The 55,664-nt window shown below is 47.6% G+C and carries 60 protein-coding genes and 1 tRNA gene (2 of these 61 only partly in view); 23 read left to right on the top strand and 38 right to left on the bottom strand.

The genetic code is table 11. From position 1 onward, the window contains the following. Positions 1-1,951, bottom strand: partial view of a 1,4-alpha-glucan branching protein GlgB gene (glgB, locus tag Q9J80_RS04225; RefSeq protein ID WP_301674205.1) — the 5' end (the start) only. The gene continues 2,342 nt to the left of window position 1, outside the view; only the first 1,951 of its 4,293 coding nucleotides appear in the window; the start codon lies at positions 1,949-1,951; its stop codon lies off the left edge, out of view. A 260-nt stretch (positions 1,952-2,211) separates the two neighbouring features. Here glgB and Q9J80_RS04220 point away from each other — a divergent pair. After that, positions 2,212-2,287, top strand: a tRNA-Asn gene (locus tag Q9J80_RS04220). A gap of 24 nt (positions 2,288-2,311) precedes the next feature. Here the strand turns inward: Q9J80_RS04220 and Q9J80_RS04215 are convergent. From Q9J80_RS04215 to Q9J80_RS04190, 6 genes are all read right to left on the bottom strand, one after another. Then, on the bottom strand, positions 2,312-3,319 hold the full coding sequence (locus Q9J80_RS04215; RefSeq protein WP_301674207.1) for a tyrosine-type recombinase/integrase: 1,008 nt from the start codon (positions 3,317-3,319) through the stop codon (positions 2,312-2,314). Beyond that, positions 3,229-3,570, bottom strand: coding sequence for a helix-turn-helix domain-containing protein (locus Q9J80_RS04210; protein WP_301674134.1), 342 nt, complete (start codon positions 3,568-3,570; stop codon positions 3,229-3,231). The genes Q9J80_RS04215 and Q9J80_RS04210 overlap by 91 nt, the downstream gene beginning before the upstream one ends. Before the next feature lie 11 nt (positions 3,571-3,581). Continuing rightward, positions 3,582-3,803 carry a hypothetical protein gene (locus tag Q9J80_RS04205; RefSeq protein WP_301674135.1) on the bottom strand — a complete coding sequence of 74 codons (222 nt, stop codon included), beginning with the start codon at positions 3,801-3,803 and terminating at the stop codon, positions 3,582-3,584. Positions 3,804-3,851: 48 nt separating this feature from the next. Further along, positions 3,852-4,316 carry a conjugal transfer transcriptional regulator TraM gene (gene traM / locus Q9J80_RS04200; protein WP_301674136.1) on the bottom strand — a complete coding sequence of 155 codons (465 nt, stop codon included), beginning with the start codon at positions 4,314-4,316 and terminating at the stop codon, positions 3,852-3,854. Further along, complete coding sequence (locus Q9J80_RS04195; protein WP_301674137.1) at positions 4,300-5,043, bottom strand: nucleotide-binding protein; 744 nt, start codon at positions 5,041-5,043, stop codon at positions 4,300-4,302. Before Q9J80_RS04195 ends, traM begins: the two co-directional genes overlap by 17 nt. Positions 5,044-5,141: 98 nt before the next feature. Further along, complete coding sequence (locus Q9J80_RS04190) at positions 5,142-5,429, bottom strand: TrbM/KikA/MpfK family conjugal transfer protein (protein ID WP_301674138.1); 288 nt, start codon at positions 5,427-5,429, stop codon at positions 5,142-5,144. Positions 5,430-5,685: 256 nt separating this feature from the next. On the opposite strand from Q9J80_RS04190, the gene Q9J80_RS04185 reads away from it, so the two are divergent. After that, positions 5,686-6,255, top strand: a complete 570-nt coding sequence (locus tag Q9J80_RS04185; RefSeq protein WP_301674139.1) for a plasmid fertility inhibition factor family protein — start codon at positions 5,686-5,688, stop codon at positions 6,253-6,255. Here the strand turns inward: Q9J80_RS04185 and Q9J80_RS04180 are convergent. Beyond that, entirely contained in the window at positions 6,167-6,661 is a 495-nt protein-coding gene (locus tag Q9J80_RS04180; RefSeq protein ID WP_301674140.1) for a hypothetical protein, read from the bottom strand. The genes Q9J80_RS04185 and Q9J80_RS04180 overlap by 89 nt on opposite strands. Before the next feature lie 148 nt (positions 6,662-6,809). Here Q9J80_RS04180 and Q9J80_RS04175 point away from each other — a divergent pair, with 148 nt between their 5' ends. After that, entirely contained in the window at positions 6,810-6,977 is a 168-nt protein-coding gene (locus tag Q9J80_RS04175) for a hypothetical protein (RefSeq protein WP_301674141.1), read from the top strand. 124 nt (positions 6,978-7,101) lie between these two features. Here Q9J80_RS04175 and Q9J80_RS04170 read toward each other — a convergent pair whose 3' ends face one another. Then, entirely contained in the window at positions 7,102-7,764 is a 663-nt protein-coding gene (locus Q9J80_RS04170; protein WP_002244221.1) for a LexA family protein, read from the bottom strand. A 103-nt stretch (positions 7,765-7,867) separates the two neighbouring features. Here Q9J80_RS04170 and Q9J80_RS04165 point away from each other — a divergent pair, with 103 nt between their 5' ends. The 4 genes from Q9J80_RS04165 to Q9J80_RS04150 all read left to right on the top strand — a co-directional run bounded on the left by Q9J80_RS04165 (position 7,868) and on the right by Q9J80_RS04150 (position 9,895). Continuing rightward, positions 7,868-8,047 (top strand): Cro/CI family transcriptional regulator, encoded by a 180-nt coding sequence (locus Q9J80_RS04165; protein ID WP_301674142.1) that lies wholly within the window; start codon positions 7,868-7,870, stop codon positions 8,045-8,047. Between the two features lie 4 nt (positions 8,048-8,051). Beyond that, positions 8,052-8,834 carry a phage replication initiator YdaU family protein gene (locus Q9J80_RS04160; protein WP_301674143.1) on the top strand — a complete coding sequence of 261 codons (783 nt, stop codon included), beginning with the start codon at positions 8,052-8,054 and terminating at the stop codon, positions 8,832-8,834. Positions 8,835-9,422: 588 nt separating this feature from the next. Further along, a complete protein-coding gene (locus Q9J80_RS04155) occupies positions 9,423-9,617 on the top strand; it encodes a DUF5397 family protein (RefSeq protein WP_301674144.1) in 195 nt (64 codons plus the stop codon). Beyond that, positions 9,617-9,895 (top strand): endoribonuclease VapD, encoded by a 279-nt coding sequence (locus Q9J80_RS04150; protein ID WP_021439528.1) that lies wholly within the window; start codon positions 9,617-9,619, stop codon positions 9,893-9,895. Before Q9J80_RS04155 ends, Q9J80_RS04150 begins: the two co-directional genes overlap by 1 nt. Before the next feature lie 99 nt (positions 9,896-9,994). Here Q9J80_RS04150 and Q9J80_RS04145 read toward each other — a convergent pair whose 3' ends face one another. Further along, positions 9,995-10,393 (bottom strand): hypothetical protein, encoded by a 399-nt coding sequence (locus Q9J80_RS04145; protein ID WP_079889440.1) that lies wholly within the window; start codon positions 10,391-10,393, stop codon positions 9,995-9,997. A gap of 535 nt (positions 10,394-10,928) precedes the next feature. On the opposite strand from Q9J80_RS04145, the gene Q9J80_RS04140 reads away from it, so the two are divergent. Together Q9J80_RS04140 and fitB are read left to right on the top strand one after the other, a co-directional pair. Next, a complete protein-coding gene (locus tag Q9J80_RS04140) occupies positions 10,929-11,165 on the top strand; it encodes a FitA-like ribbon-helix-helix domain-containing protein (protein WP_301674145.1) in 237 nt (78 codons plus the stop codon). Next, positions 11,165-11,584, top strand: coding sequence for a type II toxin-antitoxin system toxin FitB (gene fitB / locus Q9J80_RS04135; protein ID WP_301674208.1), 420 nt, complete (start codon positions 11,165-11,167; stop codon positions 11,582-11,584). The genes Q9J80_RS04140 and fitB overlap by 1 nt, the downstream gene beginning before the upstream one ends. Positions 11,585-11,647: 63 nt before the next feature. On the opposite strand, the gene Q9J80_RS04130 is transcribed toward fitB, so the two are convergent. From Q9J80_RS04130 to Q9J80_RS04040, 20 genes are all read right to left on the bottom strand, one after another. Next, a complete protein-coding gene (locus tag Q9J80_RS04130; RefSeq protein ID WP_301674146.1) occupies positions 11,648-12,100 on the bottom strand; it encodes a hypothetical protein in 453 nt (150 codons plus the stop codon). Positions 12,101-12,192: 92 nt separating this feature from the next. After that, entirely contained in the window at positions 12,193-13,233 is a 1,041-nt protein-coding gene (locus Q9J80_RS04125; protein ID WP_301674147.1) for a relaxase/mobilization nuclease domain-containing protein, read from the bottom strand. Continuing rightward, positions 13,230-13,751: a plasmid mobilization relaxosome protein MobC gene (mobC, locus tag Q9J80_RS04120; protein ID WP_301674148.1), complete on the bottom strand. Its 522-nt coding sequence runs from the start codon at positions 13,749-13,751 to the stop codon at positions 13,230-13,232. Before mobC ends, Q9J80_RS04125 begins: the two co-directional genes overlap by 4 nt. Positions 13,752-13,817: 66 nt before the next feature. Continuing rightward, positions 13,818-17,612, bottom strand: a complete 3,795-nt coding sequence (locus tag Q9J80_RS04115; protein WP_304671385.1) for an LPD7 domain-containing protein — start codon at positions 17,610-17,612, stop codon at positions 13,818-13,820. Between the two features lie 87 nt (positions 17,613-17,699). After that, positions 17,700-19,712: a type IV secretory system conjugative DNA transfer family protein gene (locus Q9J80_RS04110; protein ID WP_301674150.1), complete on the bottom strand. Its 2,013-nt coding sequence runs from the start codon at positions 19,710-19,712 to the stop codon at positions 17,700-17,702. Then, a complete protein-coding gene (locus tag Q9J80_RS04105) occupies positions 19,702-19,887 on the bottom strand; it encodes an antitoxin VbhA family protein (RefSeq protein ID WP_002244207.1) in 186 nt (61 codons plus the stop codon). Before Q9J80_RS04105 ends, Q9J80_RS04110 begins: the two co-directional genes overlap by 11 nt. Positions 19,888-19,944: 57 nt before the next feature. Next, positions 19,945-22,320: a DNA topoisomerase gene (locus Q9J80_RS04100; protein WP_301674151.1), complete on the bottom strand. Its 2,376-nt coding sequence runs from the start codon at positions 22,318-22,320 to the stop codon at positions 19,945-19,947. Positions 22,321-22,390: 70 nt separating this feature from the next. Further along, positions 22,391-23,488 (bottom strand): ATPase, T2SS/T4P/T4SS family, encoded by a 1,098-nt coding sequence (locus tag Q9J80_RS04095; protein ID WP_079889644.1) that lies wholly within the window; start codon positions 23,486-23,488, stop codon positions 22,391-22,393. Positions 23,489-23,538: 50 nt separating this feature from the next. Then, positions 23,539-24,792: a type IV secretion system protein VirB10 gene (gene virB10 / locus Q9J80_RS04090; protein ID WP_301674152.1), complete on the bottom strand. Its 1,254-nt coding sequence runs from the start codon at positions 24,790-24,792 to the stop codon at positions 23,539-23,541. A 43-nt stretch (positions 24,793-24,835) separates the two neighbouring features. Then, positions 24,836-25,651, bottom strand: coding sequence for a P-type conjugative transfer protein VirB9 (gene virB9 / locus Q9J80_RS04085; RefSeq protein ID WP_301674153.1), 816 nt, complete (start codon positions 25,649-25,651; stop codon positions 24,836-24,838). Positions 25,652-25,662: 11 nt separating this feature from the next. Continuing rightward, entirely contained in the window at positions 25,663-26,382 is a 720-nt protein-coding gene (locus tag Q9J80_RS04080; protein ID WP_301674154.1) for a VirB8 family type IV secretion system protein, read from the bottom strand. Next, a complete protein-coding gene (locus tag Q9J80_RS10885; protein WP_157795178.1) occupies positions 26,379-26,513 on the bottom strand; it encodes a lipoprotein in 135 nt (44 codons plus the stop codon). Before Q9J80_RS10885 ends, Q9J80_RS04080 begins: the two co-directional genes overlap by 4 nt. A gap of 64 nt (positions 26,514-26,577) precedes the next feature. After that, positions 26,578-26,952 (bottom strand): hypothetical protein, encoded by a 375-nt coding sequence (locus Q9J80_RS04075; protein ID WP_123827210.1) that lies wholly within the window; start codon positions 26,950-26,952, stop codon positions 26,578-26,580. Between the two features lie 68 nt (positions 26,953-27,020). Further along, on the bottom strand, positions 27,021-27,158 hold the full coding sequence (locus Q9J80_RS04070) for a hypothetical protein (protein ID WP_185079954.1): 138 nt from the start codon (positions 27,156-27,158) through the stop codon (positions 27,021-27,023). Between the two features lie 14 nt (positions 27,159-27,172). Then, positions 27,173-28,126 carry a TrbL/VirB6 family protein gene (locus Q9J80_RS04065; RefSeq protein WP_301674155.1) on the bottom strand — a complete coding sequence of 318 codons (954 nt, stop codon included), beginning with the start codon at positions 28,124-28,126 and terminating at the stop codon, positions 27,173-27,175. A gap of 73 nt (positions 28,127-28,199) precedes the next feature. Beyond that, on the bottom strand, positions 28,200-28,847 hold the full coding sequence (locus Q9J80_RS04060) for a type IV secretion system protein (protein WP_304671386.1): 648 nt from the start codon (positions 28,845-28,847) through the stop codon (positions 28,200-28,202). Between the two features lie 85 nt (positions 28,848-28,932). Next, on the bottom strand, positions 28,933-31,242 hold the full coding sequence (locus Q9J80_RS04055; protein WP_500796402.1) for a VirB4 family type IV secretion/conjugal transfer ATPase: 2,310 nt from the start codon (positions 31,240-31,242) through the stop codon (positions 28,933-28,935). 4 nt (positions 31,243-31,246) lie between these two features. Beyond that, positions 31,247-31,675, bottom strand: coding sequence for a VirB3 family type IV secretion system protein (locus Q9J80_RS04050; RefSeq protein ID WP_301674158.1), 429 nt, complete (start codon positions 31,673-31,675; stop codon positions 31,247-31,249). Positions 31,676-31,684: 9 nt separating this feature from the next. After that, the gene (locus Q9J80_RS04045) at positions 31,685-32,014 is read right to left on the bottom strand and encodes a TrbC/VirB2 family protein (RefSeq protein ID WP_301674159.1); all 330 of its coding nucleotides are present in this window, start codon (positions 32,012-32,014) and stop codon (positions 31,685-31,687) included. A gap of 61 nt (positions 32,015-32,075) precedes the next feature. Further along, entirely contained in the window at positions 32,076-32,885 is an 810-nt protein-coding gene (locus Q9J80_RS04040; protein ID WP_301674160.1) for a lytic transglycosylase domain-containing protein, read from the bottom strand. 375 nt (positions 32,886-33,260) lie between these two features. On the opposite strand from Q9J80_RS04040, the gene waaF reads away from it, so the two are divergent. Together waaF and smpB are read left to right on the top strand one after the other, a co-directional pair. After that, on the top strand, positions 33,261-34,271 hold the full coding sequence (waaF, locus tag Q9J80_RS04035; protein WP_301674161.1) for a lipopolysaccharide heptosyltransferase II: 1,011 nt from the start codon (positions 33,261-33,263) through the stop codon (positions 34,269-34,271). A 54-nt stretch (positions 34,272-34,325) separates the two neighbouring features. After that, positions 34,326-34,772, top strand: a complete 447-nt coding sequence (smpB, locus tag Q9J80_RS04030) for an SsrA-binding protein SmpB (RefSeq protein ID WP_025457784.1) — start codon at positions 34,326-34,328, stop codon at positions 34,770-34,772. 424 nt (positions 34,773-35,196) lie between these two features. On the opposite strand, the gene Q9J80_RS04025 is transcribed toward smpB, so the two are convergent. From Q9J80_RS04025 to Q9J80_RS04015, 3 genes are all read right to left on the bottom strand, one after another. Beyond that, positions 35,197-35,697, bottom strand: coding sequence for a YfbM family protein (locus Q9J80_RS04025; RefSeq protein WP_301674162.1), 501 nt, complete (start codon positions 35,695-35,697; stop codon positions 35,197-35,199). Positions 35,698-35,737: 40 nt separating this feature from the next. After that, positions 35,738-37,105: an FAD-binding oxidoreductase gene (locus Q9J80_RS04020; protein ID WP_301674163.1), complete on the bottom strand. Its 1,368-nt coding sequence runs from the start codon at positions 37,103-37,105 to the stop codon at positions 35,738-35,740. A gap of 109 nt (positions 37,106-37,214) precedes the next feature. Further along, the gene (locus Q9J80_RS04015; protein WP_301674165.1) at positions 37,215-37,502 is read right to left on the bottom strand and encodes a hypothetical protein; all 288 of its coding nucleotides are present in this window, start codon (positions 37,500-37,502) and stop codon (positions 37,215-37,217) included. Between the two features lie 477 nt (positions 37,503-37,979). Between Q9J80_RS04015 and Q9J80_RS04010 the strand changes: the two genes are divergently transcribed. Together Q9J80_RS04010 and hpnC are read left to right on the top strand one after the other, a co-directional pair. Further along, positions 37,980-38,462, top strand: a complete 483-nt coding sequence (locus Q9J80_RS04010) for an FKBP-type peptidyl-prolyl cis-trans isomerase (RefSeq protein ID WP_196428511.1) — start codon at positions 37,980-37,982, stop codon at positions 38,460-38,462. An 86-nt stretch (positions 38,463-38,548) separates the two neighbouring features. Then, the gene (hpnC, locus tag Q9J80_RS04005; protein WP_025457790.1) at positions 38,549-39,361 is read left to right on the top strand and encodes a squalene synthase HpnC; all 813 of its coding nucleotides are present in this window, start codon (positions 38,549-38,551) and stop codon (positions 39,359-39,361) included. A 72-nt stretch (positions 39,362-39,433) separates the two neighbouring features. Here the strand turns inward: hpnC and Q9J80_RS04000 are convergent, their stop codons facing one another. Next, positions 39,434-39,904 (bottom strand): DUF1841 family protein, encoded by a 471-nt coding sequence (locus tag Q9J80_RS04000; RefSeq protein ID WP_301674209.1) that lies wholly within the window; start codon positions 39,902-39,904, stop codon positions 39,434-39,436. Positions 39,905-40,024: 120 nt separating this feature from the next. On the opposite strand from Q9J80_RS04000, the gene Q9J80_RS03995 reads away from it, so the two are divergent. Further along, positions 40,025-41,830 carry a protein-disulfide reductase DsbD gene (locus Q9J80_RS03995; RefSeq protein ID WP_304671388.1) on the top strand — a complete coding sequence of 602 codons (1,806 nt, stop codon included), beginning with the start codon at positions 40,025-40,027 and terminating at the stop codon, positions 41,828-41,830. 514 nt (positions 41,831-42,344) lie between these two features. On the opposite strand, the gene Q9J80_RS03990 is transcribed toward Q9J80_RS03995, so the two are convergent. Further along, positions 42,345-43,541 carry an acetate kinase gene (locus Q9J80_RS03990; RefSeq protein ID WP_301674167.1) on the bottom strand — a complete coding sequence of 399 codons (1,197 nt, stop codon included), beginning with the start codon at positions 43,539-43,541 and terminating at the stop codon, positions 42,345-42,347. A gap of 350 nt (positions 43,542-43,891) precedes the next feature. On the opposite strand from Q9J80_RS03990, the gene Q9J80_RS03985 reads away from it, so the two are divergent. The 9 genes from Q9J80_RS03985 (at position 43,892) to Q9J80_RS03945 (ending at position 50,191) form a co-directional block, all read left to right on the top strand. Then, positions 43,892-44,191 (top strand): HLGFF motif protein, encoded by a 300-nt coding sequence (locus Q9J80_RS03985; protein WP_301674168.1) that lies wholly within the window; start codon positions 43,892-43,894, stop codon positions 44,189-44,191. Beyond that, positions 44,191-44,376, top strand: a complete 186-nt coding sequence (ccoS, locus tag Q9J80_RS03980) for a cbb3-type cytochrome oxidase assembly protein CcoS (RefSeq protein ID WP_003688317.1) — start codon at positions 44,191-44,193, stop codon at positions 44,374-44,376. Before Q9J80_RS03985 ends, ccoS begins: the two co-directional genes overlap by 1 nt. Beyond that, entirely contained in the window at positions 44,366-45,676 is a 1,311-nt protein-coding gene (locus Q9J80_RS03975; protein WP_304672729.1) for an MFS transporter, read from the top strand. Before ccoS ends, Q9J80_RS03975 begins: the two co-directional genes overlap by 11 nt. A gap of 157 nt (positions 45,677-45,833) precedes the next feature. Then, positions 45,834-46,568 (top strand): DNA polymerase III subunit epsilon, encoded by a 735-nt coding sequence (dnaQ, locus tag Q9J80_RS03970; protein ID WP_304672728.1) that lies wholly within the window; start codon positions 45,834-45,836, stop codon positions 46,566-46,568. Further along, a complete protein-coding gene (gene ispD, locus Q9J80_RS03965) occupies positions 46,565-47,254 on the top strand; it encodes a 2-C-methyl-D-erythritol 4-phosphate cytidylyltransferase (RefSeq protein ID WP_304672727.1) in 690 nt (229 codons plus the stop codon). Before dnaQ ends, ispD begins: the two co-directional genes overlap by 4 nt. Before the next feature lie 31 nt (positions 47,255-47,285). Next, positions 47,286-47,768 carry a 2-C-methyl-D-erythritol 2,4-cyclodiphosphate synthase gene (gene ispF / locus Q9J80_RS03960; protein ID WP_301674171.1) on the top strand — a complete coding sequence of 161 codons (483 nt, stop codon included), beginning with the start codon at positions 47,286-47,288 and terminating at the stop codon, positions 47,766-47,768. Positions 47,769-47,855: 87 nt separating this feature from the next. Continuing rightward, positions 47,856-48,527: a ribose-5-phosphate isomerase RpiA gene (gene rpiA / locus Q9J80_RS03955; RefSeq protein WP_301674172.1), complete on the top strand. Its 672-nt coding sequence runs from the start codon at positions 47,856-47,858 to the stop codon at positions 48,525-48,527. A gap of 68 nt (positions 48,528-48,595) precedes the next feature. Further along, the gene (locus tag Q9J80_RS03950; RefSeq protein WP_301674173.1) at positions 48,596-49,267 is read left to right on the top strand and encodes a thermonuclease family protein; all 672 of its coding nucleotides are present in this window, start codon (positions 48,596-48,598) and stop codon (positions 49,265-49,267) included. A gap of 177 nt (positions 49,268-49,444) precedes the next feature. Beyond that, complete coding sequence (locus tag Q9J80_RS03945; protein WP_301674174.1) at positions 49,445-50,191, top strand: amino acid ABC transporter permease; 747 nt, start codon at positions 49,445-49,447, stop codon at positions 50,189-50,191. Between the two features lie 914 nt (positions 50,192-51,105). Here Q9J80_RS03945 and Q9J80_RS03940 read toward each other — a convergent pair. From Q9J80_RS03940 to pncB, 3 genes are all read right to left on the bottom strand, one after another. Then, positions 51,106-52,524 carry a sulfatase-like hydrolase/transferase gene (locus tag Q9J80_RS03940; protein ID WP_301674175.1) on the bottom strand — a complete coding sequence of 473 codons (1,419 nt, stop codon included), beginning with the start codon at positions 52,522-52,524 and terminating at the stop codon, positions 51,106-51,108. A gap of 561 nt (positions 52,525-53,085) precedes the next feature. Beyond that, a complete protein-coding gene (gene argS, locus Q9J80_RS03935; protein WP_304671389.1) occupies positions 53,086-54,804 on the bottom strand; it encodes an arginine--tRNA ligase in 1,719 nt (572 codons plus the stop codon). A 91-nt stretch (positions 54,805-54,895) separates the two neighbouring features. Continuing rightward, on the bottom strand, positions 54,896-55,664 hold the 3' portion of the coding sequence (gene pncB / locus Q9J80_RS03930) for a nicotinate phosphoribosyltransferase (RefSeq protein WP_304672726.1). The gene runs 440 nt beyond the window's last position; only the last 769 of its 1,209 coding nucleotides appear in the window; its start codon lies off the right edge, out of view — the gene reads right to left on this strand; its stop codon occupies positions 54,896-54,898.

The following is a 55,664-nucleotide window of genomic DNA, read 5'->3' as shown; positions in this document are numbered from 1 at the left end:
GATAACCCTCGGCAACGCCCGGCACATTCAGGTTGTCGCCCACGCCCAGCAGGTTTTCCAGTTGCACCGCATACAGCCTGCTGCGGCTCATCGCGGCATATTTGTGGATGGCGGACATCAGCCTTTCCGTCATTTCAGACGGCATTGTGCTGTCTTTGTCCAAACAGCCGCATTGTTTAAGCTTGTCGAACAGGTCTGCCTTGTCGTGTTCGCGCGCTTCTAATGCCGTCTGAAAAGTTTCCGCATCGGGAATCGTGCCTAGGCGGAACATCCAATCCAAATCCTTGCCCGTCCAATAACCCGCCAAAGGCGCGACATCGTGCGTGCTGACGACCGTAATTGCCTGTTCGGGATATTCATCGGGCAATTCAAAGGCGTGCCTGCCTTTGCTGAAATACACGACCTTATAAGAAAACACCTGATAACGGTTCAACAAATCACGCACCCGGTCGGGCACCGTCCCCAAATCCTCGCCGATGACGATGCAGCGGTTGCGCCGGCTTTCCAAAGCTAAAATGGCAAACATCACGTCCGCGTCGTAATGCACATACGCGCCGAAATCCGCCGTCCCGCCCGCAATCCACCACAGGCGGTACAAAGCCATCACATGATCGATACGCAAGATGCCGTAAAGCCGCATATTTTCACGCAGCAACCGGGCGAACTTCTCATAACCCGTGTGCTTCAGCATCATCGGATTGAGCGGCGGCAAATCCCAGTTTTGCCCCGTCGGGCACAAAGGATCGGGCGGCGCGCCGACAGACATATCCATACAATAATCTTGGCGGTTTAACCAAGTGTCCGCGCCGCCGCGCGCCACGCCGACCGCCAAATCGCCGTAAATCCCCAACTTGATGCCGAGTCTGACCGCCGTTTCCTGCACTTTGTACCATTGTTCCGCGCAAAGCCATTGCAGCCACATATGAAAACGGATGTCGTGTCCGTAGTTGGCGGCAAAGTTTTTGACGGCTTCGCCGTCGGGGTCGTGAAACTCGGCAGACCAGGATTGCCAGCCTATGCCGTCGCAGCCGCCGTAATATTGGTCGAGGGCTTCAAACAGCCCGAATCCCGACAGTGCCGCTCCTTTTTCTTCCGCAAATGCGGCAAAAGCCGCACGTTCCTTTTGGGCGGCTTCGCACGGTTCGGTTTCAAATGCTTGGAATGCCGCCTGAAGAGCTTCGCGTTTGAACGCCCAAACCGCCGTGTAGGTTACGGTATCGGTAATCCGCAGTGCGGCAATGCGCCGCTGCATTTTTTCTTGGGCAAAACGGTTTTTCAGGGTTTCGCTGTAGGAAAACGCCCCGACTTTTTCCACATCCAGATAAATCGGATTGAGCCATTCGCGCGAAGACGGGCTGTACGGGCTGGCAAAGGCGGGCTTGGCACTGAAAAGCGCGTGCAGCGGATTGATGCCGACGAAATCCAGCTTTTTCTCTGCCGCATAAGTCATCAGGTTCTGTAAATCGGTAAAATCCCCGATGCCCCAGTTCCGTTGTGAACGCAGGCTGTACAGATGCACCGTCAGCCCGTTCATTCTTGCGCCGCCGTTTGGTTCGGGCGGCCGGTAAACCGATTGCGGTGCGACAATCAGACGGATTTTTCCGGCAGCGCACGAAAGGGTGTAGTAGCCGCAGGAAAGATCGGGCAGGGCGAGTCGGTATGTGCCGTGGTCGTCGCGGCTGAGGGGTAAAAGCCGATGTGTGCCGTTTTCATCTTCCAAAACGGTTTCCGTTTCGTCCGACCATGCGGACGGCAGGGTCAGATTTTCGCATCCGTGTTCGCGGGCTGCCAGCGTGTCGAGATAAATGCCGTCTGAAACACCGTCTTTCTGCAAGGTGTCGGCTATCGTTTCCCATACCTCTGGCGGTGTAGCGCGATATACGCCGCCGATGTCGTGAAACCCCAAGCTGATGCCCAAAGCAGAGGCCTGCTGTTCCGATGCGGTATCCATCTTGTAGTCCTGTCTGTTGTCCGTAATCTCAAGGCGTAATCTTAATATAAATACGGAATGATGACGGCTGTAATTGTGTGTAACGGCGGTTTCTTTCATATTGTTTGACTTGAACCAATATGCCGTCTGAAGCCGGTTTTCCCGTTCAGACGGCATATTTGGCTAAATATCTTTTCCATTCATATATTTGTAGTTTTGTTACCCGTTTGGACAAAATTAAGGATTGACACATTTTTTGCGGACGCTATAATACGCCCCATTCCCCGATAGCTCAGTCGGTAGAGCGACGGACTGTTAATCCGCAGGTCCCTGGTTCGAGCCCAGGTCGGGGAGCCAAATTTCAAAAGCCTAAACAATTGTTTAGGCTTTTTCCTTTTGCCTCATTGTTTGAAGATGTGTCCATTTTGTGTCTAAGTTGTGCATTGTGTCCAAAATATCCGCATGACTTTGTAAATGTTCGGTGGCTAAATGCGCGTATCGCATCACCATATCCAGCTTTTCCCAACCGCCCATTTCTTTCAGAGCCAAAAGCGGAACGCCGCTTTGCACCAACCAGCTTGCCCAAGTATGGCGCAAATCATGCCATCTGAAATTTTCGATGTGCGCTTTTTTCAGGCTGCGTTCCCATACGCGGCTATCCAGTCCGCAGATTGGATTATTCACGCTATTGGTAAAAACGTAGGTTGTGTGAATACCCGCTCTTTCTGACAAAACTTGTACCGCCGTTTGATTGAGCGGTACGCCGATCGCTCGGGCTGCTTTGGCTTCATCGGGATGAATCCACGCAATGCGTTTGTCTAAATCCACTTGTTCCCATTTCAGCCCAAAAACATTGCTTTGGCGCAATCCTGTACACAAGCTGAAAATCGCCATTTGCCGCCAAAAATTATTAGGCAGAGCATCAATCAAACGATGCGCTTCATCGGGTTTCAGCCAACGAATGCGGTTACCGGGTTCTTTATACAATTTCAACTTTGGCACTTCGTCCAACCACAGCCATTCATCACGCGCTTTGTACAAAATTGCCCGAATGAGTGCAAGATAGCGGTTTTTAGTGCTGTTGCCACACAGTAATTTTTCTACAACTGCCATAATGGTTTCACGGTTCAACTCGTCCAAAAAAATACCCCGAAGTTGGGGTAAATTGCGTAAACGGCTGATGTCGTCTTGAATGCTTTTTTTATCATACTCTTTTTCTTTGAGCCATTGCAACGCGGCTTCGTCCCACAATTTTTTGGGTTTCACGCCTAAACGGCTTTGTTGCCAAAATTCGTGTTCTAACTTAGCGCGTAATTCTTGTGCTTTTTGCTTGTCTTGTGTGCCAGTAGAGCGTCTAATGCGCTCGCCACTTGGTGTTCTGATGTCCATGTACCAAACGCCGTTACGCTGGTAGAGTCCATTTGAATTTTTTGACATTTTTGTTCACTCCGTTTGATGAGTGATGCCTGTACGGTATCATTTTCAAGTTGTGCTAAAAATTCGTCAAGTTTTGTTTGACGAATACAATAGGCTCGCCCGACTTTGGCAGCAATCAATTTGCCAGTTCGTATGTATTCACGCAGGGTTTCTGGGTGGCAATGCGCGAGTGCGGCAGCTTCGGTTACAGTGTAAGTTTTCATAGGTTTTCCTGTTAAGGCAATCCATTTAGGATATACTCTATATTATCAGTACAACGATAATGTGATTGCTTGGCTGAAATATGCAATCTAATCAATGTACAATGTTCTCTAATATATTGCTCTTGATGTTTCTCTTGCTCTTCTTGCTCAATTGCTGGCTGTGAAGCGAACCAAATAAATAGAGCAAAAGCAACAGTAACTCCTGCGATAATCCAATTTTCATTTGCTTTCATTTATGCTTTCCTAAAAAATTCAGGCAGCCTGAAACAAGCTGCCTGTTGTCATTTTTTCAACAAAAAAAACATAACGGCAAAAATCAGCATTTGCACCACCGCCCACATCATCACGCCCATTTTCAGTCTGCCTGAAATGTGTTTTGCCAACTCGGTTGCTTGCGCCTGAAATTGTGTTTGAACACGCTGGCTGATGCTGCCAAACAGTTTCTGCTCCATTTCAGCGCGGTCTTGGGCGTTGGCTTGCAATAATGATGCGAGCAATTCCTGCTTTTGACTCTGCAATTCTGCAGCTGCCGTGATGATGCTTTCGGAATGCGTTTGAAAATCTGCTAAAAATCGTTCACGTTGCGCGCTCTGCTCATCGCCGGATTGCTGCAAAAATTGCGCCAATTCGCGCTTTTGAGCAAACAGCATGGCAACAATCGGGTCATCAGCATCAATGCGAATGCCTGTATCGCGCATCACATCTGCAATCAGTTGGCGGATTTCTGTTTCATGAACTTGGCTCATCATCATCTTTCAGAGTGGCAATGAATGGAATTTTGTCCAAATCTTCAAACATTTCACGCGCAAAATGTTTCAGGCGATTGCGTTCCATACCTTTGAAGATTTTGGACTCTTGCACTTCATCAAAAGTTAAATTCATTTCGGTCATGCGTTCCAAATCTTTGCCGAATGTGTCGGAATCTTTGTTCTGAATTTCCATGATGCCGATGATGCGGTCTTTGTATTCTTTGTAAACCTGTGTTTCTTGGAAATTTGTGATTTTTCCCTGAAAATGGTTTAACCAAATCACGACATCGCAACCCATGCTGCTCAAAATTTGGTCTAGTACCACCAAGCAATCATTGAATGCCTGACCGCCGACAATCGGCACATGAACTACCAAATTAACTTCACAATCAAACAAATATTCAGCAATATGGTTTTCAGAAAAATAATACATCAAGGGAACAAACGTTCCTGCGCCAGTGTCCACAACACCGACACCGTCTTGGCTCTCAATGATTTCCATAAGCTTGTCAAAATGGCGGCTGTTGATTTTGCCATCTTCCAACAAATGAATAATGGTGGGATTGAGTGCGGCATAACGGCTCAATGTCGGGTTAATCGGGTCGGTATCAAAACAGGTAACGTTTTTATCGCTGCGTTTTTTCAGATATTGCGCCAAAATAGAAGTGATAAATGACTTGCCGGCACCGCCTTTGCCTTGCATGGTAAAATGAACTTCTTGCATAATTATTCTTTCTAAATCAATTAAAAATAGTAACAGGCAGCCTGAAAACCCAAATATTCAGGCTGCCTGAAATGTCCTGTGTGTTGAAACATATCAGCCTATTTGCCGCTATTTTTTCCTGCATCATCCCCTTTACTGAACGGACACAGATTCAAGAAATTTTTACGCGCCCGAATGGTTTTATGCGGCTTTCTAAATTTGATGGAAAAATAGCGTTCCAAAGAAGGGGCGCATTCGCTCGGACGCTCGCCGCTAGACAAACACAGCACCGCTTCACACGCCAAGCGAACATCGTCTGTCAGCAAATTATCGTCTGCGCTGGCGGTCATAGGCGCAAGCAGCGCGGCAGTCAGCGCGGAAACCGCTAAAAATGGTTTAACTTTCATTTTTGAAACTCCCATTGTTTTTTTCAGAAAAAAAGGCAGTCTGAAAATGGATTCAGGCTGCCTGAAACTAAATTTCTAATTCATTGACGTATTATTTCTTGTCGGATTTTGTGTAAATCAACCATTTTGTTTTCCTTGATAAAAAAGCAGCCTGCAATCATTCAAGTGCAGGCTGCCTGAAAAAAAGGTGGGCGTTTTTCTCTGTGTTATGATTGAGTTACCACACCTTTTCATAACTTATCAAAGGAAAACACCCATGAAACTAAACTGGAATATTCGCTATCAGATTGTTTCCAAATATATTTACCCAATCAATGCCCAACTTATTTTTGAAATCCCCATTACCAACAGTACTGTTTACATGAAACAAGATTTACTTGATATTTCAAGAAAATATATCGTATTGCTAGATACGCTCAAATTTATTCAAGCATGGCGAACATCAACAAATGATGACCGTTTTCCAAATTATCACATTGGAAATGAACAAATTTGGCGTTCAGATAGAAAGTTTCATCATGCCGAACAAGGGTTTGCACTTGGTTTGATGAACCCAGTTCCGATTATTAGCGATATGGCTTGTCGTTATGAATATCCCAACATACAAATTTCTTTTGCCAATCATTTCACAAGAACCATTTGGCTGCTGGCTAATCATGCTGAATATTTGCCGATTGCTGTTAAATCATTAGAAATGGCGCAAACGTTTCAGCAATACATGGGACGTGATAACTGCGCTATTCATTCAATCGCCGATATTTACCAGCAATGGTGGCAACAAAATCAGCATCTATTTCCGCAAGTTCCTGATGATTTAATTGGATAATTTCCGCAATTGTAGGGGAAAAGCAATCTGCATAATTTGGATTTTTTTCAATGAATTGCCACAAATTGCGTAAGGTTAAATATTGCTGATAAGTGCCATCATGCAAATTACAAGGCAGATTGTGCATCGCTTCCGCCAACTGCCCTGCCACAAACAGATTTTGCAATAACGCTTCGGTCGGTACGCTTTTGGGAAATGCAGGCGTGTTTTGATGCAAACTGGTTCGCCCAAATGCCAAATGACGGATTTCTGTGAATGCAATTTGTCCTAATTGAGCATATAAATTAAACAGCTTTCGTTCATTTGAAAAATTCATTGCACACCCTTTCAAGAAAATAATTCCCACAAAGAAACCTGCTCCGCTATTTGATTTTGCCGAGCAGAACAGGCTTGATTGTGAAAACACACAAAACACATTACAGGCAACGGAGTAATCTCAACGCTGCCTGAAAACGTGTATTCGCCACTTGGTACACGCAGCAAGTGGCGTTAGGATTTGTCCGTAGATAATCCCGGCATCGGGGATACGCCCCGATTAACAAGATACGTTCAAATTGCCGCCTGTTCACGGACGCACCACGCGCTACCCGTATGCACGACATTTGTATTTGGGCGGATTGAATGCCGCCTGCAACCGCTCAACGACTTGCCCGCCTGAAGCCAATCAGACCGGTGGGTTGCTGCGTTACCAAGTTGTTAAAGAACTTAAAATCATCAACTGAAATAATTTTAAGACAGCTTAAAATATAATGCAAGAATTTTTTTAAGTTTTCTTAAGTTTAAGATAACAAAAAACCTGCTGCTTCGATTTTAAAGCAACAGGTTTCAATAATAATCAATAGGTTATTAACGTTTTCGTCTGTAAATACGGTGTTCCACCATTGTGCCAATAATGAGCAAATCTACATTTACAGAATGCAACCTACCATAATCGTCATTCAATGGAATTAAGATGAAATTATTTGATTCCATTGAATTATCATTATCTAATTTAAATTTACGGAAAATAAATTCGTCCCCGTATTTTGCGATTACAAATTCTCCTGCTTGTGGTTCTACATCAGGGTCAATAATAATGACGTCGCCAATTTTAAATTCAGGCGACATTGAATCATCTTTGATTTTCAAACCAAAGGCATTTTTAGACTTTTTAAAATCGGTCATAATATACTCTCTTGTTAAATCAACAAGTTGAGTAGTATCGCATTCTTTTAATTTATCTAACGACTGCCAATCATAAATAGGTAATTTCATCTCATCAATAGGCGAATATGGGATTACAGATAGAGATTTATTCGAGTTAGGAGAACCACGCAATAACCAGCCGAATTCGCAATTTAAGATTGTAGATAAATCAAGTAAATTTTCTGCATTTGGTTTTGTGGTGTCATTTTCCCATTGAGAAATAGCAGCATGGCTAACTCCTTGCATTCTTCTTGATAAGTCCATCTGCGTGAGTTTTAAGGCTTTTCTCCGCTCCTTAATTCGTTGTCCGAGTGTTTCAATCATAAGACCACCTGAAATTTAAGTTTTAGCAATCTTAAAACATATTGATTTAAGATTGCTTTCAACCTATAATTTTAAGAAATCTTAAGTTTCATGGAGCAAGACTATGTACAAAGAAGATGTCTTAAATTACTACGGAACACTTGTCAAACTAGCAGAAGTTCTAAAAATAACGCCATCGGCAATTAGCCAATGGAAAGAAATTATCCCCGAGAGGCAGGCATATAGATTACAACATATCAGTAATAATGCCTTGATTGTTAATACAGAATTATACAAACGATAAAATCATGATGTTAACCGCCGACATTCGCCAACATCTCACGCCCAACTTCACAGCAATATATGTGGAGTTTTTTGAGTTGTGCGGACAAAACAGCGAAGCCGCGCTTGTGCTGGCAAACCTGTTCGGCTGGTCGGAATGGCTGGACAACCACCGCCCCAAAAAACAAGGCTGGATTACCAAAACCGCCGAAGATTTCGCCAACGAGCTCAAATTAACGCGCCACAAATACGAAAAAGCGCGTGAATATTTATTGGGAATGGGTTTGGTTGAGTACAAACGCGCCGGCGTGTTTGGTAAAATGGCGTATCGTCTTTGCCGTGAAAAACTGCTTGAACTGATTTATACGAAAGTGCGCGGTATGTCGAAGCCTGAATTTCAGTCGGCGTTCCATACCGATAAAGACGGTTATCACGTCCCCCGATTCATCCCGTTGCATGAATGGAATGAATTTCTCAAAATGCGCGAAAACAAAAGTAAATCTAAACAATCACTTGCCGTAGAACAAAAGAAACAGCTTATTCGGCAGCTAACCGATTTGCACAAACAAAAATTTGATTTGAAAAACGTGATGCAAAAATCGCTGATTTCAGGCTGGGCCGGCTTTTACCGTCCCGATAAATCCACTCCGAACCACGCCCCCGCTCCGAATAGTTCCGCAGCCGAATACGAAGCACTTATGAAGCAGCAAGAAGCCGAGCGAGAACAGCAACAATCTAAAAAGCCGCGAGATTTAAACACAGTAGGGCGTTTAAACCTGCTAAAAAATCTAGGGTTGAGTAAAAAATAACAGTAAGTGGACAACTTGTTGTGCTTAAACACGTCTATACATTAAATTTTGCGCGATTTTGGCGCATTTTTCGGGCTTTCAGGCCGTCTGAAAATGGATTTGCACCCTTTGGGGTGTTTTTTTTCGCCCGATAATTAGATTTGCCTGTTTTTTAGTCAGAATTTGGCGTTGCAGCGCGGTTTCATGCGGCCTTTTTATCAAGAAAAAAGTTATTTAAAAACTTATGTTTGCTGATTTTTGGCAGACTACTTTGCTGACAAGCCGCAGATTAGATTGCGCCAAATCGACACGCTATATACAAAGATTACAAAACAAAGATTACTCTCAAAGAAATTTTATTCGGTTGCGCCGAGCAGTGTGTTTTTTTTGATTTTTTTGAATTGGGGTTTGGGGCTGTTGTGAAATGAGATATGCGTTTGAATTTAATTATTTGATTTATCAAGAAGAAGTGTTGAACTTAATGATTTCGGACTACCTTGCATGACGGCATGGTTCACTCTAAAATATGTACTTATTTAATTCCCGCGCCACTTGGTACTATCGCGGCAAACCCATGCCGTCTTCTGAAACGTAACAGGAGAACTAACCATGCAGACCACAGCAAATACCATCCCCACCGGTTCAATCCGCACCTTTGGCGATTCCGGCGTGATGTACATCGTCGGCACGCCTGCCGAACAGCTTCCTGACGGAGATTGGCTCGTAAATATCGAGCTGCCGGAAAGCGGCGAACACACGCAATACAAACTGTCCCACATCGTCCAAGACCCAAAGGCTGCCTAATGTACGCGATTTCTTTTGATTTGGTGGTTGCCGATACCGCCCAAAACCATCCGAAAGGCATTTCCCAAGCCTACGCGGATATTGGATACACCTTGCGGAAATTCGGCTTTACCCGCGTTCAGGGAAGTTTGTACACCTGCCAAAACGAAGACATGGCTAACCTGTTTTCAGCCATCAACGAGCTAAAAGCTCTGCCTTGGTTTCCGTCTTCCGTCCGCGATATTCGCGCCTTCCGTATTGAGCAGTGGTCTGATTTCACAAGTCTTGTGAAGTCTTAACTGCCTTACCGTCCAAAAAATTCCACTATTAAACAATCCAAATGATTTCAGCCTGAAAATCCATGTGGTTTTCAGGCTGCTTTGTTTTTCAAGAAAGAATTATTTGAGTGTTTCGGGGTCGGGTTTCTCTTCCCAGTTAAATTTCTTAGTGGGTGTGGGTTTGCGCAAACCACGCCGTGCAGGTGTATTTTCCGCTTGATTTTTGGCTGTTTCAGCCGCTTGGGCGGTTTGAGCCGTTGTAACGCTATCTGTTGCCATAATCGGCTTGTTTTGCGCCGTGTTGTGCATTTGGGCCGAACGTGAGCGGATGAATCGATTAACGGCTTGACGGCTGACATTTACGCCTTTCATTTCAGACAAAAAATCAACGATGATTTTTTCTGCATAGCCCATATTCTTCAACTGAAAAATTTCATCTTTGTACGGTTCGAGAACGGAAACCTTGTCCGATTTTGCGGCGTGGTTTCGCTGATTTAAAAAAGTTTCAATGTCGTTCATGGCGAGAATATCCTTTTTCTTGAAAAAAACGATTATGCAACCAGTAAGCAACATATTGCAACATTAAGCAACATATTGTAACTAGTAGGCAAAGCATTAGCAAACAGTAAGCAATATATTGAAACAAATAAGCAACTTATTATAACTAATGGTATCGTATTAGCAAGTAATAAACAACATATTGCAACTATTAAGCAATATATTAGCAAGTAATAAGCAATATTTTTGCTTGTTTTAGGTTTTCAACCCCTATGAAACTGCTTAAACCTATTTAAAAACTAGAACGCAGGATAGGCTATCGCCGACAAAACGACCCCGTTTTGCGTGGTTTGGCTATGCCAAAACGCCGCAGAGCGGCTATTTTTTCATGAAGAACGATTTATCAGAAAGAGTAGGGCGGCGTTTTTTAGGCGCAAAAAAAAACGCCTACGACCACCTGAATTTTCAGGCAGTCGTAGGCGTTAAAAAAAAATAGATTGCTATCATTTTTTTATTTTGATATCATTTGAAAAACTTTTTTCAGAAAGGAAAGGCAATGGCTTCTGTTGTGATTAGGAATTTATCCGAGACCACACACAAGGCAATCAAATTCCGTGCGCGATCCGCAGGGCGTAGTACCGAAGCAGAAATCCGCTTAATTTTGGATAACATCGCCAAAGCGCAACAAACCGTACGTTTGGGGTCAATATTGGCATCAATCGGGCAAGAAATCGGCGGTGTTGAGTTGGAAGACGTACGCGAGCGCAATACCGAGAACGAGGTTTCTTTGTGATGATTTTGCTGGACACGAATGTGATTTCTGAACCTTTGCGCCCACAACCCAATGAACGTGTGGTGGCATGGTTAGATAGTTTGATATTGGAAGATGTTTATTTGTCTGCCATTACTGTTGCAGAATTGCGTTTGGGTGTGGCGTTGTTGCCCGACGGCAAGAAAAAGAATGTGCTGCACGAGCGTTTGGAGCAATCCATTTTGCCTTTATTTGCGGGGCAAATTTTGCCTTTTGATGAACCGGTTGCCGCAATCTACGCGCAAATTCGTTCCTATGCCAAAACACATGGCAAAGCGATTGCTGCCGCAGACGGCTATATTGCGGCAACGGCCAAACAGCACCGGTTAACAGTTGCTACGCGTGATACTGGTCCATTTTTTGCGGCTGATGTCGCAGTGTTCAATCCGTGGCAAGATTAAAAAACTCCTATGACCACCTGATTTTTTTCAGGCAGCCATAGGCGTTTTTTCATTTTGATGCGTTTATTTTTTACTGCATTGACTGATGTATTTTTCGCTAATTGCTTTGATATTTGCGCTTGCTTGTTTAAATTTATTACTGAATGCGTTCAGTGGTAATTTTTCTTGTGCAGTTTGCAATTCTGCAATCAACTGTTTACAAGATTCATCTTCCACTTTAAAAAAACGGTTGCTGCCGCTTGAATACAAATTAGCTGACAACGTTTTTCTATCGTCAGACAGCTTGAACGGGATTTCTCCAAAGACTGTATTCAGCACCAATTCCCCATTCTTTTCGGAAAAAGTATAGTTTTGTTCTCCTTGTGAAAATAGGTAATTGCCACCGTCTTTTTTGATTTCTGCAAATTGCAAAAATTCGACACCTTCACGTTGCCAGGTACCGACATAATCATCTGTGTTTTTACCGCCACAGGCTGCCAACATCAAAACAAGAGCCGATAAAGTGATGCGCTTCATTTTTGAAACTCCGTATAGGGTTGGAAAATAGGCTATCAGCATAGGTTTTTTCTTGATGTGTGTCAAATTGAAACAGGCTGCCCGACAATATTTCAGCGTTCCATTTCATTATCGTGTGAGCTGTCAGGAGATTTTTCAGGTTGCCTGATTTGTGCCTGAACCTTGTCAAATTCCTGTTGCGCTTGGGTGGCAAATTCCTTTTCAGAGACTTCTCGGACAAATTTGCTCATGGCTTTCGCTTCGGTTTTGTAGCCGCGTACATACAATTCCCGGGCGATTTTTTTGTATTCGGCGACTATGTCTTGCCGTGTTTTATCGGCTTGGTTTAAAAATGGGTGTTCGGGGCGTTGTCCTGACAAAATCGCCTTTGAAATGGCGAGCTTTTGCTGCAATTCGGCTTCGCTGCTTGTGCCACGTTGCCGCATGGCGCGAAGTGTGCTGTTTTCAGGTTTTTGTGTTTTGCCACGATGTACGCGCTTGGTTGCGGCACAATCTACTCCGTTTTCACGCAATTTCTCGGCAAAACGGACACGCCACTCAAACAAATCATTTTTGCGCGGATTAAGCCGTTGATTACGCTCATCGCGCATGAGTACACACAAATGAACGTGTGGGTGTTCGGGTTCGTCGGGATTGTGGCTGCGGTGATGCAAACCAAGAAAGTATTGATGACCCTGAAATTGCTCTGCGGCAAAATCACGCGCCGCCTGCAACAGTGCATCAGGTGGCGTTGCTTTGGGCATGGATAAGACAATATTCAGAGCTTCTTTGTGTTTGGTTTCATCGTCAATGCCAAAATGCGACTGCCAATCGTTTAAAAATTGTTTAATGGCTTTTTTGCCTTGTATTTTTTCTCCGTCTTGGGTTTCTAACGGAATGTCGCCGTTACGCGAAACATAGTCGGCATGGTTTCTGATGCCTTTCATGCCTTTGCTGTTCTTGCTGTGGCGTTTGGGAATTTTTACCATGACTTCGGGCTTTTTTAGAGCGGCAGCGCGTAAATTGGTTAACCCTGTGCCTGTTTTGAGCGGTTTGGACGGGCGGCGGCTGCCAAAATTCAGACTGCCTGATTTGCTGTGAACAGCGCGTGTGTAACCCAAAAACCAGTTATCAATATTTCTGTTTAAACTCATGGAATTTTTCCTTGTCGCGTTTGATTAAACCGCCCGATAATTTTGCCGACTTTTTCGGTATGATTTTGAATGTATTGATGTAAATTGGTAATGTGTTGGCTGGTTAAAGATGTTGGTTCAAAATTGTTCAGTTGTTTGGCAATTTGATTGAGATTGCGCCCGATGCGTAGAAGTTGGGAGTTGGATTGGTATAACACGTTGATTTCACTATTAGTCATAACAGGTGTTTCATCAATGTAAGATTGCAAAATGGCGGTCGCTAACTGATTTGCGCTGATTTGCCCGATTTGTGCAGTTTGTTGTAGATAATCGGCAATATGTGGTGGCAATTTGAGTTCCAAGCGTGTTTTGTTTTTATATTCAGTAGATTGATTTTGAATAGTTGGTTTATTCAATTCTGCCAACAATAAATCACGCGCCAAATGTGAAATGTTAGGTTTACCAAATCTTGCGGCAGAGATTTTTTCTAATTCTGCGTAGGCGGTGGGCGATATGCCATAAACTTTAATATTTTTCATGATGTTACTCCCAAAAACAAAACCCTGTTTGGCACTTGGCTAAACAGGGTTTTGGCGTTGATGAAGTTACCGTTCCATTTCAAACTCTTGACTGTTTGACGGCTTCGGCTCGTGGGTTTGCTGTTGAGCAGGGGCTTGATGTTGCAACGGTTGCGGCAAGTTCAATTCCGTGCCGTTCATCACTTTGGCGGTATGTTCGTAGAAATTCCGCAAAGCATGGTTACGCACATCGCCCTGAACATCACGCAGCGCGTCCATCGTGTTGCGCTCGTAGGCTTTGAGCCGTGCTTGGTTCGGCTCGCTTAACTGCTTGGCTTTTTGGTCGTAAGCCGATTTGGCGTTTGCCACTTCGGGCGACAGGGCGGAGGTCGTCATTTCTTGACTACTTCGCAACACTTCGGGCGGAATGGTTTTGTTGCCCAAACTATCCACTTTGGGCGCGGCTTCGGTATCTGCAATCGGCGATGAATTGATTTGGCGTTCATCGGGCATCTCGCTTTGTGTTTTGAGCTTGTCAGCAGCCGATAACGTGGCGGCATCGGATTGATGAGCGGGCGCATTTTCAGGCTGCTTAGGGTCAAGTTCGGGTTTATGAGTGCTTTGAATACCATTCAAGGAACGGTCTTCACGCAATTTTTCTACCATTGCCAAATCCGCAGGAGTGGGTTTGTAACCTGTGGTTTTGATGCCCTGACTTTCAGCGGCAACGTACATCATGGATTTAAATTCAGGACTGCCTGAAATTTTGATGCTGTCCCAACCTTTGGCTTTGGCTACTTCCAGCATATCCTGAATGGTTTGTTGGTCAGATTTGGCGGTTTTGAGCGCGTTGCCTTTGTCTTCAAATAAAACGGTGGTGTGATTGTCGGCAGACAAATATTGCCCATTTTTCGCAACGATGTAGCGCGATTGCAGATGTATGGGTGGACGTTCGTAAGTCAAATCCAAAATGGGCCGATGTTCCAATGCTTCGGAGCGTGGTAATTCAGGCTCTTCTACATCGGGTTGTGCTTCGGGCTGTGCTTCAGGCTGTGCTTCAGGCTGTGCTTCAGGCTGTGATTCGGTCTGTGATTCGGTCTGTGATTCGGTCTGTGATTCGGTCTGTGATTCGGGCTGTTTTTCAGGCTGCTTGATGTCACGTTGGAAACCACCGTATTCAATGCCGTTGAACATTTCAGGCTGAGGTTCTTCGTTATCATCAGATGAATATTCAGGCACATAATCGTATTCAGGCGGTGCATTTTCAGGCTGCATTGCTTCTGCTTGCATTTTCAAATCTTGCTCTTTAATCCATTCTGCTGGATTTTGTAAAAAGTCATTGGCTTGTTGAAGTGCATCATCAAGATGATTGGTGTAAACATAGTGGACAATTTCATCATTTTCATGAAAAGACATCGTAAAATCACGAGCATCTTCATAGGCAGCCATTGAGCCGTGATTTTTGAATTTGCCGTCAATTTCTACATGATAGGTTTCATTGACCCATTTATCCGCCTGAAAAACGCCTAACTCGGCATGACGGTTTTCAATATACGTAGTAAAACCGTATTGCTCGGCTTGTTGATTGAAGTGAGCCAATCTTTCATTGGTTAAAGGTGTCCGCATTTCCCAACTGTCTGCATTATGACGAACTTCATCATCATGTTCTGCCCATTGTGCATAGGGATTGTCAGCAGAGTAGGTGGTTTGCTCGGGTGTTGTTGTTTGCTCGGGCTTTTGGTCATTTTCAGGCAAAGGGTCATAGCCATTTTGGACACGCCAGTAATTGTTTTTCAGTAGTTCTTCGCGTGGCACATCGGGTTTGCCGTGTTCTTGTAAGTTATCCATTTTCGTCTCCTTAAATGAAAAATCAGCCACATCTTTTTCTGATGTGGCTGATTGCGCGGGTTGATTTACGATTTGCTCAGTTGTTTGTTTTTGCTGAAAAACGCTTTGAGAAATTTTCCGGTCTCCTTGCCGTATGCTCTCAATTCGTTCACTTCCTGCTCGGTCAAATACGTTTGATACTTCTGAATTTCGGGTTTCAGCAAATTGGGTTTCTGTTGTTCTTTCATGATGTAATTCCTTGTTTTCTGAAATGTTTGATGCTTGTTTGGCAATTTTGGCTTCTTCAATCCGTTCTTGAATTTGCTCTAATGTCGGTTTGCGTAAATGTCCGGCCTCCTGTTGGGTTAATTTGTCCACACTGTAGCCGAATTCATTGCGCCAATATTCGTTTAATCCTTGTTTTTGTTGCAAAGATTGTAACATATGTGGCTTGATCACGATATCTGCTTTTTGTTCATGAGCAGTCATAACCGTAGAGCCGATAACCTTACCCCCGTTATTTTCAATATAACCTTTCAGCGCAGCAATCGTACCGCCTACGGTTAAAGTATCATCAACAATCAAATAAGGTTGTCCTGCCTTGACTGTGCCTGTAAATTCAGGTGGCGAAACAAAACGATGGTCAATTTTTGCATTGGTTCGCTTTGCTGTATTACTTTGCACAATATCGGTATCTACTTGTAAACCTAATTTTTCTGATAACGCAAAAGCCATAGCTTGTGGAATACGGTTTTTTCCGCTTGCTTCTTCGGATTGAATCGGTACGATAATAGGCTTGCTATCTCCAATCAAGTTTTTAATTTCCTGAATGGTTTCATCTTTCAGCAGTTTATCTACCAATAGCGCGGACTGCATCACATCGCCGGCTTTCGCTGCCGCATATTCAGGTTCATTTTTTAAATCGCCTAATTTGCCATTGCTAATAACCGGTGGAAAATCATTCCAAGCAGTACGAATTTCCTGCGGATTACTTTCAGGCTGCCTATTAAATTCAATATCTGTTTCTGTTTCAATGATATAAGGTTCAGGCTCAATGCCGAATGTTTCACGCACTGCTTCAATACCAGCCAGTTTGTGCAAATCGTTAAAATCGGTGGGTATTTTTTCTGTTCCATAATCCTCTTTAAATTCATGAATTTGTTTCGGTGTAAATTCAGGCAAGATGATTTTTGCACGTTCGCCCCATATTGCGGCGGCAGCTTGCGCTTTGTGTTCGCCTGTGTGGCTTGGGTCGTTATCGGCAGCAAAATAAACAGGCACGTTTTCAGGCAGAACATTTATTAATTTTTCTGAAACGGCTTTCAAATTACCTGCATCAAATGCGACTACCACAGGTTTCTTAGTGGCTTGATACACGCTAGATGCGGTTGCAAATCCTTCTGCCAAAAAGATACCGTTTGGGCTCTGTTTTAAATCGCCAATAACGGTGTACGCACCTTGTTTCTGCCCGCCATTCAAAAATTTCTTATGACCGTCTTCATCAATGGTTTGCACATTAACCAATTTATTATCTGAATACAAAGGGATAACCAACTGCTTTTTACCTTGATATTCACTTTGACGGATACCGCTCAGCACGTCTGTATTTAACCCTAATCCTTTGGTTTGCGCGTAGGCATGATTAGGGTCGGCAGGACTGGCATTTTTCCAAATGCCATACGCCGTTTTCTCCGCTTTAGCGTGAGCCTGGGTGATACGCTCGGCTTCGGCACGTTGTTTTTCTTGGGTTTCGGCAGCGCGTTTGGCTAATTCTTCGGCACTGGGTGGCGTGTAGGGCGTGTTGGGACGATAGCCGTTTTTACGTGCATGGTAAAACAATGTACCAATGTGAATATGCCCTTGTTTCAGGGATTTCCAAACGGCTTTAGCATCATTGGATTTGTAGTTTTCTGAATGGCGCGACCATTCGTCCCACAATTCAAAACCGTCTTCGCCCAATTCATCTTTGACAGCCGCACCTATTTTGACCCAAAAATCACGGTCATTTGCATCAAGATGATTTAGCGCATTGCGAATTTCATTGTAATCACTCATTTTTTGTCTCCCAAAAATTTAGGCAGCCTGAAAATCTTTTAGCTTCGCAGAAGCCGGTGTTTTCAGACTGCCTTGTTTTAGATTGGTTTAAGCCAACATTTTTGCCAAAATGGGTTCTGAATCTTTGCCCCATTGTTGCGCCATAGCTTCCACAATCTCCTTGATAAATTCAGGCGGACTATCGGGGCGCACCAATGATTGAACCATTGCCATGAATAAATCATCAGCGTTGGCACAGGTTTTGAAATCGGTTTCAGGCAGCTTTTCATCGGGAACAGGCTCGGTTTTGGCAGTTTGGGCGGCCGTAGATTTCGGCCGGCTGCGGTGGGTTTTGATTTCAAGATTGGGTACTTCGGGGCGCGGCAAATTGGCACGGGCTTTGAACACCTCATCTTGCCAATACACGATTTTTTGAGCGTAAATGGCACGACTGCTGCCCAAATTGATGATGCAGTCCGAGTTCGGCATCATCTTGATTTCATCGGGATTCATCACGGCACGTTGCTGGTCGCTGATGCTGGTACTGCGGCTGCCGCCTTTGCCTTGCGAACGCGATGTAGAACGTGCTTTAAATGTTTCATAACCGATTGATTTACTGTATTCTTCGGCATCTTTTTGGACGCGCGGCGTGTAGAAAATCCGACAAGTAAAGTTCGTGAAAAAGGTTTCCATGTTTTCACGTCCGTAAATCGCTTCCACTTGGGATGGAGCTTGAATAATGATGAGCAAGCGCAATTCATAGCCTGCAATGTACGACACGCCATGTTGAACGGCCGGAATCACGCCCAACGCGGTAAATTCGTCCATAAGCAGCAAGCATTGATATTTCAGCAAATCTTTGTTGTCCTGCGGCAAACCTTGTTGCACGTTCACGTCAATAATTTGCGAGAACAGCAAATTGGTTAAGCGGCTGAATGTTTCCGTTTCAGTCGGCACAACGCCGATGTAAATCGTCATGCGCTTTTTGCGGAGTTCATCAAGACGGAAGTCATCGCCGGAAGTTGCCGCTTCACAAACCGGGTCAAGGAAAATGCCGAGCGGTGCGGTCAGCGATGCCAAAATGTCCGCGCCTGTTTTCGGGCTGCCGTTGGCAAAACCGAGCAACAGCGTTTTGCATTGACTGGATAACGGCGTTTTTTCAGGGTCGTTATCGCGTTCAGCGATTTCAGCCAGCAGCCATTCATTGAGCGGTTTGCCGTCAGTCGGGGCAGTTAAACGGAATAGATTTGCCAATGTGGTGCGTTGCGTGTAATCCGTCAAATCGCGTTCACGTTCGGTTTCAACCATGTACAAACCCAAACCGACAAACAATTTTCGGGCACTTTCCACAAAAAATGTGCCGCTGCCGTTGTCTTTGGCAGGTTTAGGCAACAAAATGGCTGCCATATTGGACAAATCTTTGTAGCTGTATCGTGCATCACGGCGAATGTAGGTCATCGGATTCCAACGGTGGCTAACGAGCGGCAACATCGGATTGCGTTCATGTTCGGGCATACGTCCGCCGGGATTGAATAGGAAAACCTGCTGTCCCAATTTTTGCTGCCTGAAACCGCCTGTGATGATGAAGTTTTCCAATTTTGGATCGTACACCACCATAGAATCACGATAATGCAAGCAGTTTGGAATCACAACACCCACGCCTTTGCCTGAGCGTGTCGGCGCAGCCAAATACAGAAATTCATTACCAGCCCAGCGCAAATATTTGTTTTTATATTTGCCAATCAGCAAATCAGGTTTGTTGGTTTTAGGGTCGTATTTCGGTTTCAGCAGCCCGGCTTGTTGCACTTCAACTGCGTTGGCAAAACGTGAAGAGCCGTGCAGTTCGCGTTTCGGTTTGGCCAATACCGCAGCCAAAATAATCAGCGCAGGTAAAATGCTGATGAGTAAAGAAATCGTAACGCTAACCTTGAATGGCATCAGTAATTTAGCTGGCATTTTGTCCATGTGTTGTGCGTATTCGTACAACAACAATACGGACGGTTTGCTATTCAATTTTTGCCAGCGTACAAACAGCATACTGCCGACAAATCCACCGCCAGTCCCAGCGAGCGGCAGGGTAAACAAAATAAATAGAATAGGGGCTAATATCTTATTTTTCATGACCGTTATCCTGTAAAATACGTTGTCTCACACGCTCAATACCCATTTCAGGCGTTAAATTGCCGTGTGCTAACGCTTCCATATCAGCAATGGTCTCTGTGCTGATTTCTAAATTTTCTAGCCGCCACGACCCTATAATGTTGCGTGTCATATCACTTAAATTGTCCTTATCCATTTGATGATTCCTATAAAAAATTCAGGCAGCCTGAAATCCAAGCTGCCTGAAAACTGATTATTTATGTGGCGGAAAACCAATCTTCTTGTTCGCCTTGTCCACGCACAAAACGGCATCAAACGTGCCACCGTCTTTTTTGTGAAAACCTTTAATTAAACCCGTTTCACCATTATCAATCAAAGATTTAAGCTGCTTTTCCGTCAGTGTTTTGCCAAATTGCGTTTTCCACAATTTGAACCCACACGCGCATTCGTAGAGTTTGCCCTTATCGTTCAGGCTGCCTGAACAACAGGGACAGACTTCCGTTTTGCGCTCGGGAAAGGCAACGGCGATTTTCAGGCTGCCTGTATCATCGCGTTCCAGCTTTAAGACGGCAGCGTATTTTGTGCCTTTTTCTTTGGACACAAAATCTTGCAGCAAATCGGTTTTGCCGTGTTCAATCAGTTGGCGCAATTCGTCTGCCGACATGGCACGACCGCGCTGTTCTTTATAGAGTTTGAAACCGCATTCACAATGCCAACTGAATTTTTGGCTTTGCAGGCTGCCTGAACCGCAATTCGGACACGCACACAAGATTTCTACTTGATGTGCGTTCGGGCGATGTGGCAACACCGTTTCTACAAAATTTTTCACAAAATCATGAATTTGTGCGCGAAAATCATCGGCAGTAAATTGACCGTGTTCCACTTGGTGCAATTTGTCTTCCCATTCGGCGGTTAAAATCGGGTCGGCGGTTTTAGGGAAAAACTGGCGGACGTGGGCAATCGCATCAAGCGCACGTTGGCTCGGGATTAACTGGTTCTTTTCCAGCAACAAATAGGCTGATTCATGTTCGGGCGGCGTTTTCAATTTTTTGATGATGGGCGCGCGTGTAGCAGATGTGCCGATGCCTTTCACGTCTTTCATCACGTCTGCCAAATGCTTGTCGTCCAAATCGCGCCCTGCGGTTTTCATGGCTTGGATTAAACGGCTTTCGGTCATGAGCGGCGGTGCTTTGGTGGTTAATTTTTTGGCGGACACGCTGTCCAGTTGCGCGGTTTCATCGGGCGACAACGGCGGCAATTTATCTGATTGCTGCTTGTCTTCGTCATCATCAATGCCACCGTACACGTTCAGCCAGCCTTGTTTTTGCAACACGCGCCCAGTTGTCCGCAGTTTCAGGCTGCCTGAAAACGTGATACGCGTGGTTACGGCGTATTCGGCAGCAGGATAAAGCGCGGCGAGCGTTCGCAACGCCACTAAATGAAACACGGCATATTCATCAGCCGACAAAGTTTCGTGCAACACATTGGGCGGACAATCCGACAAAGCGCGTTCGCCGTCTGCCGTCTGAATGAAACCAGTCGGCACAATCGCATAGTGTGAGCCGATGCGTTTGTCGTCAAAAACACGCGGATTGTGTTTAATCAAATCATGGGCTTGCATATCATTTACGATGTTACTGTATTCCGCCAACGCGCCTAATCCTGCAATCGTGGTGCTTAACGTGGGCAAGTAATCGTCAGGCAGCGCGTTAAAATCGGAACGCGGATAAGTCAAAACTTTGTGCTTTTCGTACAAACTTTGCATGATAGACAAGGTTTTATCGGCAGCAAAACCAAGTTTTTTATTGGCGATTTTTTGCAATTCATTGGCATCAAACAAATACGGTGCGTGAGCGTATTCCGTTTCGGCAGCATCGTTCACAGCAAATCTGTTTTGATTGTGGATGTGTTCACAGGCAGCCTGCGCGGTTTCGTCATCGGCAAAACGGGCGATTTTGTCGTTTTTGTCCAATAATTTTGCGGTATAACTGCCTGATTGAATAGCAAATTGCGCCGATACTTCCCAATAGTTTTCAGGTTTGAAATTTTTGTTGGCAAGATAAGCATCAACCACCATCGCCAGCGTAGGGGTCATCACGCGCCCAAACTGATTGCTCAATGCGCGAGAGCCGTTCATGCCGAGCAGCCAATCGGCTTCGGCGCGGCATTGTTCGGCAGCAGCGAGATTATCGTAATCTGCACCGTTTTTAAGATGGTCAAACGCTTGACGTAAACCTTGTTGCGTAGTGGATTGAATCCACATACGTTTTACAGGTTTCAGGCAGCCTGAATGTTGGTAAACCAACCGAAAAATATGTTCGCCTGCACGGTCGGCATCGCAAGCGTTTATGAGCGTGGACACGTCCGCACGATGAATTAAACCGCGCAAAAACTGATAATGTTGCGCGGTGGTTTCTTTGATTTTCAGGGAAAAAGTTTGCGGAATGACAGGCAATGATGCGTTCTTGTCGCGCCATTCGGGAACGTCAAGCTCAATCAAATGTCCGATACAGTTACTGACAATGAAACGGTCGTTTTCGTAGCAACCTTTGGCTTTGGGAATACCGAGCGCAGCGGCAATGGATTTTGCCATATCGGGTTTTTCGGCGATGATTAGGGTTTTGGACATGGGATTCTCCTTATTTTCATTAATTTTCAATTACATAATATGATTTTCAGGCTGCCTGAATCGTTAAAAATCACGACCGACCACTTAATGCGCGGAATTTTGCCACAGGGTCAAAATACAGTTCAGTCATGCGTGTTCGGTCAAAAAAGCACACAATATCAATGGTAGAACGGACGGTATTCAGAATAAATTCATAGTCCATTGTGCGCCCTGTTTCGGATTCTTTCGCCAGTTGCGCGATTCGGTAAAACACCGATTGCGCGTCATTGGCGTGAACCGAAGTCAAACCGCCGGCGTGTCCGGTATTGAGCGCGGATAGATAATCCCACGCTTCATCGCCGCGCAGCTCCGTCAAAAAAATGCGGTCAGGTTTCAAGCGCATACAGGCTGCGATGATTTGTTTTGCCGTGATGTGTTCTTTATAAAACAGGTGGACATGATTTGGGTGTTTGGGTAAATCCAATTCATGCGTGTCTTCAATTGTGATGATGCGCGTGGTCGGGTCAATTAAATCCGAAATCGCTTTGGTAAAAGTCGTTTTGCCTGAACCTGTACCGCCCACCATGCAAATATTCAATTTATGCTCAATGGCGAGCCGAAAAAACGCATTCAAATCACGATTAGCTTTGTGAGTAAGCATTTCGTATTGCCAGTCAGCCAATGGTACATCGGGCGGTAAATTCATTTTGTCCGCCATGTCACGAAAATGGCGGCCGTCAATTTCCGTTTTCAGGCTGCCTGAAACACCAAATTGTGCGCTATCACGAAAGCCGCTCAATCGCCCTGTATTGATGTAATCATCAACAGAAAAACGTGTTTTAGACGGTTTGCGAAAGGCGTATACAATGGTTTTATCTTCGCAAGACGGCGGAATCATGATGTGTCCGCGTTCGCCGTCAGGCAGCGTTACGGAATGAATCGGGTTGGCGGTAGAAATGTGTTTACTGTTGAATACGCAGAGTGTGTTGGCGAGATGTTCCAATGCTTTCAAATCTAATCGCTCATCTTGGAAATATTGCCAACCTGATGAACTTTCTAAAAATATTTCGTTGGGGCGATTGATGATGACTTCGGTAACGCCGTCCCGATTTAAATAATCGGTAATGCCCAAGCGGTCTAGTGCGTTTCGTGCGCTTGTGTCCGCTTGAATGGTTTGGGTGGGTTGCATGATTTTTCTCCATAGAAAAGCAGCCTGAAAACACAGGCCGCCTGTCATCATTAAAAGATTTCATACGGTTTGACAACTTCATACACGCCGCCAAAATCCACATCGCGCGCCACCATCACATTGATGAGCGTACCGTGATTGATGAAACCGGTCGGCGGAATATTGATACTGTTTTTGAGTGCTTCGGTTGCCATTTCCTGTGCGGATTCGGACGAATTTTCAAAAGAAATATTTTGTCCGTTGCTTTGTGAACGGTTGCTGTAATAATCGCCCAAATCTCCGATTAAACTAATCAGCACCGCGCCGCCGAAACGCTGCCAAAAATGATATTTCACACGCGCGCCATGTCCCGATGCGCCTAATTGACCTGCGCCGCCGCTCGCCAATGAAACTTTCACGCCTTTGGGTGTTTCCGCCTCATTCCACAATACGAACACACGAGCCTGACCGTGCAGCATTGCGCTGTTTTGTTCGCCAATGATTTTTGTGCCACGTTCTAACAACAACACTTTACCATTGGCGGAATACACGTCTTTTGTTACCAAACAGCGCGTAATGCCTGCGTGGGTCGTGATGATTTGCGTATCCAATGTACACGGAATATTTGTGCCTTTTGCCAACAAATACGTTGCATCGGTACGGCGTTGCGCTTTCAGGCTCGGCGTAACCGTTGGATTTAAACGCGCTGCAAAACTGTTTTGTGCCGGCGGATTGCCACTGTTTTCTGATGAACTCTCAGAAAAAGAAACATTCAGTGCTTCGCCTTGTTTAAGGTTGCCTGAAACTGTTTGACCGTCTATGCCTGATGAGCGGTTGCCAACCAATATATCGCCTAATAATCGGCTATCGGTCGGTGGTTCTTTGGGTTCGGCTTGCAACTCGGGTGCGGCTTCAGCTGCATCCGTGGGCTGCGGCTGCGGTGTTTCTGCTGTATCAATCGGCGGTACGGTTTTCGGTTCGGGTGCAGTGGCGATTTCTTCTTGCTTGAAATCCAGTTTTTCAGTAGAAAAATCTTTGGCCTGGGTTTTCTGTACGCGCTCCAATTCTTGTTGTTGAGCGGCAACTGCTTCATCATCGTCTCCACTGCCGGAAAAGGCTATCATACCTGCAACAGCAATGCCCACACCGACCAATGCAACAGCTAAAACCGCTACTTTGGCCATATTATTTTTGCCACCCGATGAATCCAACGGTAAGCCGGCTTCCACATTCACGTCATTGATTTGTTCGCTCAATGGCTTGGGTTCATTAGCGTCAATGCTGTTTTCAGCATTTTCAGGCTGCTCATAATCAGGTTCGGGCAAATTGGATTCTTGTTTTTTGCGATTAAAAATGTTTTTTAACACCTTATTCCCCTTTGATTAAGCGAATGGAAGAATTGTCATCTGTGCCGGTTTGGTTGAATTGACCGTTGCTGCTGAAACCACGATTTTCAATTTCCAAAACTTGATTGCCCAAACGCAAGACAAAATGTTGCGCTGTTTCGTGAACCACAACGGCATCGCCGTCTATGTGCGTATTTAACAGGGCTTCACTGCCGTCATCTAACACTTTGTAGATGCCGGGTAAATCACGGCCGTTGTTAAAGCGAAAATAGGTAAATCGGCCATTATCATAAATACTGGTTGGCGCAAGATTTTTGTTGCCACGTCCCCAGTAATCGGTATTAGTGTTAAGTGGAGGTGCGGATTGTGCTTGCCCGAATATTTCGGCCGCTTGGATACGTTTTTGCGCATCGGCTCGCCTTTGGGCAAATGCAGTATCGGGGTAATTGAAACGCAGAATGTATGTTGGTGGAGGTGTGCCGTTGGTGGATTTCAGGTCAAAGGCGTAAGTTCGCTTGTTGGTGGTAATCAGCAAGTTGGTGTCGGGGCTTTCGGCGGTGGGCTTGAAGAAAATATTGTTGCCGCGAGCGGTCATTTTCCATGCTTCGGCATGACCGATGCCCATTGCGCTACTTTCGCCAATAATGCGCTCATCATTTTCTAACTGAATAATGGTGGCTACTCCGGTTTTGGTGCGAACTACAAATACATCATCAGGCATATAAACAGCCGTCTGAATACGTTTGTCTTTGAGCGAGCCTTTTGGAATATTGGTTGCCTGAACGGAAAATGGCAGCATAATGGTTGCCATAGTGAGATAAATCAATTTATTTTTCATGAGAGATTACCTTACTGGTTTGGTGTGTTTTCAGGGTCTACGCGGTAGCTGGTCATCTGAAAACCCAATGGATTGATTAAACGGTCTTTTTCTTCTTGCGGTTCATTTTTATAGGCATAACTAACGGTAGCGATGAAACGTTGTGGTGGTAATGGCTGATTCACGCTATTGGTTGGAATGGTTTGTTTTTCAAAACGAATTTGAGCAACATCATTTCCCAAGAAGCTAATGGCATTCACTTTGACAATCACTTTATATTGGTCGCGCAAAATTTTATGTGGCGCGGCTGTTGGGTTATTGTAGAATTTGGCAAATTCCGCTTGAATGGTTGGGTCGCTCAACAACATGGCTGCATCGTAGGTAGCCTGAATGGTTTGCCAATCATAGCTTTCACGGTAACGCACATATTGTGCCAACCAATATTTATCCACTACTTCGCCGTAGGTTTTTTCAGCCGTTTTGAGTGTGGTAACAACATCGGTTACGCCGGTATTGTTGTCCACACGAACCAAAAATGGTTGCGTAGTTTTGAGTGGAGTCAAACCAGCGACCGCGCCAACTGCCAACCCTGTAATCACAAGGCAAACGCCTGAAATACGCCATGCAATACGGCTATTTTTACGCACACGGTCAATTTCTGATTTGTGAAATTCTTTGGCTTCTTGGATAAATTTCAGTCCCTGTTGTTGTGGATTAGGGGCTTTGGGTGTTTTGTTAGAATTGGTTTTCATGGATTAGCCTTTTCTGTAGTCATAGAGGGTTGTGGGTTAATCGGAAAAGGTTTGCCGTAAGGCTTGGGTGGATTGTGTGAGCAAGCAGCGAGTAGAGCAGTTGCTGTGAGTGTGATGAGCAATTTTTTCATAATAAAAGTCCCATAGAAAAAGGCAGCCTGAAAAGTTTTCAGACTGCCTGTTGATTGAAAATTTTTACAAGTTAATAGCAAGTGATTTATTTGCTTGTGAATAGGCTTTCCTCCAGCAAAAATGATAGCCGTAAATAATGCTGACGAATCCGCCTAATTGACACACATTCATTAGTAATGAAAATATCGTATCAATAAAACTATTTGGTTCTGGTTGAATAAACACAAATAAAACAAAGTACAAAATAAATGGAATGACAAAAAGAGTAACCAAGCCCCATTTCAAAAATGGAAAATAAACTCTTTTGATAGCTGATTTAAGCCGTTCAGAACTCCATGAAATCTGATTTAGGCTAATATTTTGCGCTAAAACGATTTCTCCATTTGCCCAATTATTCCGACAAATTGTTATCACTTTTAAATCATTGCCGACCCTCATTGGAATATCCCAATTCATTGTGCCAAATGTATATTGATTACCTTGTTTATCAATAATAAAAATTTGTGTTAGCGTGTTGGTATAGCTTCCAATTGATGTCCCCCACCAGTGATAACAGTTTCGGAACGCTGATGCAAATCAGCCATTTGACCTTCAAATAAAGTCAAATAACAGTATGAATTTTGCCAGATAATTTTAGAAGCCATAATTATTCCTTATTTTAAGATTTGTTGTATCCTATTTGATTATTTGGATTATTAGATTTGGATGAACCTGATCGCTTGGCAAGGGAATTAGAAGCAGATGAAATGGTTCGACCAATACCGCTATACCCACCAACCGTAGCTCCGCCAGTTAAAGCAGAAGCAATAGACGGAATAGATAACGCTACAACAAAGAAAACAATAGTTGATAAAATAAACATAAATGCTATTGGAATGAAAACAACAAGACTGATTGAACCTTTATCAGCCACTTTTATCAGGCCAGTTTCTATCATGGATAGCATATGCGCTTCAAAGAACGTGATTTGAATCGTACCAAGTAACACATAAAAAGTAACTGTTACTGCGTAATTCATAATTTGCCCAATCCAATTCATACCCCATTGTCGTGTGGCTGGAAACAGCATTGCTCCAATAAATATTGGGCCGATTAAAATAACCATTGCCAACGATATTTTAGCCACTAAATAAAAAGCGGCTATTGCTGTTAAAAACAAAGCGACCAATATAAAAATGAATACCCACATGAACGTAAATCCCAAGTGAGCAGGAATATCTAGAGTTGGAATTTTGCTTTTTAATTCCCAAATTTGCCCCATACTATCTATAAGTTTGTCTATGTTGTTGTCTAGAACGACCGCATTATATGCACCCGGATTGATTAAATTGCTCATATATTCAGGCAATTCATATAATATATTGGCAATTTTCAAGTATTGTGCAGCATTGAACGCACAAGCAATGATGATAAGCCAGCCCATTGCGCGTTTGGCTAAATCTATAAGATTGTCATCAAAGCCACGATTATAAGCATTTAAGGCAACAATTACGATATATATACCAAAACCTGCTGCAAATAATGGAGAAATTGCAGTAATAATGTTGGCAGTTTTGGCAAATAAATCACTACCCATGCCTTTTAACAGGCTTTCAAATATATTATCAAACATGATATATCCAATTGCTTTATACTTCCGACAAATGACATCAGCCATTTGTCGGAATATGTATCAAGAAAAATGATTATTTACAGGCTGAATAATCACGTGATTTCATGTGCCTGGCTAAACACGCTTCATAGTTTGAATATTGCCGAGCTTGAACTTTTTCTTGCAAATCATACATACGCGCCATTTGGTCTAACATCGTTTGCTGATTCTGAAATTTCAGTTGCTCTGCTGATAAGCGATTACGCAAATCGCTAGATGCTTTGATGTCGGTTGTGGCATTGATTTGGTTAATTAAGCTGTCAATCGTGTTCAAACGCTGCTGATTATCTGCCGTAAATTTAGACAGCATAGTTAAATTTTGGTTCAGCAAATTATCAGACTGAGCAGCATCGTATTGATTGCTTTTCAAGCGTGCCTGTTGTTGTGCGCTGGTTAATTTGTGCAAATCGCGCCATTCACTCGGTATGTTTAAATCGTAGTCAATCGCCCGGCGTGCCAAATTACCCATGCCGCGCGAGCCTTTAATCGCTGCCAGTTGGTTTCTCATTTCTTGAATTTGAGAAATTTGGTTTTCAATTTGTTGTTTCAATTGAATACCTTGTTGAATAGCTTGGGCAACCGATGCGCCATCAAAAACAGGAATACCTCCGGCAGATACGCTGCTACACATTAGGCAGCCTGAAAGCATAATCGCCGCCATTTTGGTTAATTTTGTTTTCATGGTTGAAAAATCCTTTTCAAAAAGAAAAAAACCGCATTAAGCGGTCGGGTCGCAGCTATTATCATCACGACAATAGCAATTTCAATTAAACACGTTTTTTCATGGCTCTACGTTCATGGACAGCCTGAATAAATGGCGCATACCAAACATTCGGGGCTTCACTACCACATTCAGACATCACGCGGTGCAACAATTCCACGTTATCAGATGAACCCGATAACACAGCCATTTCATCTGAAAAGCCCTGTAAATCCAATTTGGCAAATGCCGATTGCGTGGATTGCTTAACCAAAAACGTGCGGCTATCCACCGATAACTCCACCAGTTCACGGTATTCTTTTTCGGTAATGCCGCAGCGTTCGTAGCTGTTTTTGTATTCTGCATCAGGGTTCGGCAGAAAAATCTTGGTCGGCGTTTGTTGTACAATCGCAGGGAATATCGGACATGAAATGGCATCTTCGGGCGATTGCGAGACCAAAATCAGCCAACCACCCAATTTGCGGTCGGTTTTCAAGATTTTTAACATCAATTCCTGCAAGGTTGGGAATCGTGCCGCCCACCAAAATTCTTCAATGATACTGGCAAGAATACCGTTCTTTTCTGCCACCCCTTTCATCATGATACCGCGCAAATGGAACATATACGCCATAACAGGGGCAGTAGGCGGATAATCATCTTTCAGAATATCGGTTAAATCAAAGCCAACACGATAAAACTGTTCGGCATCAAACAGATTGGCATCATTATCCAAGCACCATGCAAACCGTCCATTTTCACTTCTGCACCAACGCCCCAAGCGTTCACGCAAGCTATTTTCCTGATTAACCATTGGTATGTTTTGCAACAAGTGGCTGAAATTGCGTAATTCGTGGTCTAGTCCCATTAATGTATCGACAGCAACTTGAATTTGCTTTTCTTCTTCGGCGGTTAATGTACCGTTGTGATTTGTGCCACACATACCTACAAGTGTGTACAAAAATTCCCGATTAGACGGCGTATCAGGCAGTTGAAATGGATTTAAACCAGTTGGTACACCTGCTTCCAGCGCAAAATATTGCCCACCCAGTATGCGGATAAAAATTTCCATACCCCTGTCCAAATCCAATGCAAAAATGTAGGGGTCAAACCGCTCTACAAACGTCATGAGTGATGTTTGTAGTGTGGTTTTACCTGTACCTGTTGCGCCCAAAATCAGTGTATGCCCTGCGATTTTTTCGCCTACATTGTCTTCCTGCGGATTGGAAAAGTGAAAATTGAAATCGTACAAAGTCCGTGATTTGGTTTGCAATGGCATGACTGCTGAGCCGTCCCCAATCGGATTGCCCTTGCTCTTGCCGCATGAATAATTGTGAATGCCAAATGTGGTGGCTAAATTAGTTGTGGTTTTGGGGAATGAACGCGGACGTTCGCGGCTGCCTGCAATTTGGCTGAAATAAGTGGACAATGCCGATGCGCCGGCTTTAGTAAACCGATAACCGCCCGAGTTCATAAACGCTGCATAGGCTTTTGAACCGTTGGCGGCGGCTTCTTGCGGCGTATCGCCATACACAACCAATGCCGCATGATAATCGCCGAACATCAAATCCCCGGCTGTTAATTTACCCATACCGCTGTATAACTCTTCTTGTTGCTCAACGGCTTGGTCGCCAACTGATTTCAAATTATTCAGTTGTTTGCGGATTTCAGCCTGCATAGTGTGCGAATTGATGTAAATCAGGCTTTGCGTGAGCGTAAATTCGCACGGCAACGTTAAAATATCCGTGAGAATTTTGGGCTTGCTGATGCCAAAATCTTTCAAGTCGTAGCAAGTGGCAAATTTGCGTTGACCATGCATCGGGCGAATTTCGCCAATATCACTACCAAAATGCAAAGTCGCGCTGCCCAATGTTTGATAGGTATCCACAAACGATAATGGTACAGGCTCATCTTGGCCATTAATCAGGCTGCCAAAAAAGCGATATACATCAGAAAAAAGTACGCCATTTTGATTTTGATAAGCAGCCAGTAGTGTTGGCTCGTAGGGAGTCAATGATGACATCATACTTGCCATTAACTCTTCGGCTTCTTTAATACCGTTATCAATATTATTGCTTTTGATTAACACAGTGATATGGAACACATTTTCAAAATAATTTTCAACGTGAAAACGCTGTAAATATTTATCGGCAAAGTGCTGGCAGAATGGCGTTTTAAACGAGTATTCACGGTTAAAATCAATCTTTTTGCGCTGTAATGTTGTCCATACGGCTAAACGATTACCCAGCGTTTTGCCCATACCTGACAGCATATTTTTTAAGCCAACAAATTGCGTGTACAAATAGTTATCTTCCACACCGTCAAAAGGCAAACCGTTCATTCTAATCACAAAGCCGACATGACCTGTTTCATACCACACAATATTATTGGTAACGTGTTGGCAAATTGGCGGCAGTAAGTCGGAATGTGCGGGCTGCTGCCTGAACGTCTTGCTGAAAAAATCGCTGAAAATCACTGTTTTGTCTCCCATATTTGGTTGGAATAATGGTGGTGGTATTATTGAACATTTTGGCGTTTCTTTTTCTGAAAAACCATTTTATTTCATAAGCATAAATGCGTAATGCTTGGTCATCAGTTTCACACACCGTTCTCAAGCCAATAAAAATTGGTATCAGTAAGGCTAATATCAGTAATGCCCGACCATTCAGGAAAGGCATTGCCAACATTGTTGCCATTACCAAAACAAAACCACTTGCTGCTAAACCGACAACAGGCACACCAAAAATCATGGCTTGTCTGCCTAGTGCGTTGTAAGTTGCATATTCTGTGTTAATGTTTTCGTAATTGCTCATATTTCAATCCTAGAAGCTCATTGAGCCGCCTTTGGTAAACAGCCATGTACCCAAGACGATTGCAGCACCTGCGCCGACAATCCACATAGATGCTTCCAAAATGTCGCCCCATGTTTTACGTCCCATAAAACCTTGTGCAAATTGCCATAACAAGGCGACTGTAGCCAAAACGCCTACCACAATGTAGATACCATCTCGGATATTCTCCACCATTGTTTTAGCTTCATTTGCAAAGCCACCTGCAGCCATTGTGGATTGTGCGGCCAAACCCAATGCAACCATTACCACGAATTTAGTGGTTTTGCTTTGTGAAATACGCATAAAAGTATTTGTTTCCATAGAAAAATTCCTTAAATTAAAAAATAAAAAAATCGCCATTGGGCGGTGTGGATTGATGCCGTTAGAAATCAGCGAACACGTCCCAAGCGGCGGTAGCCTTTGCGACTGTTTGTGTTTCTATCGGCGAGACGGAAACTGGTTTTTCAGTAACCGAATGGGGTTGAGCCACTTGCTGTTCTGCCGGTGGCGCGGAATAAGTTTCAGGATGCCTGTTATTGACGGGCTGTGGCACATAACTGGCTTGTAGTAAAGATGATTGCTCCGAGCGGCGACCACTGGTTTTTAGGCTGCCTGGAAATCCGATTGTTTGATAGGGAGAATTATCCATCGCTGCCAAAATGATTTTGGTAACGTAAGGCGGTTGCCCTTTGAAATCGCTTTTAAAACCAAAACGGAAATTGCCCGAGTAATAACAAGAAAATGCTTTTCGCAACGCGGTTTGTCCGTTGCCGCCGGCGCGGTCAAAACAGGCTTTGAGAATTTGTGCGCCGGCATTGATGTTTTTACACGGCTCAAATACGGTTTCATAATTCAAACCGTAAGCAGCTAAATTGTAGCGGTTCACTTGCATCAAACCCATACTGAAATTTTTGCCCTGCGCGTGTAATGATTTGGCAGTAGCGACCGCTTCGGCAAAATTGCGCGGTTGGCGTTTCAGGCTGCCCCGAACTACACCGATTGCGTAGGGATTAAACCGACTTTCTACACGGGCGACTGCTTGCAATGTGTTGGGGTGGACACCTTTACTGCATTGTTGTGCCAAATCGTTAAATCGCATTTGTGAATAATTGATTGGTGGCGGAGGTTCGGCAAAAGTTGGCAGCACGGTTGCAATGGTTGCCGTCATCATCAAAAAATGTGCTGTGTGCATAGATTTTCCTTTTATCAAAGTAAAAAAACACACTTAAAATAGCCGCATGAATAGCTGTTTTAAGTGTGTTTCCTCCGTGTCCAAACTGTGTCAGAATGCCATTTATTTATGGCTGTATGTGGCGGTGTGTACAGGCATCGATTTTAAAATTTTAAAAATAAATCAATTTATTAAATTGTATTTTGGGATTTAGTTACGGACTGTTAATCCGCAGGTCCCTGGTTCGAGCCCAGGTCGGGGAGCCAGAATTTTGAAGCCCGAACTTGAATGTTCGGGCTTTTTCATATTTGCACGTCCGGCGTTAGGGATGCGGCGAGATAGGTTTTCCAACGGTTTCGCGGTAAAATTCCGCCTGTCTGATTTCGGTTTCTTGTTATGTCCATCAAAATCCTGATTATTTCCCCCAGTTGGATAGGCGACTGCGTGATGACCCAGCCCTTGTTCCGCCGTTTGAAGGAACTTCACCCCGGTTGCACGATTGATGTGTTCGCACCGAAGTGGTCGATGGCGGTGTTTGAGCGTATGCCTGAAGTGAATGAGATTCTTGAAAATCCGTTCGGACACGGTGCGTTGGAGTTGAAACGCCGTTGGCGGGTCGGTAGGGATTTGGGACGGCGCGGCTACAATCAGGTTATCGTGTTGCCGGGTTCTTTGAAGTCGGCAGTCATCGCGCTGGCAACGGGCATCGGAAAAAGAACGGGTTATGTCGGCGAAAGCCGTTATTTTCTGTTGAACGATATACGCAGGCTGGATAAGGAACGTCTGCCTTTGATGGTGGACAGATATACGGCTCTCGCGCATCCGAGCCAGGAGGATTTTGACGGGCATTCGGGATTCCCCGAGTTTTCCATTGATGAACGGCGGCGGGAAATTTCTGTCGAAACTTTCGGTTTGAATCTTGGAAAGCCTGTTTTGGCTTTTTGTCCGGGTGCGGAATTCGGACCGGCAAAGCGTTGGCCGGCAAAGCATTTTGCCGAGTTGGGCAAACATTATTCGGCGGCGGGTTGGCAGGTTTGGCTGTTCGGTTCGCAAAAAGATGATGAAATTGCCGAGGAAATCAACCGCCTTTCAGACGGCATATGTGTGAATTTATGCGGTAAGACCGATTTGTCTCAGGCAATGGACTTGTTGTCGTTGGCAGATACGGTTGTGTGTAACGACAGCGGGCTGATGCACTTGGCGGCAGCTTTGGGCAGGAAGGTAGTGGCGGTTTACGGTTCTTCCAGCCCGACGCATACGCCGCCTTTGAGCGACAGGGCGAAAATCGTCAGCCTGCACTTGGAATGTTCGCCCTGTTTCAAACGTGAATGTCCGTTGGGGCATACCGACTGCCTCAACAAGCTTTATCCCGACAGGATTGTGCAGGCGGTTGAAGAGGCGGTATGATGGGTTCTGTTTTCGGGTTTATGCCGTCTGACGGCGGATATTGATAGGATGTTTATGGCTATTGCGAATAATAAAAAAGCATTTCACGATTTTTTTATTGAAGACCGGATTGAAGCCGGTTTGGTCTTGGAAGGCTGGGAAGTCAAAGCAATCCGTGCCGCGCGCGTACAGCTTAAAGAGAGTTATATCTATTGGAAAAAAGATGCGTTTTATCTGGTCGGCTGCCATATTACCGCGTTGCCTACGGCTTCGACACACATCAAACCGGATGCCACACGCCCGCGCAAGCTCTTGTTAAAACAATCGGAAATCAACAAATTAATCGGAAAAACCGAACGTGCCGGTTACACTATCGTGCCGCTGAACCTGCATTTTTCACGTGGAAAAATCAAGATGGAAATCGGTTTGGCAAAAGGTAAGAAACAGCACGACAAACGCCAGAGTATGAAAGAGGCGGATTGGAAACGCGAGAAACAGCGGTTGATTAAGCATACGCGCTGATGGGGGTGCGGTTTCAGACGGCATTTGAACAATGCCGTCTGACGGTTGTTTAGACAATGGTGTTGAAATACGAAACGGAAAAACAGGGCGGTTGCCCTGTTTTCTATTTGCGTAAAAGATGCGGATGACGGGAAGCAGAAAAACGGAAACGCCCGTCTTTGGCGAAATCGTAAACGTTGCTGACTGCCCTGATATGGTAGGGTGGTTCTTTTCCTTGTTTCAGACATTCGCGCGCTATTCTCCGTAATTTCCGGTTGGCAAGGCGTTTGTCCTGTTTTTCGCTGACTGCCGTGGTTATCGGGGAAAAGGGGTGTTTTCTGTAACTTTTACTCTTGATGGTCTCCCGGCTTGAAATACTTAGGTTTCCTTGAGTGCGATTCCGTACTTTGTCTTCATTAAAGTTTCCGTGATGTTTGAAATATATTTAGTAAATGCTGACCAGTACATTGCTATTTGAATGCAGGGCGGTTTTGTAAAAATTGCCGATTTTGTAAAAGTAGTCGGTAATTTCTTCTTTTATATCATCAATTTCATCTTCATAATCCCAAATGTCGGGGTAGATATGATGCTCTTTGCACACCTGCATACTGAAATGCTCCATTGTGCTTTTTATGTCGAAGCCTTCCAAAGCTGAGACGATTTCATGGATTTGGGCGGATTCGATATAAGCGGCGTATCCGTCGCCGTCCGAAATGGGTGCCGTTCCGACGATTGATTCGGATAACAGATTGCCCTTTAAGGGATTTTCTGCACTTGTTCCGGTCAGTACAAAATGTAAAACATCCCACATTTTATCGATGTCGAGGCAGACGGCAGCCTCATCCTCCAAATCTTCCAGTTCTTCAAACAATTCTTGCCATTCGGTATCGGTGTTTTTAAGCAAAGCCAGTTTTTCATTATCGACCAGTTGATAGGTTGCTGTCATTCCCATGATATTTCCTATAATTTCATTTTGAATCAGTTATTTATGGAATAAGTTTACCCGGATTCATAATGTTATATGGATCAAGGTGTTGTTTGATGCTTTTCATCAGGGCGATTTCAGCAGGGGTGCGTACTTTGTCCAGCCACTGTTTTTTGATGATACCTATGCCGTGTTCGGCAGCAATTGTACCGTTGCAGGCAAGAACGTTGCAATAGACTGTGCTGTTAATGTCGTTTTCGTAACGATAGACTTCATTGCTGAGGATTTCGGGCAGGAAAGTATTGTAGTGCAGGCTGCCGTCGCCCAAATGTCCGAAGCAGACGATTTGTATGCCTTTGAAATTCTGTTCCAAATCTTTGGCACACCGGCAGACAAAGTCGGCAACGCGCCCGATAGGAACGGCAATATCGTGTTTGATGCTGGTGCCCAGTTTGCGTTGTGAAGCGGAGATGTTTTCGCGCAACGCCCACATATGGATACGTTCTTGTTCGCTTTGCGCCAATACGCTGTCGGTAAAGCCTTTTTTATAAAGAAATTCGACAAGCCGATCATCAAGATTGCTGTCGGGTAATGAGTCGGTCAACTCAAGTAAAATATGCCATTCTGAATGTGTCGGCAAGGGGAGGTTGCTGAATTCGGAGGACAACTCGGCAGCAAAACGGCTGATCAGCTCAAAACTGCATAGGCGTTCGGCAAAGTGTGCTTGGGTTTCGGTCAGCAGGCGGACGGCGGATTCGATGTCGGGTATGCCGACCCATGCCGTTGCCTTGTCCAAGGGACGGGCAAAAAGCTTGAGCGTGGCGGCAGTGATGATGCCCAGTGTACCTTCGCTGCCGATAAACAGATGGCGCAGGTCGTAGCCGGTGGTGTTTTTATGCAGGGGATGGAGATGGGAAACCAGTTCGCCGTTGGGGAGGACGACTTCCAAACCGATAACCAGGTCGCGCATCGTGCCGTAACGCAATACGTTCAAACCTCCGGCATTGCAGGCGATGTTGCCGCCGATTTGGCACGAGCCTTCGCTGGCGAGACTGAGTGGAAACAGCCTGTTTGAGGATTCGGCTGCCTGTTGGACGGTTTGGAGTACGGAACCTGCTTCGACGGTAATACAGTTGTCTGCCAAATCGATGTTGCGGATGCGGTTGAGTTTGGAAAGGTTCAGCAATACGCCGTTTTCCGATACTGCCGCGCCGCACAAACCGGTATTGCCGCCTTGCGGCGTAACCGGAATACGGTGTTTGTGGCAGAAACGCATAATGGTTTGCACGCTTTCAACGCTGCGCGGCTGCAAAATGATGTCTGGTGCAGACGTAAAGCGGTTGCGCCGGTCTTCTAAAAGCGTCGGAGAAGGTTCGGCAATTTCATCTGCCGGCAGGAGTCGGGAAAATTCGGTATGCAGGTCAAGCATGTTTGTCGGAAGGGTGGGGAGGAGATTGAGGAAGGGAATCTGATGCCGTCTGAAAAGTCAAAAAAGCAGGATACTGAACGTATCCTGCTTTTTTGCAAGCGGAAAATGCTTATTTTGCAGCTTCAGATGCAGCGGCAGGAGCTTCGGCAGCAGGTGCTTCAGCAGCGGGAGCTTCGGTAGAGGAAGCCTCAGCAGCAGGAGCTTCAGCGGCAGGAGTTTCGGTAGCGGAAGCTTCAGCAGCAGGAGTTTCGGTAGAGGAAGCCTCAGCAGCAGGAGCTTCAGTAGCGGGAGCTTCGGCGGCAGGTGCTTCGGTAGCAGGAGCTTCAGCGGCTTTTTCTCCGCCGCAGGCGGCCAGAGCCAAAGACAACAAAGCAGCGGCAAACAGGGATGTTTTCATTTTAGTAACCTTTAAAATCAATTTAAATCAAATTAGGGTAAAACAGTCATTATCGACCATCATTACAAACCAAGTTGAAAATTCATTGCTGAATTTTGCGTAATTATGCACCACGAAATAGGGGATTGCAACGGTGTGCAAATGGGAAAGCAGGTTTGAATGAAAAGTTTTCTGGCGGGCGGATTGATAAATCCTGTAAAACGGTTTTGCTGTTAAAAATTCGATAGGGATGAATATTATAGAGATTAATATAATTCAGTATCTTGTATGATTTATTAGAGCGAATTGGGAAAGTCGGCAGACAGGTCGGAATGGTTTTTAAGAATGTTGTAAAAAAGTTACACCGCAATAAAATAACAAAAATTTACATTGAAATATGTGCTGTACAGTTTATGAACAGGTTAACGGTAATCGGCTGGCGCGGCGGTTGTGTTAGAATGCGCCTGTAATCAATCTGCTGTTCCTGAAAGGACAAATATGGCTATTGCAAAAAATTCCGTGGTTTCGCTGCATTATGAGATGTATGATGCCAACAATCAGCTTTTGGACAAAACCGAAGAATCGATTGCGTATCTGCACGGCGGTTACGACGGCATTTTCCCTTTGGTGGAAGAGGCGTTGCACGGTAAGGATGTCGGCGATACGGTCGATGTGGCACTTTCTCCCGACGATGCGTTCGGCGAGCAGGATCCGGAGTTGGTCCGTATTGAAGATGTGGGCGTGTTTCCTGTTGAAGTCGAAGTCGGCATGATGTTTGAAGCCGACGATCCTGAAACCGGCGATGTTGTCGTCTATCGTGTAACCGATGTTGCCGACGGCAAGGCGGTGGTGGACGGCAACCATCCTTTGGCAGGCATGAAAATCCGCTTTAAGGCTACGGTTGAAAGCGTGCGCAATGCATCCGATGAGGAAATCGCACACGGTCATGTCCACGGTCCGCACGGTCATCACTACCACTGATTGCCGGCAGCTTGGAGGTATCTGATGCCGTCTGAAAAGGGTTTGTTCCATTTCAGACGGCATTTTGTTTGATGGATGGAGAAGGTATGTCGGTTGGGCATTATGAAAATTTTCCCGTCGGTTCGCTGATTTTGCCGCGCAGGTTGAGGAAGCCGGTTCATGCGGTGTATGCGTTTGCACGGACGGCGGACGATATGGCGGACGAGGGCAGTATGCCGTCTGAAGCTAGGTTGGCGGGGTTGGATGCTTTGCGGCGCGAGTTGGACGTGTTGGCATCGGGCGGCCAGTCGGCGCATCCTTTGATTGCACGATTGGATGCCGAGGCGGTTGTGCCGTTCGGTTTGGATTTGCAGCCGTTTTATGATTTGCTTTCGGCGTTTTCGCAGGACGTGGTCAAAACGCGGTACGCGCATTTCGGCGAACTGGCCGATTACTGCCGGCGTTCCGCCAACCCTGTCGGACGCATTATGCTGGCTTTGTACGGGAAAACGGATGCGGTGTGCGTGGCGCAAAGCGACGGCATTTGTACGGCTTTGCAACTGGTGAATTTTTGGCAGGATGTGGCTGTGGATTGGCAAAAGGGCAGGGTTTATATTCCGCAGGACGATTTGTTGAAATTCGGTGTTTCTGAGGAACAGATCGCGGCAGGACGGGCGGATGCGGCGTTTCAGCGGCTGATGGCGTATGAGTGTCGGCGTGCGTTCCGTATGCTGAAGGCAGGTTCGCCTTTGGCAAGGGAACTGAAGGGGCGTATCGGTTTGGAACTCCGTATGATTGTGTTGGGGGCGCAGTTGATTTTGCAGAAACTGGACGCGTGCCGATACGATGTGTTTGCACAACGCCCCGTTTTGGATAAGAAGGATTGGTTGATTATGCTGAAACGCGCGTTGTGGAAATGATTGGGGGAAAATGAATGCCGTCTGAAAGGGGTTGTTCCGCTTCAGACGGCATTTTGCAGGCGGTCGGTATGGTCAGGCGATTTCATGCGGGTTCAACCTGGCTTGATCTTCTGCACCCAAGCCGATGAGTTTGCGCAGTCGGGTCATGTAGAAATTGACATCCAAACCGGTGCTGTAGCGTTGCGCCGTCCACAGTGTTTCCGCCAGTGCCTCCATCATTTCGTGTTCGGCTTCCAGCCAGCCGCGTTTGGCGCACAGGGTGTCGTGGATTGCGCGTATGCCGTGCGGCTGGTCTATGCCCGCCTGTTCTTGAACGGACAGATGCAGCGACATATGCAGGAAGGGGTTGCTTTCGCCGTTTTCGGGCAGCCAGTCGGTGTCCAGATGGTCTTCGATGCGTTCGAGATAGCGGTGGTATTCGGGATGGGCTTCGATAATGCGGAGGGCTTTCTGTTCCAGTGCGCTCAGTTGCAGCGGATTGAGCCGCTGCTGCCACACGCGGGCGAAAAAGCGGCGGACATCGTGGGTGTTTACATCGTACATAGTGTGTTCGGCAAAAATGCGTATAGGCTGGGACAATGGGGGTTTTACATAAATTAAATCTTACCGTCAACCTTACCTTTTATAATATGGACAAATTATTTGTCTGAAACGGATTCGATTATGAAAAAACTGATTTGCCTGTTCGCCGTATTTTTGATGTTGTGCGGACGGGCTTTCGCGCTGGATGCGAACGATCTGCTGCCGCCGGAAAAGGCATTCGTGCCGGAGCTTGCCGTTGCCGACGACGGTGTGAACGTCCGTTTCAAGATTGCCGACGGATACTATATGTATCAGGCGAAAATCGTCGGCAAGACCGATCCGGCGGATTTGTTGGGACAGCCTTCTTTCAGCAAGGGTGAAGAGAAGGAAGACGAGTTTTTCGGCAGGCAGACGGTTTACCATCACGAAGCGCAGGTTGCCTTTCCTTATGCCAAGGCTGTCGGCGAACCGTATAAATTGGTTTTGACCTATCAGGGCTGTGCCGAAGCCGGCGTGTGCTATCCGCCCGTGGATACCGAGTTTGATATTTCCGGCAACGGCACCTACCATCCGCAAACCGACGAACCGGCATCCGCCAAAGACCGCTTTTTGCAGCCTTCCTCTCAAAACGGCAGCGGGGCGTTGCCGCCCCCGAAGGGGGATGAGGGCGGCGACAGCCGTTTCAAGCTGTCTTGGGATACGCTCAACGCCAATCTTTTGGCGTTTTTTCTCGCCGGTTTGGGCCTGAGTTTTACCGCCTGTATGTATCCCCTGTTGCCGATTGTTTCCAGTATTGTGGTCGGTGACAAAAAGGCGGGCAAGGCGCGGGCGTTTGTGCTGTCCGTCGTTTATGTCCAAGGTTTGGCTCTGACTTATACGCTGGTCGGCATTGTTGCCGGACTGACGGGCGCGCTGCTGACCGTATGGTTGCAGCAGGCTTGGGTCGTATTGGCGGCATCGGCTTTAATGGTCGTCTTGGCACTGTCTATGTTCGGGCTGTTCAACATCCAGCTTCCCAACGCCGTGCAGTCGTATTTCCAAAACCAGAGCAGCAAACTTTCAGGCGGTAAAATCGTTTCTGTCTTTATTATGGGCATTCTGTCCGCGCTGATTGTCGGGCCGTGCGTCGCCCCGCCGCTGGCGTTTGCCTTGGGCTACATCGGTCAGACGGGCGATGCGGTTTTGGGCGGTTTGGCACTTTACACTTTGGCGTTGGGCACCGGCGTTCCGCTGATTGCCATCGGCACGTTCGGCGGGCATATCCTGCCTAAGGCAGGCGATTGGATGAATGCCGTCAAATACGCTTTCGGCTTTATCCTGCTTGCCGTCGCCGTTTACCTTGCCACACCGCACTTGCCCTATTATCTCGTCGTCGCGCTGTACACGCTGCTGATGCTGGTTCCTGCCTGTATGCTGCTGGTCAACGGACGCAGGCAGAAACGCCGTCCGAAAGCTGTGGCATTCGCATTGGGCGGCATATTGCTGATCGGCGGCGCGTGGTTCGGCTGGCAGGGCGCAAACGGCAAAACGACCGCGCTGCACCATTTCCTGACCCTCAATCCGCCGGCCGAAGCAGGCAAATCTTCGGAACACGGCAAAATGTTTGCCGATACTGCCGCGCTGAAGGCAGCGATGGATACGGCGTTGAAAGAACATCCCGACAAACCCGTCGTTTTGGATTTTTATGCCGACTGGTGCATTTCCTGCAAAGAAATGGCGGCATACACGCTCAATCAGCCGGAAGTGCATCAGGCTGTCGATATGGAACGCTTTTTCCAAATCGACGTAACCGCCAACACGCCCGAACATCAGGCGTTGTTGAAAGAATACGGTCTGTTCGGGCCGCCGGGCGTGTTTGTCGTCCGCGCCGACGGCAGCCGCAGCGAGCCGCTGCTGGGTTTTGTCAAAGCCGACAAGTTTATCGAGTGGTATGAACAAAACCGCTGATTCCGATGTTTCAAATGCCGTCTGAAGTTCTCAGACGGCATTTTTGTCAGAAAGGAAAACGGCAATATCCGCTATACACACGGAAGCAGTCCAAAGATGTGAAAACTATGTGTATAAGTCGGTTTGATTATTGAAATTAAAAGATAAAAATACAATGATTAAAAAATAGGCATAAGAAAAGATAAACACAGCCGGTGTTTGCCGGTGTGTGTATCTTTTGTGGAAAAACATCTTAATGCCATGTATTTTATGGAAAATAATAACATGATTAAAAAATAGTCAATCATTATAGTGGATTAAATTTAAATCAGGACAAGGCGACGAAGCCGCAGACAGTACAGATAGTACGGCAAGGCGAGGCAACGCCGTACTGATTTAAATTTAATCCACTATAAGGTTCAGGTAAGCGGCTGCAACCGTCAATGTCTGAAAAGAGGCAGTGCTGTTTAAGTATGGAAAGCCGGATAAAAAAACTGCCTCCGTTTCCGGAGGCAGTTCGCGTGAGGATAAAACCTTACAAGCCGCTCAAACGGGCGGTATCGTGGGCAATCATCAGCTCTTCGTTGGTCGGAATGACCACGGCAACGGCTTTGCTGTCGGCAGTGGTAATCACGCCGGCGTTGCCAAAGCGGGCTTTCAGGTTGGCTTCTTGGTCGATGTTCAGACCGAGGAAGCCCAAGTAGCCGATCACGCGTTCGCGGATGATGTCGGAGTTTTCGCCGATGCCGCCGGTAAAGACCAGTGCGTCCAAGCCGCCTGCGGCAACCGCCATACTGCCGATGTATTTGGCAAGGCGGTAGATAAACATATCCAAGGCCAATTTCGCGCCTTTATGCCCCTTGGCGGCTTCTTCTTCAATGGTGCGGCAGTCGTTGGACAGGCCGGAAATGCCGAGCAGGCCGGATTTTTTGTTCAGCATTTCGGTGATTTGGGCGATGGTCATATTGGCGTTTTCGGCGAGGAAGCCGAATACGGAAGGATCGATGTCGCCGCTGCGTGTACCCATTACGAGGCCTTCCAGCGGTGTCAGACCCATGCTGGTGTCGCGTGATTCGCCGTTGGCGACGGCGGTAATGGATGCGCCGTTACCCAGGTGGGCGATGACCATGCGCAGGTCTTTTTTGTCTTTGCCGAGGAAGCGTGCGGTTTCGTCGGCGACGAAGCGGTAGCTGGTACCGTGCGCGCCGTAGCGGCGCAGGCCGTATTTTTCATAGTATTCTTGCGGAATGGCGTATTTGTAGGCGTGTTCCGGCATGGTTTGGTGGAAGGCAGTGTCGAAAACGACGACGTTGGGCAGGCCTTTGAAAATGCTTTGTGCGGCACGCAGACCCAAGAGGTGGGCGGGGTTGTGCAGAGGAGCGAGCGGGATGCATTTTTCGATGCCGGCAATGACTTCGTCGTCAACGAGGATGGATTCGCTGTACAGCTCGCCGCCGCTGACGACGCGGTGGCCGATGGCACCGATGCGGCTGTCGAGGCTGTGGGCTTTGAGTTCTTCCATCAGGGCTTCGACTGCGCCGGTGTGGTCGGGCTTGGCAGACAGGTCGACTTTGTGTTTTTCGCCGTTTACTTTGAATGTGATGTACGCGTCGGGCAGGTTGAGTTTTTCGGCAAGGCAGCTGAGCAGGACTTCGCCGCTATTGTTATCTAAGACTGCACCTTTGAGGGACGAGCTGCCGCAGTTCAAAACCAAGATTAATTTTTGGGACATTTTCTAACTCCGGAAAGTTTCAGACGGCATGGGGGTCGGACCCGGATACTAACCAAGTCCCGTGCCGAATCCGTTTTGCTTTCCTTGACGGGAAAGTAGTGGGGCCGGCTGAAACGGTTGATGAATAAAAACGCGCTATTTTATCAAAAAACCGTTGCGGCTGCTTGGCTTAATCGGGCGTTTGCGTGAAAATGGCGGAAGTTGGGTATTTTGACGGGGAAGGGAAAATATGCGGTATGTCGGTATTTTTCGAGGTTGCGGAGAGGATTCTTTGCGTTTTTCCCGTTCAAGCTGGTACATTCGCCCTATTTTTAGTTGATGCCGTCTGAAAAAAGGCGGGTGGGGAATTTATGCATTATTTCAGTATTCATGACCAATCGGGACAGCATATAGGCTTCTTTGTCTTGCTTGCCGACGATGAATCGGAGGCGCGGCCGCAGAGTGGGCGTTTTGCCGTTAAATTGGAAGATGGGGCGGGCAACCATGTCCTTTCGCCGTTTGCCCAGATGGAAATTCCCCAGTATTGGCGCGTGGTCAAAGACCGTATCGAGCTGTTTTTTGACGAAGCGGCTGTAGGGACTTTACGCAATGAGTATTTGAACGTGTCGGGGCAGACTTTTATTCTGACCGACCTGACCGGAGCGGTGTGATGGAAAGTATGTTTATTCTGGTGCCTATCAGCATTATTTTGGCATTTGTTATCGGTTGGTTTTTTTGGTGGTCGGGTAAAAACGGACAGTTTGACGACTTGGAAGGGCCTGCGCACCGCATTCTGATGGATGATGATTCAACAAGTAAACTGATTGAAAAAGAGAAGGAAAACGATGGACGCTAAAAAAGGCGGTTTGGGATTGGTCAAAAGCCGCCGTTTTGCCCCGCTTTTCGGCACGCAGTTTCTCGGCGCGTTCAACGACAATGTGTTCAAAACCGCGCTGTTTGTGATGATCAGCTTTTACGGTTTGGGAAAAAACGGCTTCCTGCCTGCAGGACAGATGTTGAATTTGGGTGCATTGCTGTTTATTCTTCCGTATTTCCTGTTTTCTGCACTGTCGGGACAGTTGAGCAATAAATTCGACAAGGCTGTTTTGGCGCGTTGGGTCAAGGTGCTGGAAATCATCATTATGGCAGTGGCGGCATACGGGTTTTATATCCAGTCTGCCCCGCTACTCTTGCTCTGTTTGTTTTGCATGGGCGCGCAATCGACGCTGTTCGGCCCGCTGAAATACGCCATCCTGCCCGATTATCTTGACGACAACGAGCTGATGATGGGCAACAGCCTGATTGAATCCGGTACGTTTATCGCCATCCTGTTCGGTCAGATACTGGGGACTGCGGTGGCAGGTGCGCCGCCTTATATTGTCGGGATACTGGTTTTGCTGGTCGCCGTCGGAGGCACGACCGGCAGCCTGTTTATGCCGTCTGTACCCGCCAAAGCAGCAGATACGGAAATCGAGTGGAATATTGTCCGGGGTACAAAATCCCTGCTTCGTGAAACGGTGCGGTACAAACCCGTCTTTACCGCCATTATCGGTATTTCGTGGTTTTGGTTTGTCGGCGCGGTCTATACTACGCAACTGCCGACCTTTACCCAAATCCATCTGGGCGGCAACGACAATGTTTTCAACCTGATGCTTGCTTTGTTTTCCATCGGTATTGCAGCCGGTTCGGTACTGTGTGCCAAGTTCAGCAGGGAACGGCTGATGTTGGCTTGGGTAACGGTTGGTGCGTTCGGTTTGACGGTTTGTGGCCTGGTTTTGGTATGGCTGACGCACGGTCATCGTTTTGAAGGGCTGAACGGCATTTTCTGGTTCCTGTCACAAGGATGGGCATACCCCGTCATGTTGGTGATGATGCTGATCGGCTTTTTCGGCGGCTTCTTCTCCGTCCCGCTCTATACTTGGCTGCAAACCGCCAGCAGTGAAACTTTCCGTGCCCACGCTGTTGCCGCCAACAATATCATTAACGGTATCTTTATGGTTGCCGCCGCCGTTTTGAGCGCGGTGCTGCTGTTTTTGTTTGACAGCATTTCACTGCTGTATCTGATTGTCGCCTTGGGCAATATTCCGTTGGCGGTATTTTTGATTAAGCGCGAAAGGTGGTTTTTAGGCGCGGCGGCAATCGGGGAAAAACGGTAAATGCCGTCTGAAAACATTGTCCCCAAAATACACAATCCGCCTGTCCAATGTTGTGAACACGCTGTGAATAAGTGGGTTTGTGCATTGAAATGAAAATAGAAAAATACGCTGCCTAAAAAATAGTCAGCAGATGGAAAATTTGAAGAAAGAAGCAGATATGATTAAACGACAGATTATCCTCGATACCGAAACCACTGGTCTGTATGCAGACGGCGGCGACCGCTTGGTCGAGTTTGCCGGTTTGGAAATGGTCAACCGCCAGATGACCGACAAAAACCTACACCTCTATGTCCACCCCGAGCGCGATATGCCCGAAGAGGCGGCACGCGTCCACGGCTTGACGATACAGGTTTTGGAAGAGAAAAACGCGCCGCCGTTTGCAGAGGTCGGCAGGCAGATTGCCGATTTTCTGCGCGGCGCGGAACTGATTATCCACAATGCCAAATTCGACGTGGGCTTCCTCAATATGGAGTTCCGCCGGATGGGGCTGCCGACTGTCGAGGAACTCGGCTGTACCGTTACCGATACCCTGGCGATGGCGCGCGAAATGTTTCCCGGGCAGAAAGCGAGCCTGGATGCTTTGTGCAACCGTTTTTCCGTCGACCGCAGCAAGCGCGTCCTGCACGGCGCGCTGATTGACTGTGAGCTTTTGGGCGAGGTCTATCTTGCTATGACGCGGCGGCAGTTCGACCTGATGGGTGCGGTCGCAGAGGAAAAAATGGAAACCAAACCCGTGGCGCATACCGAAACCAAACGCAGCGGCAAACTGAAAGTCATCAGGGCGGACGAAAACGAGTTGGCGGAACACGGGCAATATTTGGACGGCTTGGGCGAAGCCTGTATTTGGCGTAAGGAAGCCGTGCCGTCTGAAAACGGCGGGGAAAACGCATGAAACGCAAAAATATTGCCATGATTCCCGCTGCGGGCATCGGGGCGCGTTTCGGTGCGGACAAACCCAAGCAGTATGTCGAAATCGGAAGCAAAACCGTTTTAGAACATACGATTGGGATTTTTGAACGGCATGAGGCCGTCGATTTGACCGTCGTTGTCGTCTCGCCCGAAGACACGTTTGCCGATAAGGTTCAGACGGCATTTCCACAGGTTCGAGTGTGGAAAAACGGCGGACAGACCCGCGCCGAAACTGTCCGCAACGGTGTGGAAAAACTGTTGGAAACCGGCTTGGCATCGGCGGATGACAATATTCTGGTACACGATGCTGCCCGATGCTGCCTGCCGTCTGAAGCCCTGACGCGTTTGATAGAACAGGCGGGCAACGCTGCCGAAGGCGGGATTTTGGCAATTCCCGTTGCCGATACGCTCAAACGCGCAGAAGGCGGACAAATTAGTGCAACTGCCGACCGTTCGGGGCTTTGGCAGGCGCAAACGCCGCAGCTTTTCCGTGCCGGGCTGCTGTACCGCGCATTGACTGCGGAAAACTTGGAAGGCATTACCGATGAGGCCTCCGCCGTCGAAAAATTGGGCATCCGCCCTTTGCTGGTGCAGGGCGACGCGCGCAATTTGAAACTGACGCAGCCGCAGGACGCATACATCGTCAGGCTGCTGCTCGATGCCGTCTGAACTTCAATTCAAAACATCAGGAACACAAACGATGACGAACATCCGTATCGGACAGGGCTACGATGTCCACCAACTGAGCGAAGGCAGAAAGCTGATACTTGGCGGAGTTGAAATCCCATTTGAAAAAGGACTGCTCGGACATTCCGATGCCGACGCGCTGCTGCACGCCGTTACCGATGCGCTGCTTGGCGCGGCAGGTTTGGGCGATATCGGCAGCCATTTTCCCGACACCGCCGCAGAGTTCAAAGATGCGGACAGCCGCGCCCTGCTGCGCGAGGCCTATCGGAGCGTTCAAGTTAAGGGGTGGCGTGTCGTCAATGTCGATACGACCGTGATTGCACAGAAACCCAAACTCGCGCCGCACATTCCGCAAATGCGTGCCAACATCGCCGCCGATTTGGGCATCGATATTTCGTGCGTCAACATCAAAGGCAAAACCAACGAAAAACTCGGCTATCTCGGGCGGATGGAGGGCATAGAGGCGCAGGCGGCGGTATTGCTGGTACGGATTTGAACGCGGCAGGTTTCCGGCGGGCAGGACGTGCAAAAAAATGTTAAGATGGCGGCTGTTTGTTGATACGGTTTCCCAAAGGACAAAAATATGACGACACAAGACGAACTCAAGCGCATCGCCGCCGAAAAAGCAGTCGAATTCGTACCCGAAAACGAATATATCGGCATCGGTACCGGTTCGACCATCAATTTTTTCATCGAAGCCTTGGGCAAAAGCGGCAAAAAAATCAAAGGCGCGGTATCTACTTCCAAAAAATCCAGCGAACTGCTTGCCCAATATGATATTCCCGTCGTTTCCCTGAACGAAGTATCGGGGTTGGCGGTCTATATCGACGGTGCGGACGAAGTCAACCACGCCCTGCAAATGATTAAAGGCGGCGGCGGCGCACACCTCAATGAAAAAATCGTCGCCAGCGCATCACAAAAATTCGTCTGCATTGCGGACGAAAGCAAATATGTTTCACGTTTGGGCAAATTCCCTCTGCCTGTGGAAGTCGTCGAAAGCGCGCGTTCGCTCGTGTCGCGCCGCCTGCTCGCTATGGGCGGACAGCCCGAACTGCGTATCGGCTACACCACGTTTTACGGCAACCAAATCGTCGATGTCCACGGCTTGAATATCGACAAACCGCTGACGATGGAAGACGAAATCAACAAAATCACCGGCGTGCTCGAAAACGGCATATTCGCCCGAGATGCCGCCGACGTGTTGATTTTAGGTACGGAAGAGGGCGCGAAAGTCATCTATCCCTGCCAAGGGTAATCCTGACGTTAAGATGCCGTCTGAAATCCGGTTCCGATATGTTCAGACGGCATCGGCATTTGAAAAATATGCAGATTAAAAAAATCATGAAATGGCTTCCCGTCGCCCTGTCGCTTTTGGGTGCGTTGGGTTATACGGGATACGACAGCGAGGCGGTGCGGACGGCGGTTGCCGTACTCGACGTACTCGGTACGGCAGGAGACGTGGGTTCCGACGCGCCCGCCCGCCGACGGGCATCGGCGAAATCCGGACACAGCTACACAGGCACGGTGTCCAAAGTCTATGACGGCGACACCCTGCACGTTATCGATGTTAACGGCGCAAAGCACAAAATCCGTATGGCGTATATCGATGCGCCGGAGATGAAGCAGGCTTACGGTACACGTTCGCGCGATAACCTGCGGACGGCGGCGGAAGGCAGGAAAGTCAGCGTCCGCGTGTTCGATACCGACCGTTATCAGCGTGAAGTGGCGCAGGTTTCTGTCGGCAAAACCGATTTGAACCTGATGCAGGTGCAGGACGGGGCGGCGTGGCATTATAAAAGTTATGCTAAAGAACAGCAGGATAAGGCGGATTTTGCCGACTATGCCGATGCCCAGATGCAGGCGGAAAGGGAACGCAAAGGATTGTGGAAAGCTAAAAATCCTCAAGCGCCGTGGGCGTACCGCCGGGCAGGCAGGAGCGGCGGGGGCAATAAGGATTGGATGGATTCCGTGGGCGAATGGTTGGGCATTTGGTAAAGACACCGCACGGCTTTGAACGGCAAATGCCGTCTGAAACCGCGCGCCCTGCATTTTTGCGGAAACGCGCAACCGCCGTCTACCGCGATAAAAAAGTTCAAGAAGTGTTTTTTACGGTAAAATGGCGGATTGTTTGTAAACGGCGGCAGTTCCGCCGGTTTTTGATACGGACGGTATATGGATTTTCGTTTTGATATTATTTACGAATACCGCTGGATGTTCCTTTACGGCGCACTGGTGACCTTGGGGCTGACGGTCGTGGCAACGGCGGGTGGTTCGGTATTGGGGCTGTTTTTGGCGTTGGCGCGCCTGATTCACTTGGAAAAAGCCGGTGCGCCGATGCGCGTGCTGGCGTGGGCGTTGCGTAAGTTTTCCCTGTTGTACGTTACCCTGTTCCGGGGCACGCCGCTGTTTGTGCAGATTGTGATTTGGGCGTATGTGTGGTTTCTGTTTTTCGTCCATCCTTCAGACGGCATTTTGGTCAGCGGCGAGGCGGCAGTCGAGCTGCGTCGGGGATACGGCCCGCTGATTGCCGGTTCTTTGGCACTGATCGCCAACTCGGGGGCGTATATCTGTGAGATTTTCCGCGCGGGCATCCAGTCTATAGACAAAGGGCAGATGGAGGCGGCGCGTTCTTTGGGTATGACTTATCCGCAGGCGATGCGCTATGTGATTCTGCCGCAGGCATTGCGCCGTATGCTGCCGCCTTTGGCGAGCGAGTTCATCACACTCTTGAAAGACAGCTCGCTGCTGTCGGTCATTGCCGTGCCGGAGTTGGCGTATGTTCAGAAAACGATTACGGGCCGGTACTCGGTTTATGAAGAACCGCTTTATGCCGTCGCCCTGATTTATCTTCTGATGACGACTTTCTTGGGTTGGATATTCCTGCGTTTGGAAAAACGTTACAATCCGCAACACCGCTGATTGGAGCCATATCAACAAAAAGCCGCCCCGGTATTCATTTGAGGCGGCTTTTTTGTGGCAAATTTAAATTCAAAGAGAAAAAGCTATGCCGTCTGAAAGTCTTTCAGACGGCATCTGTCAGCATCACGCAAGAGGGAATTTCTTCTGTTTGGTTTCAATTTTTTTGGGTGATGTATGAGCCGTCATTCCCGCGCAGGCGGGAATCCTGTCCGTTCGGTTTCCGTTGTTTTTGAGTTTCGGTTTTTCCGATAAATTTCTGCGGTTTCCGGTTCCGGATTCCCGCCTGCGCGGGAATGACGAATCCATCCATACGGAAACCTGCACCACGTCATTCCTACGAACCTACATCCCGTCATTCCCACGAAAGTGGGAATCCAGAACGTAAAATCTGAAGAAACCGTTTTATCCGATAAGTTTCCGCACCGACAGACCTAGATTCCCGCCTGCGCGGGAATGACGGCGGAGGAGTTTCAGTTATTTCCGATAAATTTCTGTGGCTTTGGGTTTCTGGATTCCCGCTTTCGCGGGAACGACGGCGGAGAAGTTTCGGTTTTTCCGATAAATTCCCGTGGCTTTGGATTCCCGCTTTCGCGGGAATGATGGCGGATGGTTTCTGTTTTTTTGATAACTTCCTGTGATTTTGGATTTTTGGATTCTTATAGTGGATTAACAAAAATCAGGACAAGGCGACGAAGCCGCAGACAGTACAGATAGTACGGAACCGATTCACTTGGTGCTTCAGCACCTTAGAGAATCGTTCTCTTTGAGCTAAGGCGAGGCAACGCCGTACTGGTTTTTGTTAATCCACTATACAAAGCAATTTATCGGAGATGATGAAAAAGTGGGCTTGAGGGGGTCGGCCTGTCTGCAAAATGCCGTCTGAAGGCTGTTGGTGCGTTCAGACGGCATTGTTGTTATTTGATTTTGAAGTGCAGCCAGGCGACGTGCCCCTGTTTGAGGTAGCGGAAGGTTTCATTGAGGTTGCCGACGGGCGGCGGATGGTCGCCGACGATAATGACTTCCACGCCTTTCATTTCGGGGCGTTGGATTAAATCCGCCAGTTGGTCGAAAAATTGGGTGTGCAGGCTGAAGTTGCGGCAGAGGTCGGTTTCGGCGGGCAGGCCGTATTCGGTGCATTTGAGCCTGTGGTTGAAAATGTCGGATTCGGGATAGTCGGCGTGGCTGGTCAGCGTCATCCAGTAAAACAGTCCCTTGTCGTGTTTTTTGAAAAATGCCGACACTTCGCCGAACAGCTCGCTGTCGCACACGCCGCCGAAAATGGCACAGGTTTTTTTACCGATCAGGTTTTCGGCGGTTTTGATTTCTTGAAAGCCCGCCCTCGGATACCAGCTGAAGCGGTCGTAAAGCGAACTGCCCGCGCCGTGCATCGCAAAGGTGGCGTAACCTTCTTGTTTCAAACGGTTGGGGAGGCAGCGGGCAAATTTTTCGTCGGGCGCGCGGCGCAGTGCGAACCCGCGCAAACCGCCGTAGGCACACAGTTCGCGCATTTCGCCTTCGACCGTCGCGCCGATAAAGGGAAAACTGCCGCTTTCCCAAACCGAAAAACGGTCTTTTTGCGCCAGCAGTTTGGCAAAAGTGGCGTTTTGAAGTTCGGGATTGGCCGGCAGCCCCCAAGATTCGGCGACGATAAAGAGGATTTTTTGAGATTTCGGCTCGTTCAGATGCGTGGCGGCACGCTGCTGATTGCCCAAGGGGAGGAAGACGGGATCGACCAGGCCGGCGGTAATAAAGTCGGCATTCTGGCTGACGGTGTAGAGCATCGCCTGACTTTTGGCGTAATAGAAGTTGTTTGCGCCGAAGATATTGGCCATCCGCCCCCGGTCGTAGTAACTCAAATGGCCGGTGAAATAGCCGGCTGCCGCCACGACGGCGGCGCAGACGGCAATGTGTCGGAAGTCGGTTTTGGCGGCGGCTTTCTGCAACACAAACGGCATCGCCAGCATATACAGCAGCAACAGCCCGGTCATTATCTGATAAGGGGTGGGGGCGGTCAGGATGAAGGGGACGAGGTTGATGGCGCCGATGAGGTCCATAAAAGGGAAGAGCTGGATCACCATCATCAGCCCGTCAAACAAAACCGCCAGCCAAAACGCCAATACGCCGGTAATTTTGACGAAACGCCAAGGCAGGGCGATCAGCAGCGCGGCGGGAAGGTAGTCCAAATTGACAATCGGGCGGGCGGTGGCGGTCAGCAGTGCCAAAACCCAAAACATCGCATTGGGGGCAAGCAGTATCAGCAGGGACAGCAGCAGCCGTTTCGGCAGAAATGGCGGCAGCGTCCATTGTTTGGAGAGCAGGGTGTGAATATTCATCGTATTTCCTTTTCGGTTGAAACTTCGCCACTCGGACATCTGTCCTTCGGGGCGGCAGGATCAGACTTTATTTGGGAGGCGCAACCCCTTCCAAATCAGGGCAACACATAGGGCGGTGCTTTATATGTCGTCCTGTGTGTTGAAACATCTGCATTTCTTTCTGAAACAGGGGTATGTAAAACAGAGAACCGGATGACAGACCGATGCCGTCCGGGCGCGAAAATGCGGCACGGTGCGGCAGGGGGCGCGCACGCGTGTTGAGGGAAGGAAAACAGGGAAAGGAGGCGGGCTGAAACCCTGCCTGAAGAAAAGGCGGGTTTGAGGGGCGGAAAAAGGGGAATGCGCCGCGCGGAAAGTGCGTGCGTCGGCAGGAAGGGGGTTATAATTTTTTGCTTGCTTGCTTGCTTGCTTGCTTGCTTGCTTGCTTGCTTGCTTGCTTGCTTGCTTGGCGTTTGTTTGTTTCGCATTTTGGGTAGGGCGGCGGATACGGTGTATCGCGCCGCTTTTTTCAGATTCGGATGAGGATGGCGGGGCTGTTGTCCGCAATCGGGCGGTGCGGTTTTACATTACGTCCAACACATCGATGCCCAGCAAATCCAAGCCTTGTTTCAGCGTGTCGCCGGTGAGCTTCGCCAGTTGCAGGCGGCTGTTGCGGCTTGCGCCTTCGGCTTTCAAAATCGGGCAGGCTTCGTAGAAGCGGCTGAACAAGGTAGCGATTTGATAGAGGTAGGCGGCGAGGTAGTGCGGATACGTCGTGTCCGCCACGCTTTGCAGCACGTTTTCAAATTTCAGCAGCTCGGCGGCAAGCTGTTTTTCCAGCGGTTCGGTCAAAACGGTTGGCGCGGTCGCGTCCCATTCGCCGGCTTTGCGGAACACGCTTTGCACGCGTGTGTAGGCGTATTGCAGGTAGGGGGCGGTGTTGCCTTCAAACGAGAGCATAGCGTCCCAGTCGAACACATAATCGCTGGTGCGGTTTTTGCTCAAGTCGGCGTATTTGACCGCGCCGATGCCGACGGTTTTGCCGATTTTCGCTGCTTCGTCCGCGCCCAATTCGGGATTTTTTTCTTTCACCAAAGCGGTGGCGCGCTCGACGGCTTCGGTCAGCAGATCGACCAGTTTCACGGTGTCGCCGCTGCGCGTTTTAAACGGCTTGCCGTCTTTGCCCATCATCGTGCCGAAGCCGACAAATGCCGCGCCGACGTTTTCCGGCAGGTAGCCTGCTTTGCGGGAAGTGGTAAAGAGTTGCTCGAAGTGCAGGGCTTGGCGGTGGTCGACGACGTACAGCAGGCGGTCGGCTTTCAGACGGCCTATGCGGTAGCGCAGACACGCCAAATCGGTGGAAGCATAAAGGAAGCCGCCGCCTTGTTTTTGCACGATAAATGCGGCGGGTTCGCCTTCTTTGTTTTTAAACTCGTCCAAGAACACGACTTTCGCGCCGTCGTCTTCGACCGCCAGACCTTTTTGAACCAAATCATCGACCACGGCTTGCAAATCGTCGTTGTACTTCGATTCGCCCGCCACGTCTTCGGGGCGCAGCTTCAAGCCCAGCGTGTCGTAAACGGCTTGGGCGTGCGAGAGCGAAATATCGACAAACTGTTTCCACAATGCCAATACGGTTTCATCGCCGCCTTGCAGCTTCACAACGTATTCGCGCGCGGTGTCGGCAAAGGCGGGGTCTTCGTCAAAGCGCACTTTGGCGGCGCGGTAAAACTGCTCCAAATCCGCCAGCTCGAACGCGGCATTGTCTTTTTGCTGCTCGACCAGATAAGCGACCAACATACCGAACTGCGTACCCCAGTCGCCGACGTGGTTTTGACGGATGACGGTGTTGCCCATAAATGCCAACACGCGCGAAATGCTGTCGCCGATGATGCTGGAACGGAGGTGTCCGACGTGCATTTCTTTTGCCAGATTGGGCGAGGAATAGTCGATAACGACGGTTTGCGGTTTGTCGGTTTTCGCTATGCCGAAACGCGCGTCGTTTAAGGCCGTCTGAATGTTTCGGGCGAGGAATTCAGGACGCAGGCGCAGGTTGATGAAGCCCGGACCGGCGACTTCCGCGCTTTCGATGACGGCGTTGCCCGCCAATGCTTCGGCAACTTTTTGCGCCAATTCGCGCGGATTTTGTTTGGCTTTTTTCGCCGCACCCATCACACCGTTGATTTGGAAATCGCCGTGTTCGGCATTTTTGGTCGGCTGCAAGACAACGGGGCTGCCGGCGATGCCTGCGGCGGCAAAGGCGGCGGCGGCTTCGTGTTCGACGGTTTGATGTAGGTTCATGAAGTTCGGTCTTTCGGTTAAATTCAAATCAGGCGGTATTTTAAAAGATTTTATGCGGCAGAAACAGGAATTGTGCGCTTTTTCTGCCGGTTTACGGCGTTTCGGGTTCGGGTACGTCGAACACTTGGCGCAGGTAGGCGAGGAAGGTGCTGTTGTTGGTCATGGTTTTGCCCGGCGAGTCGGAGAGCTTGGCGACGGACTGGCCGTTGCATTCGACCAGTTTCAAGACGATATTCAAAGGCGTATGCCCCATATCGTTGGTGAGGTTGGTGCCGATGCCGAAGCCGGTTTTGAAGCGGTCTTTGAAATATTGGTGCAATGCCCAAGAGCGTTCGATGTCCAGCCCGTCGGAGAAGGTCAGCATTTTGGTGCGGCTGTCGATTTTGAGCTTTTGATAGTGGGCGTAGGCTTTGTCGCCCCAAACGTAAGGGTCGCCGCTGTCGTGGCGCAAACCGTCGAAGAGCTTGGCGAAATAAAGGTCGAAATCGCGCAGGAAGGCATCCATGCCGACCACGTCGGTCAATGCGATACCGAGGTCGCCGCGGTATTCGTGTACCCAGCTTTCGAGCGCGGCTTTTTGGAAATTCCGCAATTGTACGTCGAGGGCCTGGAATGCCTGCAGGAACTCGTGCGCCATGGTGCCGATGGGGGTAATGCCGAGTTTTTTGGCGAGATAAACGTTGCTGGTCCCGCGTACGATGCCGGGGGCGGCTTCAAGCAGGGTGCGTATGACGTGTTCCTGCCATGGGAGGTTGTAGCGGCGGCGTGTGCCGAAGTCGGAAATCAGGAAGGGCGGATCGTCCGGATTCTGTGTGGCGGCTATTTCTTTCAGACGCGCGGCTTTGGCTTGAAGCCGGCGT

The organism is Neisseria blantyrii (assembly GCF_962747855.1).
Lineage (GTDB): Bacteria > Pseudomonadota > Gammaproteobacteria > Burkholderiales > Neisseriaceae > Neisseria > Neisseria viridiae.
This window is presented reverse-complemented; position numbering and strand designations above follow the sequence as displayed.

Coding starts and splice junctions, on each gene's coding strand:
- Q9J80_RS04000 (WP_301674209.1), bottom strand. CDS start 39,904: ATGTACGATGTAAACACCCACGATGTCCGCCGCTTTTTCGCCCGCGTG.
- Q9J80_RS10885 (WP_157795178.1), bottom strand. CDS start 26,513: ATGAAAAAATTGCTCATCACACTCACAGCAACTGCTCTACTCGCTGCT.
- Q9J80_RS04140 (WP_301674145.1), top strand. CDS start 10,929: ATGGCTTCTGTTGTGATTAGGAATTTATCCGAGACCACACACAAGGCA.
- Q9J80_RS03975 (WP_304672729.1), top strand. CDS start 44,366: ATGGACGCTAAAAAAGGCGGTTTGGGATTGGTCAAAAGCCGCCGTTTT.
- Q9J80_RS04110 (WP_301674150.1), bottom strand. CDS start 19,712: ATGAAAAATAAGATATTAGCCCCTATTCTATTTATTTTGTTTACCCTG.
- Q9J80_RS04165 (WP_301674142.1), top strand. CDS start 7,868: ATGTACAAAGAAGATGTCTTAAATTACTACGGAACACTTGTCAAACTA.
- Q9J80_RS04095 (WP_079889644.1), bottom strand. CDS start 23,488: ATGCAACCCACCCAAACCATTCAAGCGGACACAAGCGCACGAAACGCA.
- Q9J80_RS04155 (WP_301674144.1), top strand. CDS start 9,423: ATGCAGACCACAGCAAATACCATCCCCACCGGTTCAATCCGCACCTTT.
- Q9J80_RS04170 (WP_002244221.1), bottom strand. CDS start 7,764: ATGATTGAAACACTCGGACAACGAATTAAGGAGCGGAGAAAAGCCTTA.
- rpiA (WP_301674172.1), top strand. CDS start 47,856: ATGACGACACAAGACGAACTCAAGCGCATCGCCGCCGAAAAAGCAGTC.
- Q9J80_RS04130 (WP_301674146.1), bottom strand. CDS start 12,100: ATGAAGCGCATCACTTTATCGGCTCTTGTTTTGATGTTGGCAGCCTGT.
- ispF (WP_301674171.1), top strand. CDS start 47,286: ATGACGAACATCCGTATCGGACAGGGCTACGATGTCCACCAACTGAGC.
- traM (WP_301674136.1), bottom strand. CDS start 4,316: ATGAGCCAAGTTCATGAAACAGAAATCCGCCAACTGATTGCAGATGTG.
- Q9J80_RS04015 (WP_301674165.1), bottom strand. CDS start 37,502: ATGAAAACATCCCTGTTTGCCGCTGCTTTGTTGTCTTTGGCTCTGGCC.
- Q9J80_RS04080 (WP_301674154.1), bottom strand. CDS start 26,382: ATGAAAACCAATTCTAACAAAACACCCAAAGCCCCTAATCCACAACAA.
- Q9J80_RS04185 (WP_301674139.1), top strand. CDS start 5,686: ATGAAACTAAACTGGAATATTCGCTATCAGATTGTTTCCAAATATATT.
- Q9J80_RS04190 (WP_301674138.1), bottom strand. CDS start 5,429: ATGAAAGTTAAACCATTTTTAGCGGTTTCCGCGCTGACTGCCGCGCTG.
- Q9J80_RS04070 (WP_185079954.1), bottom strand. CDS start 27,158: ATGGCTTCTAAAATTATCTGGCAAAATTCATACTGTTATTTGACTTTA.
- mobC (WP_301674148.1), bottom strand. CDS start 13,751: ATGAAAAATATTAAAGTTTATGGCATATCGCCCACCGCCTACGCAGAA.
- Q9J80_RS04160 (WP_301674143.1), top strand. CDS start 8,052: ATGATGTTAACCGCCGACATTCGCCAACATCTCACGCCCAACTTCACA.
- Q9J80_RS04145 (WP_079889440.1), bottom strand. CDS start 10,393: ATGAACGACATTGAAACTTTTTTAAATCAGCGAAACCACGCCGCAAAA.
- Q9J80_RS03940 (WP_301674175.1), bottom strand. CDS start 52,524: ATGAATATTCACACCCTGCTCTCCAAACAATGGACGCTGCCGCCATTT.
- Q9J80_RS04050 (WP_301674158.1), bottom strand. CDS start 31,675: ATGAGCAATTACGAAAACATTAACACAGAATATGCAACTTACAACGCA.
- Q9J80_RS04020 (WP_301674163.1), bottom strand. CDS start 37,105: ATGCTTGACCTGCATACCGAATTTTCCCGACTCCTGCCGGCAGATGAA.
- Q9J80_RS04195 (WP_301674137.1), bottom strand. CDS start 5,043: ATGCAAGAAGTTCATTTTACCATGCAAGGCAAAGGCGGTGCCGGCAAG.
- fitB (WP_301674208.1), top strand. CDS start 11,165: ATGATTTTGCTGGACACGAATGTGATTTCTGAACCTTTGCGCCCACAA.
- Q9J80_RS04060 (WP_304671386.1), bottom strand. CDS start 28,847: ATGAAAACAAAATTAACCAAAATGGCGGCGATTATGCTTTCAGGCTGC.
- Q9J80_RS04210 (WP_301674134.1), bottom strand. CDS start 3,570: ATGAAAACTTACACTGTAACCGAAGCTGCCGCACTCGCGCATTGCCAC.
- Q9J80_RS04045 (WP_301674159.1), bottom strand. CDS start 32,014: ATGGAAACAAATACTTTTATGCGTATTTCACAAAGCAAAACCACTAAA.
- waaF (WP_301674161.1), top strand. CDS start 33,261: ATGTCCATCAAAATCCTGATTATTTCCCCCAGTTGGATAGGCGACTGC.
- Q9J80_RS03995 (WP_304671388.1), top strand. CDS start 40,025: ATGAAAAAACTGATTTGCCTGTTCGCCGTATTTTTGATGTTGTGCGGA.
- Q9J80_RS04150 (WP_021439528.1), top strand. CDS start 9,617: ATGTACGCGATTTCTTTTGATTTGGTGGTTGCCGATACCGCCCAAAAC.
- Q9J80_RS04100 (WP_301674151.1), bottom strand. CDS start 22,320: ATGTCCAAAACCCTAATCATCGCCGAAAAACCCGATATGGCAAAATCC.
- Q9J80_RS04075 (WP_123827210.1), bottom strand. CDS start 26,952: ATGAGGGTCGGCAATGATTTAAAAGTGATAACAATTTGTCGGAATAAT.
- Q9J80_RS03950 (WP_301674173.1), top strand. CDS start 48,596: ATGCAGATTAAAAAAATCATGAAATGGCTTCCCGTCGCCCTGTCGCTT.
- smpB (WP_025457784.1), top strand. CDS start 34,326: ATGGCTATTGCGAATAATAAAAAAGCATTTCACGATTTTTTTATTGAA.
- ispD (WP_304672727.1), top strand. CDS start 46,565: ATGAAACGCAAAAATATTGCCATGATTCCCGCTGCGGGCATCGGGGCG.
- Q9J80_RS03990 (WP_301674167.1), bottom strand. CDS start 43,541: ATGTCCCAAAAATTAATCTTGGTTTTGAACTGCGGCAGCTCGTCCCTC.
- ccoS (WP_003688317.1), top strand. CDS start 44,191: ATGGAAAGTATGTTTATTCTGGTGCCTATCAGCATTATTTTGGCATTT.
- Q9J80_RS04025 (WP_301674162.1), bottom strand. CDS start 35,697: ATGACAGCAACCTATCAACTGGTCGATAATGAAAAACTGGCTTTGCTT.
- argS (WP_304671389.1), bottom strand. CDS start 54,804: ATGAACCTACATCAAACCGTCGAACACGAAGCCGCCGCCGCCTTTGCC.
- Q9J80_RS04040 (WP_301674160.1), bottom strand. CDS start 32,885: ATGCACACAGCACATTTTTTGATGATGACGGCAACCATTGCAACCGTG.
- Q9J80_RS04125 (WP_301674147.1), bottom strand. CDS start 13,233: ATGAGTTTAAACAGAAATATTGATAACTGGTTTTTGGGTTACACACGC.
- Q9J80_RS03985 (WP_301674168.1), top strand. CDS start 43,892: ATGCATTATTTCAGTATTCATGACCAATCGGGACAGCATATAGGCTTC.
- dnaQ (WP_304672728.1), top strand. CDS start 45,834: ATGATTAAACGACAGATTATCCTCGATACCGAAACCACTGGTCTGTAT.
- Q9J80_RS03945 (WP_301674174.1), top strand. CDS start 49,445: ATGGATTTTCGTTTTGATATTATTTACGAATACCGCTGGATGTTCCTT.
- virB9 (WP_301674153.1), bottom strand. CDS start 25,651: ATGAAAAATAAATTGATTTATCTCACTATGGCAACCATTATGCTGCCA.
- Q9J80_RS04105 (WP_002244207.1), bottom strand. CDS start 19,887: ATGGATAAGGACAATTTAAGTGATATGACACGCAACATTATAGGGTCG.
- Q9J80_RS04115 (WP_304671385.1), bottom strand. CDS start 17,612: ATGAGTGATTACAATGAAATTCGCAATGCGCTAAATCATCTTGATGCA.
- Q9J80_RS04205 (WP_301674135.1), bottom strand. CDS start 3,803: ATGAAAGCAAATGAAAATTGGATTATCGCAGGAGTTACTGTTGCTTTT.
- Q9J80_RS04065 (WP_301674155.1), bottom strand. CDS start 28,126: ATGTTTGATAATATATTTGAAAGCCTGTTAAAAGGCATGGGTAGTGAT.
- Q9J80_RS04010 (WP_196428511.1), top strand. CDS start 37,980: ATGGCTATTGCAAAAAATTCCGTGGTTTCGCTGCATTATGAGATGTAT.
- hpnC (WP_025457790.1), top strand. CDS start 38,549: ATGTCGGTTGGGCATTATGAAAATTTTCCCGTCGGTTCGCTGATTTTG.
- Q9J80_RS04215 (WP_301674207.1), bottom strand. CDS start 3,319: ATGGACATCAGAACACCAAGTGGCGAGCGCATTAGACGCTCTACTGGC.